This is a genomic window from Methylobacterium amylolyticum, assembly GCF_030700245.1.
Taxonomy (GTDB): Bacteria; Pseudomonadota; Alphaproteobacteria; order Rhizobiales; family Beijerinckiaceae; genus Methylobacterium.
This window is the reverse complement of record NZ_JAUYZI010000019.1, coordinates 1-54090: the sequence shown is the minus strand read 5'-3', so window position 1 is coordinate 54090 and position 54090 is coordinate 1. Positions and strand designations below refer to the sequence as shown.

General features: G+C 70.9%; 61 protein-coding genes, 1 tRNA gene and 2 pseudogenes (1 of these 64 only partly in view). 37 read left to right on the top strand and 27 right to left on the bottom strand.

Annotated elements, in window-relative coordinates; genetic code table 11:
- From carB to Q8W71_RS15005, 6 genes are all read left to right on the top strand, one after another.
- Positions 1 to 1021: the 3' end of a carbamoyl-phosphate synthase large subunit gene (carB, locus tag Q8W71_RS15030; RefSeq protein WP_305526190.1), read on the top strand. It extends 2453 nt beyond the left edge of the window; the window shows 1021 of its 3474 coding nt (coding positions 2454-3474); its start codon lies beyond the left edge, outside the window; its stop codon occupies positions 1019 to 1021.
- Between the two features lie 90 nt (positions 1022 to 1111).
- Positions 1112 to 1588: a transcription elongation factor GreA gene (gene greA / locus Q8W71_RS15025; protein WP_305526239.1), complete on the top strand. Its 477-nt coding sequence runs from the start codon at positions 1112 to 1114 to the stop codon at positions 1586 to 1588.
- A gap of 5 nt (positions 1589 to 1593) precedes the next feature.
- Positions 1594 to 2106 (top strand): hypothetical protein, encoded by a 513-nt coding sequence (locus tag Q8W71_RS15020; RefSeq protein ID WP_305526189.1) that lies wholly within the window; start codon positions 1594 to 1596, stop codon positions 2104 to 2106.
- Positions 2107 to 2148: 42 nt separating this feature from the next.
- Positions 2149 to 3177, top strand: a complete 1029-nt coding sequence (locus Q8W71_RS15015) for a mitochondrial fission ELM1 family protein (protein ID WP_305526188.1) — start codon at positions 2149 to 2151, stop codon at positions 3175 to 3177.
- A 14-nt stretch (positions 3178 to 3191) separates the two neighbouring features.
- Entirely contained in the window at positions 3192 to 4169 is a 978-nt protein-coding gene (gene trxB / locus Q8W71_RS15010; RefSeq protein WP_305526187.1) for a thioredoxin-disulfide reductase, read from the top strand.
- Positions 4170 to 4356: 187 nt separating this feature from the next.
- Positions 4357 to 5247, top strand: coding sequence for a LysR family transcriptional regulator (locus Q8W71_RS15005; RefSeq protein ID WP_305526186.1), 891 nt, complete (start codon positions 4357 to 4359; stop codon positions 5245 to 5247).
- 55 nt (positions 5248 to 5302) lie between these two features.
- On the opposite strand, the gene Q8W71_RS15000 is transcribed toward Q8W71_RS15005, so the two are convergent.
- Together Q8W71_RS15000 and Q8W71_RS14995 are read right to left on the bottom strand one after the other, a co-directional pair.
- The gene (locus tag Q8W71_RS15000; RefSeq protein WP_305526185.1) at positions 5303 to 5641 is read right to left on the bottom strand and encodes a hypothetical protein; all 339 of its coding nucleotides are present in this window, start codon (positions 5639 to 5641) and stop codon (positions 5303 to 5305) included.
- A 139-nt stretch (positions 5642 to 5780) separates the two neighbouring features.
- The gene (locus Q8W71_RS14995; RefSeq protein WP_370875420.1) at positions 5781 to 6806 is read right to left on the bottom strand and encodes a polyprenyl synthetase family protein; all 1026 of its coding nucleotides are present in this window, start codon (positions 6804 to 6806) and stop codon (positions 5781 to 5783) included.
- A gap of 174 nt (positions 6807 to 6980) precedes the next feature.
- Between Q8W71_RS14995 and Q8W71_RS14990 the strand changes: the two genes are divergently transcribed.
- Both Q8W71_RS14990 and Q8W71_RS14985 read left to right on the top strand, forming a co-directional pair.
- Entirely contained in the window at positions 6981 to 7205 is a 225-nt protein-coding gene (locus tag Q8W71_RS14990) for a putative signal transducing protein (protein WP_305526182.1), read from the top strand.
- Positions 7202 to 7945, top strand: coding sequence for a tRNA1(Val) (adenine(37)-N6)-methyltransferase (locus Q8W71_RS14985; protein ID WP_305526181.1), 744 nt, complete (start codon positions 7202 to 7204; stop codon positions 7943 to 7945). The genes Q8W71_RS14990 and Q8W71_RS14985 overlap by 4 nt, the downstream gene beginning before the upstream one ends.
- Before the next feature lie 4 nt (positions 7946 to 7949).
- On the opposite strand, the gene Q8W71_RS14980 is transcribed toward Q8W71_RS14985, so the two are convergent.
- Entirely contained in the window at positions 7950 to 8249 is a 300-nt protein-coding gene (locus tag Q8W71_RS14980) for a hypothetical protein (RefSeq protein WP_305526180.1), read from the bottom strand.
- Positions 8250 to 8293: 44 nt separating this feature from the next.
- On the bottom strand, positions 8294 to 8968 hold the full coding sequence (locus Q8W71_RS14975) for a trna delta -isopentenylpyrophosphate transferase (protein WP_305526179.1): 675 nt from the start codon (positions 8966 to 8968) through the stop codon (positions 8294 to 8296).
- A 478-nt stretch (positions 8969 to 9446) separates the two neighbouring features.
- Between Q8W71_RS14975 and Q8W71_RS14970 the strand changes: the two genes are divergently transcribed.
- The 4 genes from Q8W71_RS14970 to Q8W71_RS14955 all read left to right on the top strand — a co-directional run bounded on the left by Q8W71_RS14970 (position 9447) and on the right by Q8W71_RS14955 (position 12245).
- Entirely contained in the window at positions 9447 to 10601 is a 1155-nt protein-coding gene (locus tag Q8W71_RS14970) for a hypothetical protein (protein ID WP_305526178.1), read from the top strand.
- A 95-nt stretch (positions 10602 to 10696) separates the two neighbouring features.
- Positions 10697 to 11488 (top strand): heme ABC transporter permease, encoded by a 792-nt coding sequence (locus Q8W71_RS14965; protein WP_305526238.1) that lies wholly within the window; start codon positions 10697 to 10699, stop codon positions 11486 to 11488.
- Positions 11489 to 11499: 11 nt separating this feature from the next.
- Positions 11500 to 11643 (top strand): heme exporter protein CcmD, encoded by a 144-nt coding sequence (gene ccmD, locus Q8W71_RS14960; RefSeq protein WP_305526177.1) that lies wholly within the window; start codon positions 11500 to 11502, stop codon positions 11641 to 11643.
- A complete protein-coding gene (locus tag Q8W71_RS14955; protein ID WP_305526176.1) occupies positions 11640 to 12245 on the top strand; it encodes a DsbE family thiol:disulfide interchange protein in 606 nt (201 codons plus the stop codon). The genes ccmD and Q8W71_RS14955 overlap by 4 nt, the downstream gene beginning before the upstream one ends.
- Positions 12246 to 12255: 10 nt before the next feature.
- Here the strand turns inward: Q8W71_RS14955 and Q8W71_RS14950 are convergent, their stop codons facing one another.
- Positions 12256 to 12855, bottom strand: a complete 600-nt coding sequence (locus Q8W71_RS14950) for a septation protein A (protein WP_305526175.1) — start codon at positions 12853 to 12855, stop codon at positions 12256 to 12258.
- A 72-nt stretch (positions 12856 to 12927) separates the two neighbouring features.
- On the opposite strand from Q8W71_RS14950, the gene Q8W71_RS14945 reads away from it, so the two are divergent.
- Together Q8W71_RS14945 and Q8W71_RS14940 are read left to right on the top strand one after the other, a co-directional pair.
- The gene (locus Q8W71_RS14945; protein WP_305526174.1) at positions 12928 to 13176 is read left to right on the top strand and encodes a type II toxin-antitoxin system VapB family antitoxin; all 249 of its coding nucleotides are present in this window, start codon (positions 12928 to 12930) and stop codon (positions 13174 to 13176) included.
- Entirely contained in the window at positions 13173 to 13568 is a 396-nt protein-coding gene (locus Q8W71_RS14940; RefSeq protein ID WP_305526173.1) for a type II toxin-antitoxin system VapC family toxin, read from the top strand. Before Q8W71_RS14945 ends, Q8W71_RS14940 begins: the two co-directional genes overlap by 4 nt.
- Here the strand turns inward: Q8W71_RS14940 and ftsY are convergent.
- A complete protein-coding gene (gene ftsY / locus Q8W71_RS14935; protein WP_305526172.1) occupies positions 13565 to 14914 on the bottom strand; it encodes a signal recognition particle-docking protein FtsY in 1350 nt (449 codons plus the stop codon). The genes Q8W71_RS14940 and ftsY overlap by 4 nt on opposite strands.
- A 56-nt stretch (positions 14915 to 14970) precedes the next feature.
- On the opposite strand from ftsY, the gene Q8W71_RS14930 reads away from it, so the two are divergent.
- Positions 14971 to 15645, top strand: coding sequence for an RluA family pseudouridine synthase (locus Q8W71_RS14930; protein ID WP_305526171.1), 675 nt, complete (start codon positions 14971 to 14973; stop codon positions 15643 to 15645).
- Between the two features lie 3 nt (positions 15646 to 15648).
- On the opposite strand, the gene mtaB is transcribed toward Q8W71_RS14930, so the two are convergent.
- A complete protein-coding gene (mtaB, locus tag Q8W71_RS14925; protein WP_305526170.1) occupies positions 15649 to 16875 on the bottom strand; it encodes a tRNA (N(6)-L-threonylcarbamoyladenosine(37)-C(2))-methylthiotransferase MtaB in 1227 nt (408 codons plus the stop codon).
- A gap of 8 nt (positions 16876 to 16883) precedes the next feature.
- Positions 16884 to 17774 carry a diaminopimelate epimerase gene (gene dapF / locus Q8W71_RS14920; RefSeq protein ID WP_305526169.1) on the bottom strand — a complete coding sequence of 297 codons (891 nt, stop codon included), beginning with the start codon at positions 17772 to 17774 and terminating at the stop codon, positions 16884 to 16886.
- A gap of 281 nt (positions 17775 to 18055) precedes the next feature.
- Here dapF and Q8W71_RS14915 point away from each other — a divergent pair, with 281 nt between their 5' ends.
- Entirely contained in the window at positions 18056 to 18838 is a 783-nt protein-coding gene (locus Q8W71_RS14915) for a GyrI-like domain-containing protein (protein WP_305526168.1), read from the top strand.
- Between the two features lie 159 nt (positions 18839 to 18997).
- Here Q8W71_RS14915 and Q8W71_RS14910 read toward each other — a convergent pair whose 3' ends face one another.
- Positions 18998 to 20635 (bottom strand): ABC transporter ATP-binding protein, encoded by a 1638-nt coding sequence (locus tag Q8W71_RS14910; protein WP_305526167.1) that lies wholly within the window; start codon positions 20633 to 20635, stop codon positions 18998 to 19000.
- 416 nt (positions 20636 to 21051) lie between these two features.
- Here Q8W71_RS14910 and Q8W71_RS14905 point away from each other — a divergent pair, with 416 nt between their 5' ends.
- From Q8W71_RS14905 to tam, 4 genes are all read left to right on the top strand, one after another.
- The gene (locus tag Q8W71_RS14905) at positions 21052 to 21822 is read left to right on the top strand and encodes an endonuclease III domain-containing protein (RefSeq protein ID WP_305526166.1); all 771 of its coding nucleotides are present in this window, start codon (positions 21052 to 21054) and stop codon (positions 21820 to 21822) included.
- Positions 21823 to 21903: 81 nt separating this feature from the next.
- Positions 21904 to 22968, top strand: coding sequence for a tryptophan--tRNA ligase (trpS, locus tag Q8W71_RS14900; RefSeq protein WP_305526165.1), 1065 nt, complete (start codon positions 21904 to 21906; stop codon positions 22966 to 22968).
- Positions 22965 to 23666, top strand: coding sequence for a haloacid dehalogenase type II (locus tag Q8W71_RS14895; protein WP_305526164.1), 702 nt, complete (start codon positions 22965 to 22967; stop codon positions 23664 to 23666). The genes trpS and Q8W71_RS14895 overlap by 4 nt, the downstream gene beginning before the upstream one ends.
- 15 nt (positions 23667 to 23681) lie before the next feature.
- Complete coding sequence (gene tam / locus Q8W71_RS14890; protein ID WP_305526163.1) at positions 23682 to 24464, top strand: trans-aconitate 2-methyltransferase; 783 nt, start codon at positions 23682 to 23684, stop codon at positions 24462 to 24464.
- 27 nt (positions 24465 to 24491) lie between these two features.
- Here the strand turns inward: tam and Q8W71_RS14885 are convergent, their stop codons facing one another.
- From Q8W71_RS14885 to aroQ, 12 genes are all read right to left on the bottom strand, one after another.
- On the bottom strand, positions 24492 to 25160 hold the full coding sequence (locus tag Q8W71_RS14885) for a pyridoxamine 5'-phosphate oxidase family protein (RefSeq protein WP_305526162.1): 669 nt from the start codon (positions 25158 to 25160) through the stop codon (positions 24492 to 24494).
- Positions 25161 to 25324: 164 nt separating this feature from the next.
- Positions 25325 to 26344: a ketol-acid reductoisomerase gene (gene ilvC / locus Q8W71_RS14880; RefSeq protein ID WP_305526161.1), complete on the bottom strand. Its 1020-nt coding sequence runs from the start codon at positions 26342 to 26344 to the stop codon at positions 25325 to 25327.
- Between the two features lie 15 nt (positions 26345 to 26359).
- A complete protein-coding gene (locus tag Q8W71_RS14875) occupies positions 26360 to 27043 on the bottom strand; it encodes a TetR/AcrR family transcriptional regulator C-terminal domain-containing protein (protein WP_305526160.1) in 684 nt (227 codons plus the stop codon).
- 85 nt (positions 27044 to 27128) lie between these two features.
- The gene (locus tag Q8W71_RS14870; protein ID WP_305526159.1) at positions 27129 to 27773 is read right to left on the bottom strand and encodes a glutathione S-transferase family protein; all 645 of its coding nucleotides are present in this window, start codon (positions 27771 to 27773) and stop codon (positions 27129 to 27131) included.
- A complete protein-coding gene (locus tag Q8W71_RS14865) occupies positions 27770 to 28153 on the bottom strand; it encodes a type II toxin-antitoxin system PemK/MazF family toxin (RefSeq protein WP_305526158.1) in 384 nt (127 codons plus the stop codon). Before Q8W71_RS14865 ends, Q8W71_RS14870 begins: the two co-directional genes overlap by 4 nt.
- Complete coding sequence (locus Q8W71_RS14860) at positions 28137 to 28373, bottom strand: AbrB/MazE/SpoVT family DNA-binding domain-containing protein (RefSeq protein WP_305526156.1); 237 nt, start codon at positions 28371 to 28373, stop codon at positions 28137 to 28139. Before Q8W71_RS14860 ends, Q8W71_RS14865 begins: the two co-directional genes overlap by 17 nt.
- A 45-nt stretch (positions 28374 to 28418) precedes the next feature.
- Complete coding sequence (gene ilvN, locus Q8W71_RS14855; protein WP_305526155.1) at positions 28419 to 28961, bottom strand: acetolactate synthase small subunit; 543 nt, start codon at positions 28959 to 28961, stop codon at positions 28419 to 28421.
- Positions 28962 to 29037: 76 nt separating this feature from the next.
- Positions 29038 to 30813 carry an acetolactate synthase 3 large subunit gene (locus Q8W71_RS14850; RefSeq protein WP_305526154.1) on the bottom strand — a complete coding sequence of 592 codons (1776 nt, stop codon included), beginning with the start codon at positions 30811 to 30813 and terminating at the stop codon, positions 29038 to 29040.
- A gap of 285 nt (positions 30814 to 31098) precedes the next feature.
- Positions 31099 to 32541, bottom strand: a complete 1443-nt coding sequence (locus Q8W71_RS14845) for an amidase (protein ID WP_305526153.1) — start codon at positions 32539 to 32541, stop codon at positions 31099 to 31101.
- 4 nt (positions 32542 to 32545) lie between these two features.
- Positions 32546 to 33634 carry a dihydroorotase gene (pyrC, locus tag Q8W71_RS14840; protein ID WP_305526152.1) on the bottom strand — a complete coding sequence of 363 codons (1089 nt, stop codon included), beginning with the start codon at positions 33632 to 33634 and terminating at the stop codon, positions 32546 to 32548.
- A 3-nt stretch (positions 33635 to 33637) separates the two neighbouring features.
- The gene (locus tag Q8W71_RS14835; RefSeq protein WP_305526151.1) at positions 33638 to 34336 is read right to left on the bottom strand and encodes an orotate phosphoribosyltransferase; all 699 of its coding nucleotides are present in this window, start codon (positions 34334 to 34336) and stop codon (positions 33638 to 33640) included.
- Between the two features lie 64 nt (positions 34337 to 34400).
- Positions 34401 to 34865, bottom strand: a complete 465-nt coding sequence (gene aroQ / locus Q8W71_RS14830) for a type II 3-dehydroquinate dehydratase (protein WP_305526150.1) — start codon at positions 34863 to 34865, stop codon at positions 34401 to 34403.
- 129 nt (positions 34866 to 34994) lie between these two features.
- On the opposite strand from aroQ, the gene Q8W71_RS14825 reads away from it, so the two are divergent.
- The 6 genes from Q8W71_RS14825 to Q8W71_RS14800 all read left to right on the top strand — a co-directional run bounded on the left by Q8W71_RS14825 (position 34995) and on the right by Q8W71_RS14800 (position 38722).
- Positions 34995 to 35840 carry a beta-keto acid cleavage family enzyme gene (locus tag Q8W71_RS14825; RefSeq protein ID WP_305526149.1) on the top strand — a complete coding sequence of 282 codons (846 nt, stop codon included), beginning with the start codon at positions 34995 to 34997 and terminating at the stop codon, positions 35838 to 35840.
- A 42-nt stretch (positions 35841 to 35882) separates the two neighbouring features.
- Positions 35883 to 35956, top strand: a tRNA-Gly gene (locus Q8W71_RS14820).
- A gap of 249 nt (positions 35957 to 36205) precedes the next feature.
- A complete protein-coding gene (locus tag Q8W71_RS14815) occupies positions 36206 to 36931 on the top strand; it encodes a Crp/Fnr family transcriptional regulator (RefSeq protein WP_305526148.1) in 726 nt (241 codons plus the stop codon).
- A 46-nt stretch (positions 36932 to 36977) separates the two neighbouring features.
- Entirely contained in the window at positions 36978 to 37685 is a 708-nt protein-coding gene (locus Q8W71_RS14810) for an HWE histidine kinase domain-containing protein (protein WP_305526147.1), read from the top strand.
- Positions 37686 to 37835: 150 nt separating this feature from the next.
- Positions 37836 to 38321 carry a YidB family protein gene (locus Q8W71_RS14805; protein ID WP_305526146.1) on the top strand — a complete coding sequence of 162 codons (486 nt, stop codon included), beginning with the start codon at positions 37836 to 37838 and terminating at the stop codon, positions 38319 to 38321.
- A 182-nt stretch (positions 38322 to 38503) separates the two neighbouring features.
- Positions 38504 to 38722 (top strand): hypothetical protein, encoded by a 219-nt coding sequence (locus Q8W71_RS14800; RefSeq protein WP_305526145.1) that lies wholly within the window; start codon positions 38504 to 38506, stop codon positions 38720 to 38722.
- 163 nt (positions 38723 to 38885) lie between these two features.
- Here Q8W71_RS14800 and Q8W71_RS14795 read toward each other — a convergent pair whose 3' ends face one another.
- Positions 38886 to 39722: an outer membrane protein gene (locus tag Q8W71_RS14795; RefSeq protein WP_305526144.1), complete on the bottom strand. Its 837-nt coding sequence runs from the start codon at positions 39720 to 39722 to the stop codon at positions 38886 to 38888.
- A gap of 436 nt (positions 39723 to 40158) precedes the next feature.
- Between Q8W71_RS14795 and Q8W71_RS14790 the strand changes: the two genes are divergently transcribed.
- Positions 40159 to 40332, top strand: coding sequence for a hypothetical protein (locus tag Q8W71_RS14790; protein ID WP_305526143.1), 174 nt, complete (start codon positions 40159 to 40161; stop codon positions 40330 to 40332).
- Positions 40329 to 40934: a disulfide bond formation protein B gene (locus tag Q8W71_RS14785; protein WP_305526142.1), complete on the top strand. Its 606-nt coding sequence runs from the start codon at positions 40329 to 40331 to the stop codon at positions 40932 to 40934. The genes Q8W71_RS14790 and Q8W71_RS14785 overlap by 4 nt, the downstream gene beginning before the upstream one ends.
- 107 nt (positions 40935 to 41041) lie before the next feature.
- Here the strand turns inward: Q8W71_RS14785 and Q8W71_RS14780 are convergent, their stop codons facing one another.
- The 3 genes from Q8W71_RS14780 to Q8W71_RS14770 form a co-directional block, all read right to left on the bottom strand.
- Entirely contained in the window at positions 41042 to 41344 is a 303-nt protein-coding gene (locus Q8W71_RS14780) for a hypothetical protein (protein WP_305526141.1), read from the bottom strand.
- Positions 41345 to 41501: 157 nt separating this feature from the next.
- A complete protein-coding gene (locus tag Q8W71_RS14775; RefSeq protein WP_305526237.1) occupies positions 41502 to 42002 on the bottom strand; it encodes a Ros/MucR family transcriptional regulator in 501 nt (166 codons plus the stop codon).
- 615 nt (positions 42003 to 42617) lie between these two features.
- The gene (locus Q8W71_RS14770) at positions 42618 to 42902 is read right to left on the bottom strand and encodes a hypothetical protein (RefSeq protein WP_305526140.1); all 285 of its coding nucleotides are present in this window, start codon (positions 42900 to 42902) and stop codon (positions 42618 to 42620) included.
- A 395-nt stretch (positions 42903 to 43297) separates the two neighbouring features.
- Between Q8W71_RS14770 and Q8W71_RS14765 the strand changes: the two genes are divergently transcribed.
- The 4 genes from Q8W71_RS14765 to Q8W71_RS14750 all read left to right on the top strand — a co-directional run bounded on the left by Q8W71_RS14765 (position 43298) and on the right by Q8W71_RS14750 (position 48983).
- Positions 43298 to 43690 (top strand): hypothetical protein, encoded by a 393-nt coding sequence (locus tag Q8W71_RS14765; RefSeq protein ID WP_305526139.1) that lies wholly within the window; start codon positions 43298 to 43300, stop codon positions 43688 to 43690.
- Between the two features lie 298 nt (positions 43691 to 43988).
- Positions 43989 to 45662 carry a GDSL-type esterase/lipase family protein gene (locus Q8W71_RS14760; RefSeq protein WP_305526138.1) on the top strand — a complete coding sequence of 558 codons (1674 nt, stop codon included), beginning with the start codon at positions 43989 to 43991 and terminating at the stop codon, positions 45660 to 45662.
- A gap of 619 nt (positions 45663 to 46281) precedes the next feature.
- Positions 46282 to 47355, top strand: a complete 1074-nt coding sequence (locus tag Q8W71_RS14755; RefSeq protein ID WP_305526137.1) for an FkbM family methyltransferase — start codon at positions 46282 to 46284, stop codon at positions 47353 to 47355.
- An 866-nt stretch (positions 47356 to 48221) separates the two neighbouring features.
- Positions 48222 to 48983 carry a hypothetical protein gene (locus tag Q8W71_RS14750; RefSeq protein ID WP_305526136.1) on the top strand — a complete coding sequence of 254 codons (762 nt, stop codon included), beginning with the start codon at positions 48222 to 48224 and terminating at the stop codon, positions 48981 to 48983.
- Between the two features lie 590 nt (positions 48984 to 49573).
- Here the strand turns inward: Q8W71_RS14750 and Q8W71_RS14740 are convergent.
- Positions 49574 to 50815 (bottom strand): capsule biosynthesis protein, encoded by a 1242-nt coding sequence (locus tag Q8W71_RS14740; protein ID WP_305526236.1) that lies wholly within the window; start codon positions 50813 to 50815, stop codon positions 49574 to 49576.
- Between the two features lie 353 nt (positions 50816 to 51168).
- Between Q8W71_RS14740 and Q8W71_RS14735 the strand changes: the two genes are divergently transcribed.
- Positions 51169 to 51963 carry an ABC transporter permease gene (locus Q8W71_RS14735; protein ID WP_305526135.1) on the top strand — a complete coding sequence of 265 codons (795 nt, stop codon included), beginning with the start codon at positions 51169 to 51171 and terminating at the stop codon, positions 51961 to 51963.
- A gap of 143 nt (positions 51964 to 52106) precedes the next feature.
- Here the strand turns inward: Q8W71_RS14735 and Q8W71_RS14730 are convergent.
- Positions 52107 to 52304 (bottom strand): annotated as a pseudogene (locus Q8W71_RS14730) (transposase); the annotation flags it as partial.
- 141 nt (positions 52305 to 52445) lie between these two features.
- On the opposite strand from Q8W71_RS14730, the gene Q8W71_RS14725 reads away from it, so the two are divergent.
- From Q8W71_RS14725 to Q8W71_RS14715, 4 genes and pseudogenes are all read left to right on the top strand, one after another.
- A complete protein-coding gene (locus Q8W71_RS14725) occupies positions 52446 to 52667 on the top strand; it encodes a hypothetical protein (RefSeq protein WP_305526134.1) in 222 nt (73 codons plus the stop codon).
- Between the two features lie 94 nt (positions 52668 to 52761).
- Positions 52762 to 52947 (top strand): annotated as a pseudogene (locus Q8W71_RS32910) (transposase); the annotation flags it as partial.
- Positions 52948 to 53133: 186 nt separating this feature from the next.
- A complete protein-coding gene (gene tnpB / locus Q8W71_RS14720) occupies positions 53134 to 53613 on the top strand; it encodes an IS66 family insertion sequence element accessory protein TnpB (RefSeq protein ID WP_370875419.1) in 480 nt (159 codons plus the stop codon).
- Positions 53559 to 54090, top strand: a 532-nt coding sequence (locus Q8W71_RS14715) for an IS66 family transposase zinc-finger binding domain-containing protein (RefSeq protein ID WP_305526133.1), incomplete at its 3' end; no start/stop codon positions are given. The genes tnpB and Q8W71_RS14715, both read left to right, overlap by 55 nt.

Here is a 54090-nt window from a genome sequence, read left to right as displayed (position 1 = left end):
CCCCAACGACAAGACCGGGCAGATCAACACGGTGCTCGGCAAGAACCCGCTGCTGTTCGACCGCTACCTCTCGGACGCGGTCGAGGTCGACGTGGACGCGGTCTGCGATGGGCAGGACGTGTTCATCGCCGGCATCATGGAGCACATCGAGGAGGCCGGCATCCATTCCGGCGACTCGGCCTGCTCGCTGCCGCCGCGCTCGCTCAGCCCCGAGATCATCGCCGAGCTGGAGCGCCAGACCACCGCGATGGCGCTGGCCCTGAAGGTCGGCGGCCTGATGAACGTCCAGTACGCGATCAAGGACGGGGTCATCTACGTGCTGGAGGTGAACCCTCGCGCGTCCCGCACGGTGCCGTTCGTGGCCAAGGTGATCGGCGAGCCGATCGCCAAGATCGCCGCGCGGGTGATGGCGGGCGAGGGTCTCGCGGGCTTCGGGTTGAAACCCAAGACGCTGCCGCACATCGCGGTCAAGGAGGCGGTGTTCCCCTTCGCCCGATTCCCCGGGGTCGACGTGCTGCTCGGGCCCGAGATGCGCTCCACCGGCGAGGTGATCGGCCTCGACACCGGCTTCGGCGTGGCCTTCGCCAAGAGCCAGCTCGGTTCCGGCACGCAGGTGCCGCGCTCGGGCGCCGTGTTCGTCTCGGTGCGCGACGCCGACAAGGCGCGGATCCTGCCGGCGGTGCGCGATCTGGCCGGCCTCGGCTTCACCATCATCGCCACCGGAGGCACCCAGCGCTTCCTCGTCGAGAACGGCGTCGAGGCGCAGCGGATCAACAAGGTTCTGGAGGGCCGGCCGCACGTGGTCGACGCCATCAAGAACGGCGACATCCAGCTCGTCTTCAACACCACCGAGGGGGCGGGCGCGCTGTCGGACTCGCGCTCGCTGCGCCGCGCGGCCCTCTTGCATAAGGTGCCGTATTACACCACTCTAGCCGGCGCGATGGCCGCGGCCGAGGGGATCAGGTCCTATCTAGAGGGCGATCTCAAGGTTCGCGCCCTGCAGGAATACTTTGCGGCCTGACCGCGGGGAACCCGCAGACGTGTTTATCAGGCCCGGAGGGAGCGGCACGCTCCCGCCCGGGCCTCTTCATTGTGGCGCGAGACGATGAGCATAGACAAGGTTCCGATCACGACCCGCGGCTACGCAGCCCTCGAGGAGGAGCTGAAGCACCGCCAGCAGGTCGAGCGCCAGCGCATCATCCAGGCGATCGCCGAGGCGCGGGCGCTCGGCGACCTGTCGGAGAACGCCGAGTACCACGCCGCCAAGGAGGCCCAGTCCCACAACGAGGGCCGGGTGCTGGAGCTGGAGAGCATGATCGCCCGCGCCGAGATCATCGACGTGTCGAAGCTCTCGGGCAGCAAGATCAAGTTCGGCGCCACCGTGAAGCTCGTCGACGAGGACACGGAGGAGGAGAAGACCTACCAGATCGTCGGCGAGCCGGAGTCGGACGTCCGCTCGGGCCGCGTCTCGATCGGCTCGCCGATCGCCCGCGCGCTGATCGGCAAGGGGGTCGGCGACACGGTCGAGGTGACGACGCCCGGCGGCGGCAAGTCCTACGAGGTGGTCGACGTCCGGTACGGCGGCTGACCGCCATGCGCCCGCGGATCCGGGGCCGGCTCGCCGGCCTCGCCCTGCTGCTGGCCGCCGCGAGCGGTCCCGATGCGGCCGCGGAGGGCGCGTTCCCGCCGACCGCGCAGTTCTCGAGCGTGCGCGTCGACGTGCAGCCGCTGCTCGCCAAGGGCGGCGGGCTCCAGGCCGAGGCACTCGCGGCCGACCTGACGGAGGCTCTGCGCAAGAGCTTCGCCGGGCGCATCGGCGGGCGCGGGCCGGGCCTCGTGGTGGTGATCAGCAGCCTGTCGCTGCGCCCCTACGTGGGCAGCGGGGGCGGCCGCTTCGGCCTCGGCTCCACGCAGAACGACTACATGGAGGGCGAGGCGCTGCTCGTCGGCCGGGGCGGGCAGGTGCTCGGCCGCCACCGGCAGCTCACCGCGACGCCGTCGAGCTACGGCGGGGCGTGGTACGATCCCCAATTCGAGGAGCGGCGGCTCGCGGCGATCAGCGACATCTACGCCCAGTGGCTCGCCCGCGACCTGCCGCGGGAATAGGCGCGGCCGGGCCCGCGGTGTAAGGCGGTGTCCGTGACGAGCATGCCCAGCATCGACGACCCGGCGGCGCCGACCGCCGCGCGCCCGCCCCTGCCCGATCTGGCCCGTGCCCGGGCCTGGATCGTCACCGACGGCAAGGCCGGCGACGAGAACCAGTGCGTCGGCATCGCCGAGACGCTGGGCCTCGACTACGCGGTCCGGCACGTGCCTGCGGCCGGCCCGTTCGGCTGGATCGCCCCCTGGGGACCGATCGACCCGCGCGAGGGCCCGCGCCGGAAGACGGGCGCCCTGGCCGGCCCCTTCCCGGACCTGTTGATCGCCTCCGGGCGCCGGGCGGTGCCCTACCTGCGGGCGGTCCGCCGCGCCACCGGCGGGCGGACCTTCACCGCCTTCCTGAAGGACCCGCGCACCGGGGCCGACAGCGCCGACTTCATCTGGGTCCCCGACTACGACGATCTGCGCGGGCCGAACGTCTTCACCACGCTGACCGCCCCGCACCTCGTCACCGCCGCCCGGATCGCCGCCGCCCGGGCTCGACCCGATCCCCGGCTCGCCAGCATCGGCGGGACCCGGATCGCCGTGCTGGTCGGAGGCGACAGCCGCCATCTGAGCTACCGCAAGACCGACATGCTCCGCCTCGTCGACGACCTGCGCGTCCTGGTCGAGCGGGAATGCCGCCTGATGGTCACGGTCTCGCGCCGCACGCCCAACCCGCTGCGCGACGCGGTGAAGGCGCTGGCCCTGGAGACCGGCGGCTTCCTCTGGGACGGGACCGGCGAGAACCCCTACGTCGGCATGCTCGCGCTGGCCGACGCGATCGTCGTCACGTCGGACTCGGCCAACATGGTGAGCGAGGCGGTGGCGACCGGCGCCCCGGTCCTGCTGTTCGACCTGCCGCGCACCTATATCCGGCATCGGCGGATGTTCGCGGGGCTCGCCATCGCCGGGGCGTTGCGGCCGTTCACCGGACGGTTGGAGCCTCTGAGCTACAAGCCGATCGACGCGACGCCGGTGATCGCGGAGGCGCTGGCGAAGGCCTACGCCGCGCGCCGCGCCGCCGAGGCCGCCTGAAGGAATCCTCCACCATGGCCCACACGCACACGAAGCTCATCATCCTCGGCTCGGGACCGGCCGGCTACACCGCGGCGATCTACGCGGCCCGCGCCATGGTCGAGCCGCTGCTGATCTCCGGCTTCCAGCCGGGCGGCCAGCTCATGATCACCACCGACGTGGAGAACTATCCGGGCTTCGCGCAGGCCATCCAGGGCCCGTGGCTGATGGAGCAGATGCGGCTCCAGGCCGAGCATGTCGGCACGCGGGTCGCCTCGGAGTACGTCACGAAGGTCGACCTCCGGCAGCGGCCGTTCCGGCTGGAGGCGGATTCGGGCGAGACCTATTCCTGCGACGCGCTGATCATCGCCACCGGCGCCCAGGCCAAGTGGCTCGGCCTGCCCTCGGAGGCGAAGTTCCAGGGCGGCGGCGTCTCGGCCTGCGCCACCTGCGACGGGTTCTTCTTCCGGGGCAAGGACGTGGTCGTGGTCGGCGGCGGCAACACCGCGGTGGAGGAAGCGCTCTACCTCGCCAACATCGCCCGGTCCGTGACGGTGGTGCACCGGCGCGACGCCTTCCGCGCCGAGCGGATCCTCCAGGAGCGGCTGTTCAAGCACCCGAACGTCACCGTGCGCTGGCACCGGGAGGTCGAGGAGATCTGCGGCGTGGACAAGCCGGCGCCCGCCGTGACCCACGTGCGCCTGCGCGACCCGCGCACCGGCGCGGTCGACGAGGTGAGGGCGGACGGCGTGTTCGTGGCGATCGGCCACCAGCCGGCGACCGCGATCTTCGAGGGGCAGTTGCCACTGCGGCAGGGCGGCTACCTGACGGTCCGGCCGGGCACCGCGGAGACCGAGATCCCGGGCGTCTTCGCCGCGGGCGACGTCACCGACGATGTCTACCGGCAGGCGATCACCGCGGCCGGCATGGGCTGCATGGCCGCGCTGGAGGCCGAGAAGTACCTCGCCAACCTCGACGTGGGCGAGAGCCCGGTCCAGGCCGCGGCGGAGTGAGGGCGCCGTCTACGCACACGCCATCAACAGCTTCGTCACGGCCGCGCTTGCGTTGAGTCCCGCGTCGGACGCATAGGTCTTCCCGCAGCGCAGGAATGCATGTATCGCATGCCGGTGCGGCGCCGCCGGCTCGTCGGCGTCCCGCGCCGGTCGCCCCGGTCGCGTTGCGTGGGTGGGGATGCTCGCCGTGGACTGGGACAAGATCCGGATCTTCCTGAACGTCGCCGAGGCCGGCAGCTTCACCAAGGCCGGCGACGACATCGGGCTCAGCCAGTCCGCGGTCAGCCGCCAGATCAGCGCGCTGGAGCGGGAGCTGAAGGCACCGCTGTTCCACCGCCACGCCCGCGGCCTGATCCTGACCGAGCAGGGCGACCTGCTGTTCCGGGCCGCACGGGACATGAAGCTGCGCCTGGAGAACACCCGCGCGCGGCTGGTCGAGACCGCCGAGCGGCCGACCGGCGACCTGAAGGTGACGACCACTGTCGGCCTCGGCACCGCGTGGCTCGCCCAGCGCGTCGGCGAGTTCCTCGACCTCTACCCGGACGTGCGCATCGAGTTGATCCTCACCAACGAGGAACTCGACCTGGCGATGCGCGAGGCCGACGTGGCGATCCGCATGCGCCGCCCGGCCCAGCCGGACCTGATCCAGCGGCGGCTGTTCACGGTGCACTACCACGCCTTCGCCAGCCAGGATTACGTCAAGCGCTTCGGCGAGCCCAAGACGGTCGACGAGCTGGACGAGCACCGCATCGTCTCGTTCGGCGGCAACGAGCCGTCCTATCTGCTCGCCGCGCACTGGCTGGCGGATGCCGGGCGCGAGGGGCGCGAGCGGCGCGGCATCCACCTGACGGTCAACAACATCGGCGCCCTGCAACGGGCCATGGAGGCCGGGGCCGGGATCGGCATCCTGCCGGATTACGCGGTCGACGGCGACCAGAGCCTCGTCCAGGTCCTGCGCGACACCGACATGCCGAGCCTGGAGAGCTACCTCGTCTACGCCGAGGAGATGCGCTCGGTGGCCCGCGTCCAGGCGTTCCGCGACTTCCTCGTGCAGAAGGCGCAGCGCTGGACGTATTGAGGCCACGCCGTCATCGCGGATCGGGCGATCCGATCGGCGTCGGCGGGCTCGCGCGTCAGCGCGCGAAGGCGGCGCGGGTCGGGGCCGGCATGCCGCCGAGCAGCCACGTGCGGGCGCGGGCCGCCAGGGCCGGCCGGGCGCGCGCGACGTCGTCGGCGTCGAGCAGCGACGAGGTCGCGAGTGCGCCGAGGTAGGCCTCCTCCGCGGGGCGGCAGGTACGCAGGGCCGCGTCGGCGGCCAGCGTGCGGTCGGTCAGCGCGGCCTCGACCCTGAAGTTCCGATCGAGGCACGAGCGCCACGCGCCCTGATGCGACTCGGCCTCGCCCGCGGCGGCGGGTCCGGCGATCACCGCCACGAGGAGCGCGCCGGCGGCGAGACGGGACAGGGGCTTCATGCGCGCACCGATCGATCTCCGCCCCGCCGCGGCGCCGGCCGCGGGGACGGGTCAAGGTTACGCGAGCGTCGCCGCGGACCGTGAAGATTTCGCTAACGGCGGATCCGGGCGGTGTCCGGTTCCGGGCCGGCGGCGTCGCTCAGTGCGCCCGCGCCACGCAGAATTCGACGGCGCCGAGCAGCGCCGCCTTCACCGGGCCGTCCGGGAACGCGTCGAGCGCCGCGCGGGCCTCGGCCCCGTAGCCCTCGGCGCGGGCCATCGTCTCTTCCAGGGCGCCGTGGCGGCGCAGGATCGCCAGCGCCGTCTCCAGGTCGCCGTCCTCGATCTCGCCGCGCTGGAGCGTGCGCTGCCAGAAGGCCCGCTCCTCCGCCGTGCCGCGGCGGTGGGCCAGCACGATCGGCAGGGTGATCTTGCCCTCGCGGAAATCGTCGCCGACGTTCTTGCCGAGCTCGGCCGAGGTGCCGCCGTAATCGAGCACGTCGTCGATGAGCTGGAAGGCGATGCCGAGCCCCATGCCGTAGGCGCGGGCGGCGGCCTGCTCGGCCTCCCCGCGCCCGGCGAGCACCGGCCCGACCTCGCAGGCGGCGGCGAACAGCTCGGCGGTCTTGCCGCGGATCACCGCGAGGTAGGCGGCCTCGTCGGTCTCCAGGTTCTTGGCGTTGGTGAGCTGCATCACCTCGCCCTCGGCGATCACCGTGGCGGCGGCCGACAGGATGTCGAGGGCGCGCAGGCTGCCGACCTCGACCATCATCCGGAACGCCTGCCCCAGCAAAAAGTCGCCGACGAGGACGCTCGCCTCGTTGCCCCACTTGATCCGGGCGGCGACGCGGCCCCGGCGCATGTCGCTCTCGTCGACCACGTCGTCGTGGAGGAGGGTGGCGGTGTGCATGAACTCGACGCTGGCGGCGAGCTTCACATCGCCGTCGCGGCCCTCCGCGTCGGCGTAGCCGCAGAGCTGCGCGCAGGCGAGCGTCAGGATCGGGCGCAGCCGCTTGCCGCCCGAGGCGATCAGGTGGTTGGCCACCTCCGGGATCATCGCCACCTCGGACCCGGTGCGCGACAGGATCGTGGTGTTGACCCGCGCCATCCCGTCGGCCACGAGCGCGACGAGGTCATTCAGCCCCGCCTCCGCCTCGGGCTTCGGGTTCTCGATCGTGACGGGGATACCCAAGATCCGTGACTCCCAGGCCGGTCCGCGGGGACTGGCGTCCCGCGCGGCATGGATCGGCGCCGTCCCTTCGCACGCGACCTGCGGCGCCGCAACATCGCGGGCATATGGAGCTGCCGGGCGCGCCGCTCGCCGCGGCGAATGCGCCGCCCCGGCGCTCGGGAGCCTGGAATGGTCGAGCTGATCCGCGCCAACGACCCCGTGCTGATCGGCTTCGCCCGCTCGCTGCTGGAGGCCGCCGGGATTCCGGTCCTCGTCGCCGACGCGCATATGAGCTTCATGGAGGGCTCGATCGGCGCCTTCGCGCCGCGCCTGCTGGTGCCGGACGACCACGCCGCCCAGGCCCGCCGCCTGCTCCGCGACGCCGGGCTCGCGCACGAATTGCGGGCGCCGTGACGGGTGCGCCCGACGGCTTCCTCGGGGGAGCCTTGCGCCTGCACCAGCCGCCGCGCGGCGCGCACCGGGCCGGGACCGACGCGGTGCTGCTGGCCCGCCTGCTCGATCCGGCGCCGGGGGAGCGGCTGTGCGACGCGGGCGCGGGCCCCGGCGCGGTCGGGCTCGCCCGGGCGCGGCTGACGCCGGGCCTCGCGCTCACCCTGGTCGAGCGCGATCCCGGCCTCGCGGCGCTCGCGCGCGCGAACGCCGCCCTGAACGGGATCGACGCGGCGGTGATCGAGGCCGACCTGCTGGGCCCCGCGGCCGAGCGCCGCGCGGCCGGACTCGTCCCCGACGCCTTCGACGTCGTCCTGACCAACCCGCCCTACTTCGCGGCCGGTCGCCAGCGGCCCTCGCCCCATGCGGGCAAGGCCATGGCGCACACCTTCGCGGGCGACGGGCTCGACGGCTGGATCCGGGCCTGCACGGCGATGCTGCGGCCGGGGGGCCGGCTCGGGCTGATCCACCGGGCCGACGCCCTGCCCGCCTGCCTCGCGGCTCTGGGCGGCCGCTTCGGCGGGATCGCGGTGCGGCCCGTGCACCCCCGGGAGGGTGAGCCGGCGATCCGCGTGCTGATCGCCGCGGTGCGCGGCAGCCGCGCCGCCCTCGTTCTGCGCCCCCCGCTGGTGCTGCACGGGGCCGACGGGCGGATGACCCCCGAGGCCGAGGCGCTCCATCGCGGCGCGCCCTGGCCCCCGTGACGGGTCAGGCGGCCATCCGCATCGGCGCGTCCGCACCGATGCCGAGGAAGCGCTCCACCGCCGCGAAGTCGGGAAACGCCGCGAAGCCCGGGCGCAGCGGCGCGGGCAGGCCCTCGAAGTTGAGGCCGGGGAAGGCGTCCGGGTGGGGATAGAGCTGCCACGCACCCTCGGCCTCGGCCGGCGGGAACAGGATCGCGACCTTGCGGCCTTCGAGCCGCACGAGCCGCGTCGGGCTGTAGGTCAGGGTCTCGATGCTCCAGCCGTGGCGGGGGCTGGCGGCGCGGCGGCGGCTCGCACGGTGCATGGCTCTCTCCTGCGGGTGGGGATGGAACGGGTGTCGCGTCGGGATCAGGCGGCCTTGCGGCGGCCGGGACGGCCGGGCCAGCCCAGTGCCACGAGCCGGGCCTTGGCGTAGTCGCGGACCTCGTCGCGGGTGCCCGGCGGCATCGCGGCCAGGATCTGCTGGGTGGCGCCGTCGAGCATCAGGTCGGTCACCGCGTTGATGGTCTCGGCGGCGTCGATGCGCCGCTTCAGGTCGGCCTCGGCCTCGGTCACCTCGTCGAAGGGCGGCGCCTCCTCGAAGTCGGCGTCGACGGCGCGCACCGGCATCTGGCCGCTGCGGAACTCGTCGGCCTCCTCCTCCGAGTAGACCAGCCCGTGCAGCTCGATCAGCTTGAGGATCACCCGGTCCTTCCCGCGCTTCTCCGCCATCGCGTAGACGTAGGCCGCCTGCTTGCCCGAGACGCGGTAGTTGACGTTGACCAGCGCCTCGCCGAGCGACCACTCCACCCGCTCGGTGCCGGGCTTCGCCCCCGGCAGGCGGCCGGTGACGAGGATCACCGCCTCGTCCCGCTCGGCCCGGATGATCTGCGGCGGCTCGAACACGATGCCGGCCTGCGCGGCGATCCGCTCCAGGGTCTTGTGGTAGATCACCGCCGTGCCCTGCACGCGCCAGACGTTGCCCCCGAAGGGCTCGCCGTAGCGCACCAGGATGTCGGCGATCTGCTTGTCGGCGGTTCGCATCGCTGGGGTCCGTCGTGGCCGAGGATGCGCCGTCCACAGGCTCGATGGCCGACGCGCTTCGTTCTTTGTTTGTTCTCGTCTATATGCGGGATCGTGCCGGAATCCGCAAGGCCCTCGGCCGGATGCCGTGCGCCTTCCGTCGCTCCGAATCGGACCAGTCATGCCCGCGCGCGCGACGCCGCAGGCCGGATCCCGCCGCGGAGAGATCCGTCATCGCCGTCATGGCCCTCGGCATTTGGCCGCGTCGAACGGCCTACCGCGGTCGAGCTTCGGGCGATGAGCGCCGCGCCGGCGTGCACGGCTGTCGAGATCTGGCGACGCCCCACGGTGCCCGCCCTGATCCGGCCGACGCGGTCGGATCACAATTTCGACCCGTTCCAGATCGATGCCGACCTGCACGCGCTCCCGTCGGGCCGCCGCTCGCGGCACGTGGCGGGCGGCGCGGGAGAACGGGCGCGGGAGCGGTACGAGGGTGACCATGGGCATCGCCCCGCGGATGGGGGCGCCGGGCGGCGCGGCCGCGGCTCCGCACGGTGCGGCCGCGTGGCCGGGTCTCGGCGAGCGCCTGCACGCGTTCCGCAGCCTGGGCGGCAACTGCGAGTTCGGGTTCGTCCAGCGGTACGGCGGAGTCGAACCCTCCGGCCTGCTGCGCTTCTCGTACACGCCGATCGACGACCTCATTCACGCGCTCGACACCGACTTCGCGGCGTTCGGCGCGGCCGGCGACCTGCGGGTCGAGGAGACCGAGAGCGGCGCCTATTATTGCCGCAGCCGGCGCTACAACATCTGGTCGAACACGGCGCAGATGGCCGGCTCGATCGACCCGGCGGCGCTTCTGGAACGGGAGTACGGACGGGTCGCCCACCTCAAGCGGCGGATGCTGGAGGAGCTGGCCGGCGGCACGAAGATCCTGGTGCGGAAGGCGGGCCAGGGCGAGACGGAGGCGGACTTCGCCCGGCTGGCGGATGCGGTCGCGCGGCACGGCGCCTCGACCCTCCTGCGGGTGGAGGCGGCGGGGTCCGGCTGGCGGCCGGAGCCGGTGCGACGCCTGGGCGAGCGGCTGCTGGCCGGGCGGGTGCGCCGCTTCGCGCCGACCGAGACCGCCTGGGACATCGACCTCGAACCGTGGCTCGCGCTGTGCGACAGCGCCTACGCCGCCCGCCACGGCATCCCGGACGGAGTTCTGGATGCCGGTCCGTTCACCCCCGCGCTGGCGCTGCGCGGTGGCCTGCGCCGGCACAGGGGCCGGCATCCGGAGCCTCGCTACGGCGCCTACACCCGCACCGTCGATCCCTCCCGGTTCGATCCCGACGCGGTCTACGCGTTCTCGGCCTGGGTCTGGATCCCGGCCGAGGCCAACCCCGCGCGGATCGCCGCGGTGATGGGCTGGGGGCAACTGGGCTGGCGCGACGCCGACCTCGGCCTGCGCGAGCGCTGGCAGCGGGTCTGGGCGGCCGGTCGCATCCGGCGCGGTGCAGAGCGGGTCGCGATCGGGCTCGCGATGGTCGGCGGACGCGCCGACCGGTTCTGGTCCTGGGGCGCCGAGTTGCACGCCGGTCCGGTGCCGCGGCCGGCGGCGCCGCCCGCGTTCCGGCCCGGCTTCCGGGCATGGCTGCCGTTCGGGCGCGGATAGGGCGCGGATCCCCTGCCCCGCGCCCGACGCCCGCATTGTTGATGCACCGCACCTTGGGATAGACCGCCGCGACGATGTCCGACACGCCCGCGCCGATGACGCCCTCCCTCTGGACCCGCCTGTCGAACCCGACGCACTTCATGCGCTGGTCGGGACGGCTGACGCCGTGGCTCGCCGGCCTGTCCGTCGCGACCCTCGCGGCGGGTCTGTACATGACCTTCTTCACCGTGCCGCCGGACTACCAGCAGGGCGAGACAGTGCGGATCATGTACATCCACGTGCCCGCCGCGTGGCTCGGGGTGTTCTTCTACGGGGCGATGAGCCTGTCCGCGATCGGCACGCTGGTCTGGCGCCACCCGCTCGCCGACGTGGCGCAGCGGGCCGCCGCGCCGATCGGCGCCGCCTTCACCCTGGTCTGCCTCGTCACCGGCTCGCTCTGGGGCAAGCCGATGTGGGGCACCTACTGGGTGTGGGACGCGCGCCTGACCTCGATGCTGGTGCTGCTGCTGATCTATTGCGGCCTGATCGCCCTGTGGCGGACGATCGAGGATCCGAACCGGGCGGCGCGCGCGGTGGCGATCCTGACCCTGGTCGGCGCGGTGAACCTGCCGATCATCAAGTTCTCTGTGAACTGGTGGTCGACCCTCCACCAGCCGGCCTCGATCCTGCGGATGGGCGGCTCGACCATCGATCCGTCGATGCTCTACCCGCTGCTGGTGATGATCGGCGCCGCCACGCTCTCGGGCGTCACCCTCCACCTCTACACGATGCGAACCGAAGTCATGCGCCGCCGGGTGCGGACCCTGACGATCCGCGAGGCGGAGCGGCTCGACCGCGGGCAGGCGCGGATCGTGCCCGCGCCGATGCCCGTGGCGCAGCCCCTGTAAGGTCACAAGCCATGGATCTCGGGCCTCACGGCGGCTTCATCCTGGCGGCCTACGCCTTCACGATCCTGGCGATGGGCGGCTTGGTCGGCAACGCTCTGCGCGACCGGCGGGCGCAGCGACGGGCGCTCCGGCGCTTCGGCGAGGACCGGCGGTGAGCGCCCCGGACCGCGACCCGCCCGCCCCGGTGCGGCGCTCGCTGCTGCTGATCCTGCCGGCGCTGGTCTTCGCCGTGCTGGCGGTCGCTCTGTTCCTGCGCCTGCGTTCGGGAGCCGACCCGGCCGCCCTGCCTTCGGCGATGATCGGCAAGCCGGTCCCGACCTTCACCCTGCCCGCGGTGCCGGGCCTGACCCGCGACGGCACGCCGGTACCGGGGCTCGCCAGCACCGACTTCAAGGGCGGCGTGACCGTGCTCAACGTCTTCGCCTCGTGGTGCGCCCCCTGCCAGGTCGAGCATCCGATGCTGATGCGGCTCGCCCGAGAGCCCGGCATCCGCCTCGTCGGGATCGACTACAAGGAGCCCAACCCCGAAGCCGGCCAGCGCTTTCTGGCCAAGCACGGGGTGCCGTTCGCGGCGGTGGGCGCCGACGCGACCGGCCGCGCCGCGATCGATTTCGGCGTCTACGGCGTGCCCGAGACCTTCATCGTCGGGCCGGACGGGATCATCCGCGACAAGCTCGTCGGCATCCTCACGCCGGAGAACTACGCGAGCGTCCTCGCCCGGATCCGCGCCGCCGGGAAGGTCGCCGAGGCGCGCTGACCCGGCCGCCCTACTCCTTGCGCTCGTAGCGGGTCAGCAGCGGCGTCTGCGCCAGGGCGAAGACGAGGGTGATCGGCATGATGCCGAACACCTTGAAGCTCACCCAGAAATCCTCGGTCTGCGTGCGCCACACCACCTCGTTGAGGGCGGCGAGGAACAGGAAGAACAGGCCCCAGCGGAAGGTCAGCTTGCGCCAGCCCTCCTCGGTGAGACTGAACACCGAATCGAGCACCACCGACAGGAGCGGCCGCCCGAAGGCGAGGCCGCCGAGCAGGACGAGGCCAAACAGGCTGTTCACGATGGTCGGCTTGACCATGATGAAGGTCTTGTCCTGGAGCAGGAGCGTCAGGCCGCCGAACACCACCACCACCACGCCGGACACCAGCGGCATGATCGGCAGCCGCCGCACCAGCGCGTAGTGGACCGCCAGCGCCGCGATGGTCGCGACGATGAACAGCCCGGTGGCCGCGAACAGCTTCTGGTCGGGCGCCACGCCGAAGCGCTCGGCATAGGCGTTGCCGAGGAAGAACAGGCCGAGCGGCCCGAGTTCGAGGGCGAGCTTGGCGAGCGGCGGCAGGTGCCGGCGCGGGGGGACGGATTCGATCTGCATGCGCTCGGCTGGCCCGGCGGGGACCCTCACGGTAGGCTGAGGGCGGCGCTGTGTATCGAGGGCCCGCGGCTCATGTCCATCACCATCGAGAATCCCGAGGCCGAGGCGCTGCTCGCCGACCTCGCCGCCCAGACCCGCCGCAGCCCGCCGGACCTGCTGCTCGCACTCTTGCAGCGGGAGCGGGAGCGGCTTGAACGCGAGGTTGCAGACGGTATCGAGTCCGGACGCATCCTGCACGAGCGCACCCATGCGTCGCCGATGGTCGATCCGCGACCGATCGACGAGATTCTCGCCTATGACGAGGACGGGTTGCCGGTGTGAGCACCGTCGTCATCGATACATCGGTCTATATCGCGATTCTCGCGCAGGAGCCCGATGCGCCGACACTCAGCGTCGCCATCCGCACCTTCCGGACGCGCCTGATGGCCGCCGCCAGCTACCTCGAATGCGCGATCGTGAGTGCTCGCTGGCAAGCCGGCCGGGCGGAACTCGACGCGTGGCTCGGACGCGAGTCGATCGAGATCGCGCCCGTCGACCACGCGCTCGCCCGGATCGCCGCCGACGCGTTCGCCCGCTACGGCAAGGGCCGTCACCCGGCCGGCCTCAACTTCGGCGACTGCTTCGCCTACGCGCTGGCGCGCACGCTGAACGCGCCGCTGCTGTTCAAGGGCCACGATTTCGCGCGCACCGACATCGCTTCGGCGCGGCCCTAATCCCGCTCCAGCCCGGCGATCGCCCGGGCGAAATCCCGGGCGGCGAAGGGCTCCAGGTCCTCCACGCCCTCGCCGACGCCGATGAAGTGCACCGGCAGGCCGAACTTCGCCGCGAGCGCCACCAGGATGCCGCCGCGGGCCGTGCCGTCGAGCTTGGTCATCACGAGGCCTGAGATCGGCGCGGCCTGCGAGAACAGCTCGACCTGGCTCAGCGCGTTCTGGCCGACCGTGGCGTCGAGCACCAGCAGGGTGGCGTGCGGCGCCTCTGGGTCCTGCTTGCGCAGCACGCGCACGATCTTCTCCAGTTCGGCCATCAGCCCGACCTTGTTCTGGAGGCGACCGGCGGTGTCGATCAGCAGCACGTCCGTGCCCGCGCCTTCCGCCTGCTTCAGGGCGTCGAAGGCGAGGCCGGCCGCGTCCGCCCCTTGCGCGCCGCTCACCACCGGCGTGCCGGTGCGGGCGCCCCACACCTTGAGCTGGTCGATCGCCGCGGCGCGGAACGTGTCGCCCGCCGCGAGCATCACCGTGCGCCCCTCGGCGCGGAGTTTCGAGGCGAGCTTGCCGAGCGTCGTCGTCTTGCCGGCACCGTTCACGCCCACGGTGAGGATCACGAACGGCTTCCTCGCCTCATCGATGGCGAGGGGCTGCGCCACCGGCTCCAGGGCCCGCTCGACCTCGGCCGCGAGGATGGCGCGGACCTCGTCCGGGGAGATGCCCTTCTCGTAGCGGCCCTTGCCGACCGCCTCCGAGACCCGCATCGCGGTATCGAGGCCGAAATCGGCCTGGATCAGAGCGTCCTCCAGATCCTCCAGGGTGGTGGCGTCGAGCTTGCGCTTGGTGAACAGGCCAGTCACCCGGTCGGACAGCGCCGTGGAGGTGCGGCGCATGCCCGAGGTCAGCCGGCTCCACCAGCCCTTCGCCTCGGGCTCGCGGGCTGGACCGGCGCCGGCATCGTGGGCGAGGGCTGCGGCGGAATCGGTCGGTTGGATGTCGGGGGCGAGCGCCGGCTCGCGCACCTGCGCGCCGGTGTGCTGCGGCTCGGCTCCCCGCTCGGGGGCGTCGCCCGCGGTGCCGGCCGGGGGCCGCTCCGGCTCGCCCTCGACCGGCAGCATGTCGGCGCCCTCGACCGCGTCCGGGGTCGGAGCCTCGTCCAGGGGGACGGCGGTGATGTCGTCCGCCCCGGTGGCGAAGTCGGGCTGTCCCTCCGACGGCGAGGCCGGATCGACGGCGGACGGCGCGTCCTCCGGCGTCGCGTCGGCCTCCTCTTCGGGAGCGTCCTGCGGTGCGCCCTGCCCCTTGCGCCCGAATAGCCGCCCGAACCAGCCGGGCTTGTCCTCGCTCGCCATGTCCCCTCGCCTTCCCGCATCTTGCCCGGCCGCGCCCGACCCACTAGCCGACGCAGATGCCCAACGCCTTCGACATAGGCGCGCGCCTCCTCTACCGCGATGCCCTGCTGCTCGTCATCGACAAGCCGGCGGGCCTGCCCGTGCATCCGGGGCCGCGCGGGGGCGAGACCCTGACCGACCACCTCGACGCCCTGCGCTTCGGCCTGCCCCGCCGCCCCGAGGCCGCGCACCGGCTCGACCGCGACACCTCCGGCTGCCTCGCCCTGGGGCGCCACGCCAAGGCGCTGGCCCGGCTCGGCGAGCTCTTCTCGGGCCGTTCGGTGGAGAAGACCTACTGGGCGGTGGTCGAGCGCGGGCCGAGCGCCGAGGCCGGGACGATCGACCTCGCGCTCGCGCGCCGTTCGAACGATCCGCGCTCCTGGTGGATGAAGGCCGACCCCGCCGGCGACCCGGCGCTGACGCACTGGCGGGTTCTCGGCCGCGCCGAGGGCCTGACCTGGCTGGAATTGAAGCCGGTGACCGGCCGCACCCACCAGTTGCGTGTGCACTGCGCCGCCTCGGGCTGGCCGATCCGCGGCGACGCGGTCTACGGCGGCGCCCCCCGCGGCAGCGCCCTGCACCTGCACGCCCGGGGGCTGACAATCCCGCTCTACCCGAAGCGCGATCCCGTGCGCGTCGAGGCACCGCCGCCGCCGCACATGGCCGAGGCGCTGTCCGCCTGCGGCGCCTGAGGCTCAGGCCGCGATCAGCCGCGCCCCGTCGTGGCCGGCGATCCGCACGTCGAGGAGCGTGCCCGCCGCGATCTCGGACCCGAGCCGGACGGCCGTGAAATCCGCCGCCCGGCCGGTCCCGCCGCGCTCGGCCAGGACTGTCAGCGTCGTCCCGACCTGACCGTCGAGATGGCGGGCGAGTGCCGCCGCCCCGGCCGCGCGCAGCCGGGCGGCGCGGTCGCGGATCGCGTCGGGCGCTACCGGCGGCATCCGGGCGGCCGGGGTGCCGGGGCGGGGGGAGTAGGGGAAGACGTGCAGGTGCGTCAGCCCGCAATCGGCGACGAGGTCGAGGCTCCGGGCGAACTGCGCCTCGGTCTCGGTGGGGAACCCGGCGATCAGGTCGGCGCCGAACACCGTGCCGGGCCGCAGCGCCCGCACGGTCTCGCAGAAGCGGATCGCGTCGGCCCGGGCGTGGCGGCGCTTCATCCGCTTGAGGATCAGGTCGTCGCCGGCCTGAAGCGAGAGGTGCAGGTGCGGCATCAGCCGCTCCTCCTCGGCCAGCGCGGCGAGCAGGGCGTCGTCCGCCTCGACCGAATCGATCGAGGACAGACGCAGCCGGGCCAGCTCCGGCACCGCGCGCAGGATGGCCCGAACCAGCGTGCCGAGCGTCTCGGACATCCCGAAGAGATCGCGGCCGTAGGCGGTGAGGTCGACACCGGTCAGCACCACCTCGCGGCCGCCCTCTGCAACGATCCGCGCCACCTGCGCCACCACCGCGTCCGGGGCCAGCGAGCGCGAGGTGCCGCGGCCGAAGGGGATGACGCAGAAGGTGCAGCGGTGGTCGCAGCCGTTCTGCACGGCGACAAAGGCGCGGGTGTGCCCGGTCAGGCCGGCGATCTCGGCCGGGTCGGCCGCGCGCACCTGCATCACCGCGCCGGGCCCGGTCGCGGCGCCGGTCCAGGCGGCCTTCCGCAGCTTCTCGCCATTGCCGATCAGCCGCGCCACCTCGGGCATCAGTCGGTAGGCGTCGGTCTCGACCTCGGCGCCGCAGCCGGTGACCACGATCTCGGCGCCGGGCCGCTCCCGGGCGATCCGCCGGATCGCCTTGCGCGCCTGCCGCCCGGCCTCCGCCGTGACCGCGCAGGTGTTGACGACCACCCGCGCGCGCCCGTCGGCCGCGGCGTGGGCGCGCATCGCCTCCGACTCGACCGTGTTGAGCCGGCAGCCGAAGTTCAGCGTCTCGACCGTCATCTCGACCATCATGGGGCGGGGGGCGAAAAGAGCTCCGGCGCGAAGCTGCCCTCGGCCACCAGGGCCACCGGGCCGGTCATCAGCACGTGGTCGTCCGCCCGCCATTCCACGAAGAGCTGACCGCCGGGCAGGGACACCTCGGCCTGCCTCCCGATCATCCGCAGGCGCGCGGCGGCGACGGTCGCGGCGCAGGCGGCGGTGCCGCAGGCCAGCGTCAGCCCAGCCCCGCGCTCCCAGACGCGCAGCTTGATCGCCTCGCGCCCGGTGACCTGGGCCACCGAGATGTTGGCGCGCTCGGGAAACAGCGGGTGGTTCTCGAGCATCGGTCCCACCCGGGCGAGGTCGTAGCCGTCGGGGTCGTCGTCGACGAAGAACACGGCGTGCGGATTGCCCATGTTCACCGCGCCGGGCGAGTGCAGCACCGGGGCGTCGATCGGACCGACCTGAAGCTCGATCCGCCGCGTGTCGGGGAACGGCTCGGACAGCGGGATCTCGTCCCAGGCGAGCCGGGGCCGGCCCATGTCGACGGTGAAGGAGCGCTCGGCCACGCGCCGCACGCCGACCCGGCCGGCGCTGGTCTCCAGGAGCAGCCGGCCGCCCTCGGCGGGCCGCGCCATGGCGGGGTCGTCGAGCATCGCGTAGGCGACGCAGCGGGTGCCGTTGCCGCAGGCCCCGGATTCCGAGCCGTCGGTGTTGTAGATCCGCAGGAACGCGTCGGTGCCCGGGCTCACGGGATCGTGCAGCACCATCAACTGGTCGAAGGCCGAGCCGGGATCGGCGGCGATCGCCCGCGCCTCCTCGGGGGCGACGCGCAGGGCGGTGCCGCGCAGGTCGAGCACGACGATCGCGTTGCCGGCGCCGTGCATCTTCAGGAAGCGTCTGTGGGCGAGTGCGCTCATGCGTCCGGGAGGGGCTGCTGGCGGCGGGCGAGGCGGGCTCGTCCGATCGTCGTGGGATCGGGGGGATCGCTGGATCGTGTCGGTCTCGGGCCGGCGCGCCGGACGGGCGCCGCGGGCGGCCCTTATGGCAAAACCGGCCCCGGTATGCGAGGCGGCGGCAGCGTGGCAGATCCGCCGCACCCGCAGGCCTGTCGGGCGGCGGTCTCGCGGACGGCGCGGTTCGTCCCTACCTTGGCGGCCGGACCGCGCGCCGAATCGCGGTCCCCGACCGGAGCGCACCCTTGATCCGCCCTCGCCGTCCCCGCGCCGCGCTCGCGGCAGCCCTCGCGGTCTCGACCGTCCTCTCGGCTCTCGCCGCGCCGGCCGGCGCGCAGAACGCCGCCCCGCCGCCCTCGACCGCTCCCTCCCCCGCGCAGACGAGCCCGCTGCCGACCACCACCGCCCCGAACCCGCCGGCGGATCCCAACCGGAGCGCGGCCCCGGCCCCCGAGCAGGCGGTGCGCCCGCCGCCCGCCGGTCAGTCCGCGGTCGGCGCCAACGCCGGGGCGGCAGGTGGAGCGGCCGTCCGCCCGACCCTGGTGGAGAAGCCGGCCGAAGCCGGCGACGTGGACGAGGTGGTGCTCCCGGCCAAGCCCGCGGCGATCCTCCCCGGCAAGACCAAGTGGGACGAGGCGGTGCCGAGCCTGAAGCAGGCCTTCGCCCGGATCGAGGCCGACCTCGCCAAGGCCGGGATCGCGCCGGCCGGCCGGCCGCTCGCGGTGTTCACCCACACCGACGACGACGGCTTCACCTACGAGGCAATGATCCCTGTGGCGGCGGCCCCCTCCCCCGCCCCGGCCGAGGGCGACGGCCTGCGCTTCGGCACGACCCCGTCCGGCAAAGCCCTGCGCTTCGCGCACAAGGGCTCCTACGAGGGCATCGACGGCACCTACGAGACCCTGACTACCTACCTCGACGCCAAGGACATCGTCGTGCAGGACCGCTTCGTCGAGGAGTACGCGAGCGACCTCAAGGACGCGTCCGACGACGGGCTCGACGTGAACATCTACGCGCTGCTGCGGTAGGGGGCCGCGCGGTTTCGCTCCGCGAGACGTCACGACCCGATGCCGGGACCTGCGGATCCCACCAATCCCCCTGAGGTGCAGGGTGGGAAAGGCCGATCCCGGCAAGCAGTGCCGCGTATCGTGATCCCGCACGGATCGATCAGGGTCGAACGGGGGCCGTCACGAAGCCTCCAGGCGCACCGTCCGGTCGCCCGGCCGTATCATCGCGGTGCGGTGGGTGACGGCGATGATCGTCAGGCGGTCGGCGAGATCGCGCAGGCCGTCCATGATCTGCCGCTCGGTGTCCGCGTCGAGCGCGGAGCTCGCCTCGTCGAGGACGAGGATCGCCGGTTCCCCGTAGAGGGCCCGGGCGATGGCGATGCGCTGGCGCTCGCCGCCCGAGAGCTTCAGCCCGCGCTCGCCCACCACCGTGTCGAAGCCCTCCGGCATGGCCTCGACCCGCGCCAGGATGGAGGCTTGCGCGGCGGCGCGGCGCAGGCGCTCCGGGTCGAACGGGCGGCCCAGCACGATGTTGACGGACACCGAATCGTTGAGCAGCACGAGATCCTGCGGGACGACGCCGACATGGGCGAACCAGTCCGCGCTCGCGACGCGCCCGAGATCGATGCCGTCGGCGCGGATCCGGCCCTCGGTGGGCTCCAGCTCCTTCAGCAGCAGGCGCAGCACGGTGGACTTGCCCGACCCCGTCTCCCCCGTGAGGAAGGTGGGCGTCCCGCGCCGGGCGACGAAGGACAGGGCGGAGACGCCCCGCCCGTTCGGGTAGCGGAAGGCGACCGCGTCGAAGGCCACGTCCCCCAGCGACGTGCGATAGGGGACGGGATCGGCGGGCTCGACCGCCTCGGGGGCCGCCCACATCGTCGCCAGGGGCCGGAAGCGGGCCGCCGCCTCGACCGTCTCCTTGATCCCCATGCCGATGAGGTGGAACGGCTCGTTCAACTGGATCAGCAGCGTGTTGAACAGGACGATGCTGCCGATCGAGATGTCCCCGGCCTCGTAGCGCGGCACGAGGATCAGGAAGGTGAGGATCAGTTGCAGCGCCGCCGCGACGCCGAGGATCCCGCAGAAGGCGCTGCTCGCCAGGGCGAAGCGCTGCCAGTTGGCCAGCGCCTCCCGCGCGCTGCCGGCGAAGCGCCCCGCGATCCAGGCTTCGCCGCGCGTCTGCCGGAGGGTGTCGATCACGGCGACCGCGTTCCCGACGAGGCGGGCATTCGCCTGGCTCCGGTCCAGCGCCGCGTCGAGGGCGGGCTTCACGCGGCCGATGCGGACGTAGTCGAGAATCACCACGACGGCGCCGTAGGCGAAGACGATCGCGGCGATGTCCCAGCTCACGAGATGGCCGAGGAGTGCCACGCTGAACGCGATCTGGACGCATCCGGGCAGGATGCCGCCGAGCCCGAGCTGCGTGACGATGTTGAGGGTCTGCGTTCCCTGCTGGCGTGCCGTCCCGATCTCGGCGGCGTTGTGCGCCAGGAAGAAGGCGGGCGTCTTGCGCAGGAGCCGCGCGAAGAACGCCGTGTTGGCGATGAAGGACAGCCGCTCGGCGCACAGGACGATCAGGAAGCGGGCGCCCTGCCCGAACGCCTTCGCGACCCCGAACAGCAGGGCGTAGAGGACCAGGGTCCCGAGCACGCCCGCCCGCCCGGCCCCGTGCGCGAGTTCGTCGACCGCCCGCGAGAACAGGTAGGGAGACGCGATCGCCGCCAGCGCCCCGACCAAAGTCGCCGCGCTCACCAGGAGGATCGTCCCGCGGGCATCGCGCCAGAAGGCCTTCAGTAGAGACTTGAGAATGAGAATCATTCAAGCCTGCTCAGGCGTTGTAACCGACAATCCGGGGCGCCCTTCTGCGATCGATCGACTTCGATTCTCAAGCCTGGATCGCCGGTGATCTGATCGTCTCATATGACTTCCGGCGGAAGGGTTCGGGATCGACGCTCTCCGTCCTTGCGAGCGGAGCGAAGCAATCCAGGGGCGCCACCGTTTCAAACCGCGCGCTGCCCTGGGTCGCTTCGCCTACGGCTCGCGATGACGGCGCGGGCCAGGATCACCGAACGGTTCATCCGGAAACGATACCAGCCGGAGATGCGATCTCCGATGGTCCGCAAAGGGTCGGCTCGTCCGCCGTCGGTCCGGCCGCGAGGCCGGGGCGGCTTGGACAGATCGCCGCCCCCCGTGCCGGACCGGAACAGCGGGCCACCCCCGCGGATTCGCCCACCATGCCCGCGCAGATCCCGCACACCGAACCCGCACCGCGCCCCCGCCGCGCCCGGGCGGAGCCGGCGCCGGACCCGTCGCTCGCGGAGAAGGCGCTGGTCGTCCACGCCCGCCTCTGTCCGGTCTACGGCTGCCCGATCCCCTACTTCCACAGCCTCGACCCGGTCTCGGAACTCGTCTCCTCGCTGCTCTCGCACCGGACGCGGAACGCCGAGTCCGGCCGGGCCTTCAAGGCGCTGCGCGCGCGCTACCCGGCCTGGGAGGACGTGATCGACGCCGACACCGCCGAGGTCGAGGCGACGATCCGCGGGGTGACGTGGCCGGAGCTGAAGGCCCCGCGGATCCGGGCGATCCTCGCCGCCCTGCGGGAGCGCCGCGGCACCCTCGACCTCGGCTTCCTGGCCGGGATGGGCGTCGACGCGGCCCGGGCTTGGCTGGAGGAGATCCCCGGCATCGGGCCGAAGACCAGCGCGGCCGTCCTGTCGTTCTCGACCCTGCGGATGCCGGCCCTGCCGGTGGACAGCCACCATCACCGGGTGGCCCAGCGCCTCGGGCTGATCGGCCCGCGGGTCGATGTCGGGCCGTCGCATGGCGTCCTGCGGGCGCAGCTTCCCGCCGACTGGAGCGCGCAGGACCTCTACGACAACCACGAGATCCTGATGCTGCACGGGCAGAAGGTCTGCCACCACCGCAGCCCCGCCTGCGGGCGCTGCGTGCTCGCCGACCTCTGCCCGAGCGCGGCGCTGCCCCGGGGCCGGCCGGCGCGTCCTTGACCCCCCCGCGCCGCGGGTGCGAGTAACCCGCGGCCGGCCGGCGCGGAGCCCCGGACTCTCGCACTCTGGGGAACGGCGTCGATGGCCGCGTTCAAGGAATTGGTGTTCTCGGGCGTGCAGCCCACCGGCAACCTGCACCTCGGGAACTATCTCGGCGCGATCAAGCGCTTCGTGGAGATGCAGGACCGCGAGGCGCAGTGCCTCTACTGCGTGGTCGATCTGCACGCGATCACCGTCTGGCAGGACCCGGCGGCCCTGCGCTCCCAGATCCGCGAGGTGACGGCCGCCTTCCTCGCCGCGGGCATCGACCCCGCGCGCTCGATCGTGTTCAACCAGAGCCAGGTGCCGCAGCACGCCGAACTCGCCTGGATCTTCAACTGCGTCGCGCGGCTCGGCTGGCTCAACCGCATGACCCAGTTCAAGGAGAAGGCCGGCAAGGACCGGGAGAACGCCTCGATCGGCCTCTACGCCTACCCCGTGCTGATGGCCGCCGACATCCTGGCCTACCGCGCCACCCACGTGCCGGTGGGCGAGGACCAGAAGCAGCACCTGGAGCTGACCCGGGACATCGCCCAGAAGTTCAACACCGACTTCGCCGGCTCGATCACCGCGCACGGCCACGGCGAGGTGTTCTTCCCCGTCACCGAGCCGCTGATCGGCGGCCCGGCCGCGCGGGTCATGTCGCTGCGCGACGGGACGAAGAAGATGTCGAAGTCGGACGCCTCCGACAACGCGCGCATCAACCTCACCGACGACGCCGACGCCATCGCCCAGAAGGTGCGCCGCGCCAAGACCGACCCCGAGCCCCTCCCCTCCGAGGTCGCCGGGCTGAAGGACCGGCCGGAGGCGGACAACCTCGTCGGCATCTATGCGGCGCTCGCCGGCACCACCCGCGAGGGCGTGCTGCGCGATTTCGGCGGGGCGCAGTTCTCGACCTTCAAGCCGGCGCTCAGCGACCTCGCGGTGTCGAGCCTCGCGCCGATCGCCGCCGAGATGCGCCGGCTGACCGCCGACCCCGGCCACATCGACGCGGTGCTCGCCGACGGCGCGGCGCGCGCGGAACAGATCGCCGCCGGCACCCTCGACGCGGTGAAGGACATCGTCGGCTTCGTCCGGCGCGGGCCGGCCCTGAGGACCGTGGGATGACGATCCGGGCGCTGGTCTTCGACGTCTTCGGCACCCTCGTCGACTGGCGCTCGGGCGTCGCGCGGGAGGCGGCGCGGCTCGTCGGGCCGCTGGCGCCGAACCTCGACGCGGGCGCCTTCGCCGACGCGTGGCGCGATCGGTACCAGCCGTCGATGGAGCGCGTGCGCTCCGGCGAGCGCCCCTTCGTCGATCTCGACACCCTCCAGGCCGAATCGCTGCCCGGCGTGCTGGCAGGGCTCGGGATCGAGGGCGTGGCCGCGGACGTGCGGGCCGAGTTGGTGCAGGCGTGGCACCGCCTCGACGCGTGGCCCGAGGTGCCCGACGCGCTCGTCCGGCTGCGCACGCGGTTCTTCCTGGCGCCGGTCTCGAACGGGCACGTGCGGCTGATGGTCGATCTCGCCCGCCGCAACGGGCTGCCGTTCGACGCGATCCTCGGCGCCGGTTACTCGCGCGACTACAAGCCGAAGCCCGCGCTCTACCGGGACGCGGCCGCCGCCTTCGGCCTCGCGCCGGAGGAGGTGCTGATGGTCGCCGCCCACTCGAACGACCTCGCGGCGGCGGCGCGCCACGGCCTGTCCACCGCCCACATCGCCCGGCCGCACGAGCACGGCCCGGCCGGCGGCGAGACCGGCCCGAGCGTGCTGGTCACCCACGCGGCCTCGGATCTCGCGGATCTGGCCGACCGGCTCGGCTGCTGAGGGGGAGAGGGCGCGATGGCCGACTGGAACCCCGCCCTCTACACCCGCTTCGAGGACGAGCGCACCCGGCCCGCAGCCGAGCTGCTCGCGCGCGTGCCGCTCGAACGCCCGCGTCTTGCGATCGACCTCGGCTGCGGGCCGGGCAACTCCACCGCCCTGATCGCCGCGCGCTTCCCCGAGGCGGAGGTCGTCGGCCTCGATACCTCGCCGGCCATGCTGGACGCTGCCCGCGCCCGCCTGCCGGGGCTCGCCTTCGCGCAGGCCGACGCCGCGACGTGGGCGCCCGAGCGCGCGCCCGACCTGATCTACGCCAACGCCGTGCTGCAATGGCTGCCGGACCACGCGACCCTGCTGCCGCGGCTGTTCGGCCTGCTGAACCCCGGCGGCGTGCTGGCGGTGCAGATGCCCGACAACCTCGCCGAGCCCTCGCACCGGCTCATGCGCGCGGTCGCCGCGGCGGGGCCGTGGGCCGCGGCGATCGGAGACCCGGCGGTCGCCGGCCGGCTCGGGCGGATGCTCGATCCGGCGGCGTATTACGACGTGCTCGCGCCGCGCGCCGACGCGGTCGACGTGTGGCGGACCGCCTACCACCACCGGATGGACGATGCGGCGGCGATCGTCGCCTGGGTCAGCGCCACGGGGCTGCGGCCGTTCCTCGACCCACTCGATCCGGACCAGAGGGCCGGCTTCCTGGAGGCCTACACGGCCGAGATCGACCGGGCCTACCCGCCCCGCGCCGACGGGCGGCGTCTCCTCGCCTTCCCGCGGGTGTTCATCGTGGCGCGGAAGGTCGGCTGAGCCGACGCCTCCTCGCCGGAACCAGCGTCAGGCCTCTCCGCGCGCCACCAGCGCCTCGTACTCGGCCACCTCCAGCCGGCCTTCCTTGGCGACCCGGGCCTTGTCGGCGTCGCTGATCACGTCGCCCGCGAGGTCGAGGCGCTTCCAGGCGGCCAGCGGCGTCTCGCGCCCGGGCACCGGCACGTACTTGTTCTGCTCGATCTTCCGGTGCTTGTGGATGTAGCGCGGGCAGTTCACCCAGATCTTCGTCACGGCGACGCGGACGAGGTACTTGGCCTCGGTGTAGTCGGCCATCAGGGGGTCGTCGCGCAGCAGCGTGGCCGTGCCCTGCACGCGCACCCGGTGCGGGGTCTCGAAGTCGATGAACAGCAGGCCGACCTTGGCCTGACCCGCGATGTTGCCCATCGAGTAGAACATGCCGTTGCCGTCGTAGCCCGGGAACACGAGCGTGGCCGCGTCGAGCACCTTCACGAAGCCGGCCGGCCCGCCCTTGTAGGAGACGGTCGGCATCCCGTCGGGATCGACGGTGGAGAGGAAGAACATGTCCCGGGAGCCGATGAAGGCGGCCTCCTCCGGCTGGATCGCCTCGTGCACCCAGTCCTCGTCGAGGCGCACGGCGAGCTTCGTGGTGCCGAACTCCTGCTGGAGCGCACGGTGGTCCTCGAAGTAGAGCGAGGTTCTGGCCGCGTCGGTCATGGTGTCCCTCCCCGGCCCTCTGGAGCGGGGCCGTTGTCGGGCCTTATCGCCGGGAGCGGAGGACAGGCGCAACCCGGAACGGGATGAGGCCGGCCCCGCTTCCACGAGTCCGGCCCCTTGCGCGTCGGCTGCGGCCGAGCAAAGCACGGCCGCGCAGTGCCAAATCAATTGCGGGTCTTGTCGACCAGGGCCTTCTCCGAGATCCACGGCATCATGCCGCGCAGCTTGGTGCCGACCTCCTCGATCGGGTGGGCGGCGAGCTTGGCGCGGGTCGCCTTGAACGAGGTCTGGTTGACCCGGTTCTCCAGCATCCAGTTGCGGGTGAAGACGCCGCCCTGGATGTCGGCCAGCACGCGCTTCATCTCGGCCTTGGTCTCCGGCGTGATGATGCGCGGGCCGGTGACGTACTCGCCGTACTCGGCGGTGTTGGAGATCGAGTAGTTCATGTTGGCGATGCCGCCCTCGTAGATGAGGTCGACGATCAGCTTCACCTCGTGGAGGCACTCGAAATAGGCCATCTCGGGGGCGTAGCCCGCCTCGACCAGGGTCTCGTAGCCGGCCTTGATCAGCTCCACGAGGCCGCCGCAGAGCACCACCTGCTCGCCGAACAGGTCGGTCTCGCACTCCTCCTTGAAGGTGGTCTCGATGATGCCGGCGCGGCCGCCGCCGTTGGCCGACGCGTAGGAGAGGCCGAGGTCGTGGGCGTTGCCAGACGCGTCCTGGGCGATGGCGATGAGCGTCGGCACGCCGCCGCCGCGCAGGTACTCGGAGCGCACGGTGTGGCCGGGACCCTTCGGAGCGACCATCAGCACGTCGAGGTCGGGGCGCGGCTCGATCAGGTTGAAGTGCACGTTGAGGCCGTGCGCGAACAGCAGCGCGGCGCCCTGCTTCATGTTGGGGGCGAGCGACTCGCGGTAGATGTCGCCCTGCAGCTCGTCCGGGGTGAGCATCATCACCACGTCGGCCGACTTGGCGGCCTCGGCGACGGACAGGACCTTGAAGCCCTCGGCCTCGGCCTTCTTGGCGGTCGCCGAGCCCTCGCGCAGCGCGATCACCACGTCCTTCACGCCCGAATCGCGCAGGTTGAGCGCGTGGGCGTGCCCCTGGCTGCCGTAGCCGACGATGACGACCTTCTTGCCCTTGATCAGGTTCAGGTCGGCGTCGCGATCGTAGTAAACCCGCATGATTGGCTTCCTCTTCTAGCTTGCGCGGTTGGCGTTACCCCGGCCGTAGAGGGCCAGGAACTGGTCGACGGCCCGGGCCGCGTCGCGCCGGATCTCCGCCGGATCGGCGACGGTGGCGTCGCCGAGCAGCAGCCGGATCTGGACGTCGCGGCCGACGAGGCCGAAGAAGGTGCGGAACGCGGTCTCGCCATCCTCGAAAGCGAGGAGGCCCGCCGCGCGGCCCGCTTCGAGGACGGGCTTCACCCGCTCCCCGATGGCGAAGCGCCCGTTGGCCAGGACGATGCCGCCGAGATTGCTCTTGTGCGACCCGGCATGGCCGATGGCGATCCGGTTGAGCGCCACCGACGTGCTGCTGGCGATGACCGTCAGCCACGTCGCGGCGAAGTCGAGCAGGCTCTCCCGCAGCGTCGCGCCGTCGAGGCCCTCGACCGCGTAGCGGCCGGCGTGGACGCGGGAGGCCTGCCACTGCACCGTCGCGGTGAGCAGGCCGTCGCGGTCGCCGAACCACTTGTAGAGCGTCTCCTTCGAGCAGCTCGCCCGCCGGGCCACGGCGTCCATGGTGAGCTGGTCGGCCCCCTCGACCATGAGCGCGAGGACGGCATCGAGCACCGCCCGCTGGCGGGCGGAGGGTGCCTCGCGGAGCGCACCAGTCTCGCCGGCGGGCGCCGTCTCGTGCTGCGTCGCGGAGCTCGTCTGCATCGTCCGGCTTGTCAGTACCGTACCGTACGGTACGTGCGTTAGTGTGATTCGGCCTTCGGGGCAAGCGGTCCCGACGGCCGTCTTTTCAGCGCGGGAGGGGCAGGCCCTCGCGGACGAAGATCGCCTGGACCGCCGGCCGCTCGGCGACGCGCCGGGCATGCGCCGTCCAGGCCGGGAAGCGCGCGGCCACGTCCATCCCCATGTCCGGGCGCGAGGCCCAGACGTAGAAGACCATCAGGTAGGCGTCGACGACGCCGTAGCGTTCGCCCACCGCCCAGCCGCCGTTGGACAGCCGCACCTCGGTCATGGTGCACAGGTCGCCGTAGGTGTCGGCGCCCTTGGCTCGCAGTCCCGGGAGGGCGTCCTCGTCGGCCGTGTAGCGCCCCGGCCGGCGGATATGGGCGTAGGCGACGTGGTGGTTGCAGGCGAGCCAGCCGAGCCACTCGTCGGCCAAAGCCTGCTCGCGCAGGTCGGCCGGCCACAGGCCCTTCTCCGGCACCTGCCGGGCGACGTGGCGGAGGATGGCGGCGCACTCGGTGAGCGTCCAGCCGTCCTCGACCAGCGCCGGCACGCGGCCGCGCTCGTTGACCGCGAGGAATTCCGGCGCGCGCTGGTCGCCCGCGGCGAGGTCGAGCTTGTGGCCCTCGTATGCGAGGCCGGATTCCTCCAGCACGATGTGCGCGGCGAGGGAGCAGGCGCCGGGGGCGTAGTAGAGGGTGCGGACGGTCACGTTTCACCTTTTGAGCCGGCGGCGTCGAAGGAACCACCGATCAGCAGCATGACCCGGTTCCTGATCTCTGTCATGACGACCGGCGGGACGGAACCGACCCGGCGAAAACCGCGCGACGCACGATCGACCGATCTGATCTGATCCGCCAGCACTGCGCCGGTCACTGCCACTCCTTCGGGCAGCACAACCTTCGAGGGCCAAGGCCGAACGTTGCTCGTGATCGGGCAGATGATCGCTGTCGCATGCCGGCTGTGAAAGTCGGCGTCCGTCAGCACGACGGCTGGCCGCACACCCGACTGCTCGCGCCCCAATGTCGGCCGCAGGTCCAACCAGACGATGTCGCCTGCATCGAGCGGATTGATCTCACGTGTAGTCGTCACGGATGATCTCCGCGCCGACGTCGGGACCCCAATCGATCACCTCCGGGCGATATGCGGGCCCCAGACGGTCCATCTCGGCGATCATCTCGGCATAGGTCAGAAAGGCGGGTGAGCGCGAGACCGTCACCGTCTGGCCGTCTCGCAATCCGGCTTCCTCGGCCTTCTTCACCGGAATCCGTATGACGAACTCATCGCCGGTACGGATAAGCTTTGCTTCCATGAAGGCGTCTCCACGGATGGGGGCGATATTGCAGATCACGCCACTCTAAAGCGCCTCCGCCCCCCGCGCCATCGCGGCGATGCCGGTGCGGCAGATCTCGACGAGACCGATCACGCTCATCAGGCGCACGAAGCGGTCGACCTCCTCGGTCGAGCCGGTCAGCTCGAACACGAAGGAGTTGAGCGTCGCGTCCAGCGTCTTGGCGCCGAAGGCGGCGGCGAGCCGCAGGGCCTCGCTCCGGTGCTCGCCCTCGCCGCGGACCTTCACGAGGCAGATCTCGCGCTCGATCGCGCCGCCGTGGAGCGTCAGGTCGACGACCCGGTGCACCGGCACCAGCCGGTCGAGCTGCGCCTTGATCTGGTCGATCACCGCGTTCGTGCCGGCGGTGACGATGGTGATACGCGATAGGTGGCGCGCCTCCTCCGTCTCGGAGACGGTCAGGCTCTCGATGTTGTAGCCGCGGCCCGAGAACATCCCCGAGATGCGCGCCAGCACGCCGGGCTCGTTGTCGACGATCACCGCCAGGGTGTGCCGGTTGACCGGCTCGACCCGGACCGGCTCGGGGTAGTGGGTGTTCATCGCGTTCATCGAGCCCAGAGTCCTCGTCGTCCAATCCCAGCTACCGGCTGCCGACGCCTGTCCGCGGCGCCGGCCCGCCAGAAAACTACACCAGCACCTTGCCTTCCTCGGAGATCGCGTCGCCGAGTTCGACGCCGGTCTCACCGAGGTAGTCGGACAGGAGCATCTCGTTGTGCGCCTTGCCCGAGGGGATCATCGGGAAGCAGTTCTCGGTCTTGTCGACCACGCAGTCGAAGATCACCGGGCCGTCGTAGGCGATCATCTCGGCGATGGCCGCGTCGAGGTCGCCCGGCTTCTCGCAGCGCATGCCCTTGGCGCCGTAGGCGTCGGCGAGCTTCACGAAGTCCGGCAGGCTCTCCGAATAGCTCTGCGAGTAGCGCGAGCCGTGCAGCAGCTCCTGCCACTGCCGGACCATGCCCATGTACTCGTTGTTGAGGATGAACACCTTGACCGGGAGGCGGTACTGCACCGCGGTGGACAGCTCCTGGATGTTCATCAGGATGGACGCCTCGCCGGCGATGTCGATCACCAGCCCGTCCGGGTTGGCGAGCTGCGTGCCGATCGCGGCGGGCAGGCCGTAGCCCATGGTGCCGAGGCCGCCGGACGTCATCCAGCGGTTCGGCTCCTCGTACTTGAAGTACTGCGCCGCCCACATCTGGTGCTGGCCGACCTCGGTGGTGATGAACGTCTTACGGTTCTTGCACGCCTCGTAGAGTCGCTGGACCGCGTATTGCGGCTTGATGATCGTCCCCGACGGCCAGTAGGCGAGGCAGTCGCGGGCCCGCCACGCGGCGATCTTCTGGAACCACGGGTCGAGGTTCGACTTCTCCGGCCGCTCTGGCAGGGCCTGCCACGCCGCCAGCATGTCGGCGAGCACCGAGCCGCAATCGCCGACGATGCCGATATCGGCCTTGACCACCTTGTTGATCGAGGAGGCGTCCACGTCGATGTGGATCTTCTTCGAGAACGGCGAGAACGCGTCGAGCCGGCCGGTGATGCGGTCGTCGAAGCGCGCGCCGACGCAGACCATCACGTCGCACTCGTGCATCGCGAGGTTGGCCTCGTAGGTCCCGTGCATGCCGAGCATGCCGAGGAACCGCTCGTCCGAGCCCGGGAACGCCCCCAGCCCCATCAGGGTGGAGGTGACCGGGAAGCCGGTCTCGGCGACCAGCTCGCGCAGGAGACGGGACGCTTCCGGCCCGGAGTTGATGACGCCGCCGCCGGTGTAGAAGATCGGGCGCCGGGCGGTGGCCATCAGCTCGACCGCGGCGCGGATCCGGTCGGCGTCGCCCTTCACCGCCGGGCGGTAGGTCTTGTGCTCCGACGAGGACGGGCGCGCGTACAGGCCGGTGGCGAACTGGATGTCCTTGGGCAGGTCGACCACGACCGGGCCCGGCCGGCCGTTCGAGGCGACGTAGAACGCCTCGTGCAGGATGCGCGGCAGCTCGTCGATCGACTTCACGAGGTAGTTGTGCTTCGTGCAGTGCCGGGTGATGCCGACCGTGTCGCATTCCTGGAACGCGTCGGTGCCGATCAGGTGGGTGGGCACCTGCCCGGTGATGCAGACGAGCGGGATCGAATCGAGCATCGCGTCGGTCAGGCCGGTGACGATGTTCGTGGCGCCCGGGCCCGAGGTGACGAGGACGCAGCCGACCTTGCCGGAGGAGCGCGCGTAGCCCTCCGCCGCGTGGACGGCGCCCTGCTCGTGGCGCACGAGGATGTGCTTCACGTGGTTCTGGTGGAACAGCACGTCGTAGATCGGCAGCACCGCGCCGCCCGGATACCCGAACAGCGTGTCCACGCCCTGATCCTGGAATGCCCGGATGACCATCTCGGCCCCGGTCATGACCTCGCCGCCCATGCCCGTCTCCCTCGCCTCTCCTCGAACGCACGTGTCCCGCGGGCAACAAAAAAGGGCCCCGGAGGGACCCTGCATGCGCCACCGCCCGGATCGCGGCCCCTTAAGGCCGCCCCGTCGGTGACGCCACCGCTACAATAAGACCCGCGCGCATCGGATGCTCGTACCGCCATTCGCGGCGACCCTGCCGGATCCGGTCGATCCTGACGATCGAGTCGCGCGAAGTGTCCGGCTCATATCGAACGCGGTCGGGACCGTCAACGATCGCGATGCGGGTCAGTCCCGCCCTCACGTCAGGGGCGGTGCCCGCCGCCGCACCCAGCCGCTCGCCGCGTCGTAGGCGGCGCCGAGTTGCAGGCAAGCGAGTTCGCCGTGGTTCCGGCCGACGATCTGGATGCCGGTCGGCAGACCTACCGCGTTGAAGCCCGCCGGCACGTTGAGCGCCGGCAGGCCGGCCATCGTCGCCGGGAGCACGATCTGCATCCAGCGGTGATAGGTGTCCATCGCCCGCCCGCCGACCGTCTCCGGCCAGCGGATCCCCTTGTCGAAGGGGAAGACCTGCGCGCTCGGCATCACCAGGAAGTCGTAGGTCTCCATCAGTCGGCGCAGGGCCTCGTACCAGCGGGTGCGGCCCTCCTGCGCGGCGGTGATTTGGTCGGCGGTGAGCGCGAGGCCGCGCTCGGCCTCCCACACCGCCTCGGGCTTCATCCGCGCCCGGTGGGCCGGCACATCGTAGAGGGGGCGCAGGGCCGCGGCGACGGTCAGCGCGCGCAGCACCAGCCAGTCCCGCCACATCCCTTCCACGTCGAGGTCGGGCGCGATCTCGTCGACCGTGCAGCCGATGTCGGTCAACGTCGCCAGCGCCGATCGGCCGAGGTCGAGCACCCCGGGCTCGAACGGGATCGCCCCGCCGAGATCCCCGAGCCACGCGATCCGGGTGCCGCGGACGTCGCGCTCCAGAGGGCCCGCGAAGCCGGCCGGGTCCTGCCGGATGGAATTCGGCGCGCGCGGGTCGTAGCCGGCGATGACGGAGAGCATCAGGCCGATATCGGCGGGGCTGCGGCCGACGGCGCCGAGCACGCCGAGGCCGGGGCTGAACACGTCCGGGGCCTGCGCCGGGATGCGGCCCCAGGCCGGGCGCAGGCCGAAGAGGTTGTTGAAGGCCGGCGGGTTGCGCAGCGAGCCCGCGTGGTCGCTGCCATCGGCGACCGGCTGCATCCGCAGCGCTACCGAGACCGCGGACCCGCCGCTCGACCCGCCCGCGCTCCTGCCCGGATCGTAGGCGTTGGCGGTGACGCCGTGGACCGGGTTGAAGGTATGGGAACCCAGGCCGAATTCCGGGACCATCGATTTGCCGGTGAACACCGCGCCGGCGGCGCGCAGGCGCGCGACCATGATCGAGTCGGTCTCGGCGATCCGGTCCGAGAAGATCGGCGTCCCTTGCGTGAACGGCAGGCCGCGGACCGGGTCGAGATCCTTCACCGCCAGCGGGAAGCCGTGCAGCGGCCCGACCGTGTCGCCGCGGGCGAGCGCCGCGTCCCGCTCCGCCGCCTCGCGGAGCAGGTCGCCGTCGTCGCGCAGCCCGACGATCGCGTTGTAGGTGGGGTTGTGACGGTGGATGCGCCCCAGGTAGGCCCGCATCACCTCGACGCAGGACACGCCCCGGCCGCGGATCGCGGCGGCGAGCTGCACCGCGCTGAGTTCGGTGATCCCGTCCGCCGCGTCCGCCATCGCATCAGCCTCCGATGCCCCAGGGTAGGGTCTCGTCGCCGCGGAACACGACGACGGCGGTCTCGTCCACCGCCACGCTCTCGGCGACGCGGTTTTCGCGCCGTTCCAGGGTCACGGTGTCGGCGTTCGGCTCCAGCCCGTGGAAGCGGGGGCCGTTGAGCGAGGCGAACGCCTCGAAGTTCTCCAGCGCGCCCTCCTCGTGGAAGACCTGCACGTAGGTCTGGAGGGCGGTCGGTCCGCAGAACACCCCGGCGCAGCCGCACGACGCCTCCTTGGCGCCCCGGACGTGGGGGGCGGTGTCGGTGCCGAGGAAGAAGCAGTCCTCGCCCGAGGTCGCGGCCTTGCGCAGCGCCAGCCGGTGCCGCTCGCGCTTGGCCACCGGCAGGCAGTAGAGGTGCGGGCGCAGGCCCCCCTGGAAGATGTGGGTGCGGTTGATGACGAGGTGATGGGGCGTGATCGTCGCCGCAACGCGGGGGGCATGGGCGCGGACCACGTCGAGGATCTCGGCGGTGGTCGCGTGCTCGACCGTCACTTTGAGGCCCTGGTGGCGCGCGAGCAGCGGCAGGAGTTTCTGCTCCATGAACACCGCCTCGCGGTCGAAGATGTCGACCTCCGGGTCGGTGACCTCGCCGTGGATCAGGAGCGGCATGCCGATCCGCTCCATCCGCTCCAGCACCGGCGCGATCTTCGCCAGATCCGTCACGCCCGCGTGCGAGTTGGTGGTGGCGCCGGCCGGGTAGAGCTTGGCCGCGATCCAGACCCGCTCCGCGAACCCGCGCTCGATCTCGTCGGGGCTCGTGGCGTCGGTGAGGTAGCAGGTCATCAGCGGCGTGAAGGGCACGCCGTCGGGCAGCGCCGCCAGGATCCGCGCGCGGTAGGCAGAGGCCGCGTCCACATTCGTCACCGGCGGCACGAGGTTCGGCATGATGATGCCGCGGGCGAACTGCGCCGCGGTGTAGGGCAGCACCGCCCGCAGCATCGCGCCGTCGCGCAGGTGGATGTGCCAGTCGTCCGGCCGGCGGATGACGAGGCGGTCCGGTTTGGCAGCAGCCTTGTCAGCCGCCGCCTCGGGGAAGAGTTCGACCACGCCCATCGCTCAAGCCTGCCCGAAGGCGGAGATGCCGCCGTGCGCCGCCGACCAGCTTGCCGGATCGTTGAGGAAGCTCTCGACCTCGCGCAGGGTGTTGGGATCGAACGTCCCGGCCTCCTTGGCGACCGCGAGCACGTCCCACCACGTGGTGAGAAAGTGCAGCTTGATGCCGATCTCCTGCATCAGCGCCGCGCTGTCGGGGAAGATGTCGTAGTAGAACAGCACGAAGCAGTGGTCGACGTCGGCGCCCGCATCCCGCAGCGCCTGGCAGAAATTGACCTTGCTGCGCCCGTCGGTGGCGAGATCCTCGACCAGCAGGGTCTTGGCGCCCGCTACTACCTCGCCCTCGATCTGGGCGTTGCGGCCGAAGCCCTTCGGCTTCTTGCGCACGTACTGCATCGGCAGGGACAGCCGGTCGGCGATCCAGGCGGCGAACGGGATGCCCGCGGTCTCGCCGCCGGCGATGTGGGTCAGCGACTCGTAGCCGATCTCGCGCACGATGGTCGAGGCGGCGAAGTCGATCAGCGTCGAGCGCAGCCGCGGGAACGAGATGATCTTGCGGCAATCGATGTAGACCGGGCTCGCCCAGCCGGAGGTGAACTTGAACGGCTCGCCGTCGTAGAAGTGGACGGCCTTGATCTCCAGGAACATCTTGGCCGCCTCGCGGGCGATCAGCGTCCGGTCGATCGGCAGGAAGGTGGTCATGCGGCGGCGCGCTCCCGCGGGCAGTGGGATCCTCGTGCTCTCCTCCGCCCTGGGGGCTTGAGCGTCAACCCTCGCCGCCCGCCTGTCCCGCCCGGGCGCGGAGCCGGGCGAGATGGCGGATCGCCAGCGCGTAGCCGTGGGTGCCGAAGCCCGCCAGCACCGCGGTCGCGGCGAGCGAGACGTAGGAGTGGTGGCGGAAGGCCTCGCGGCGGTGGACGTTCGAGATGTGGCACTCGATCACCGGCACCTCGCAGGCGTTGAGCGCGTCGAGGATCGCCACCGAGGTGTGGGTGTAGGCGCCCGCGTTGATCACGATGCCGGCCGTGCCGACCCGGAAGGCGTGGATCGCCTCGATCAGCACGTGCTCGGCGTTGCTCTGACGGCACTCGGCGCGCAACCCGAGGCCCGCGGCGGTCTCCCGGCACAAAGCCTCGACATCGGCCAGGGTCTCGCGCCCGTAGATCTCCGGCTGGCGCTTGCCCAGCAGGTTGAGGTTCGGCCCGTTCAGGACCAGCACGGTGTCGTCCATCGCATCGCTCCGCGGAACGGATCGAGAGGTGCGTCAAGCCCGGCCCGGACTCAAGCCCGCCGAACCGGTTCAGATTCGGCGGCCCGGGCGCTATCACCGGGTCGGGGCGGAGCGATGCGGGAGGTGACGATGGCGGAAGGCGGTTCAGCGGCGCCCGTGGTGATCGCGGTGGCGATCACCGGGTCGGTGCCGCGCAAGGCGGACAACCCGGCCCTGCCGGTGACGGTGGCCGAGCAGGTCGAATCGAGCCAGGAGGCGTTCGAAGCCGGCGCCACGCTGTGCCACATCCACGTGCGCAACGACGACGAGTCGCCCTCCTCCGACCCGGACAGGTTCGCCGCCGTGCAGGAGGGGTTGCGCAAGCACTGCCCTGGCATGATCGTCCAGTTCTCCACCGGCGGGCGCGGGCGCGATCCGTCCGCCCGCGGCCTGTCCCTCCAGCACCGGCCGGACATGGCCTCGCTGTCCACCGGCTCGGTCAACTTCCCGACGATCGTCTACGAGAACCCGGCCGCGCTGGTGACCGACCTCGCCACGCAGATGCAGCGCCACGGCGTGCGCCCCGAGATCGAGATCTTCGACCTGTCGCACCTGCACGGTGCCCGGCGGCTGATCGAGGCCGGGCTGATGGACGAGCGCCCGCACGTGCAGTTCGTGATGGGCGTACAGAACGCGATGCCGGCGGATGAACACCTGCTCGACCTGCTGCTCGCCGAGTGCCGGCGGGTGCTGCCGCGGGCGACGTGGACGGCGGCCGGGATCGGCCGCAACCAAGCGGTGGTCATGGACTGGGCGCTCGCGCGCGGGGCCGATGCGGTGCGAACCGGGCTGGAGGACAACATCCGGATCAGCCGGGATCGCCTCGCGGCGAGCAACGCCGAACTCGTGCGGTTGGCCGCCGAGTCGGTGGCCCGGCACGGTCGCCGGACGGCCAGCCCGGCGGAGGCCCGCGCCGCCCTCGGACTCGCGGCCTGACGCCTTCTCAGCGCGCGGCCGCCGTGCTAACGCTCCGGCCGCGCGGGTGTAGCTCAATGGTAGAGCAGCAGCCTTCCAAGCTGAATACGAGGGTTCGATTCCCTTCACCCGCTCCATCCCACATTCCTGAGACGCGGCCGGGGTTTGCGCGGGGCGATGCCCCGCCGCGGGATGCGTGCATCTCCGGCCATACGCGGTCGATACGCGGAGGGCTCGGCCGACGCCCGGGGGCGTGCCGATGCGCCGTCCGCCGCCGCATCCCGTGTGCGAGGCGACCGGCCCGGGGCGAGGGTAACCCAGGTTAGAGGCGGCTCCGCGACCCGACGGTAGCCTCGCCCCCCGGTGAACGATCGGGGGAACGCGGCGTGGACAACCCGCTGGCACGCAAGCTGGAACACTTCGTCCGTCTCTCCGACGCCGACCACCTGTGGCTCGCCGCCGCCCTCGGACCGACGCGGACCGTCGCGGCCCGGACCGACATCGTCGAGGAGGGGGATGATCCCACGGCCGTATTCGTCATCCTCGACGGCTGGGCCGGCCGCTACCGGCAGCTCGCGGACGGTCGCCGGCAGATCGTCGCGCTGCTCCTGCCCGGCGATTGCTGCGACCCGCACGTCTTCCTGCTCGACAGGCGCGATCACGCCATCACCGCCCTCACCACCGTCACGCTCGCCCGCATCCCGGGGCCGGCCTTCCTCGACCTCGAAGCGCGCAGCCCGCCGTTGCAGGAGGCGTTCCGCCGCGAAACGCTGATCACCGCCGCCGTCCAGCGCGAGGGCTCGGTCAGCCTCGGGCGCCGCTCGGCGATCGAGCGGATGGCCCACCTGTTCTGCGAGCTGCACGTCCGCCTCGCGACGGTCGGCCTCGCTGCGGGGAACACGTACCCGATGCCGCTGACCCAGGTCGATCTCGCCGACGTGCTCGGTCAGACGGCTGTGCACACCAACCGCGTCCTGCACGACCTGCGCGCCGAGAACCTGATCACCCTGGAGCGGCGGCGGCTGACCATCCACGACCCCGCCCGCCTGCGCGAGCTGGCGCTGTTCGATCCCGCCTACCTGCATCTCACCGAGCACGCGGTCGATCGGTGACCGGTCCCGGGGCGGCGCGCGCCGCCCGGGGCAGAGGACCATTTCCATGACCGAATCCGCCGATCCAACAGACCGCATCGCCCACCTGGAGGCGGACAACGCCCGGCTGCGCCGCCTGCTCGACGCGTCGGGCCAGACGGACGGGCTGCGCCACGGACTGCGCGACACGATCGCGATGCTGCGGGCGGTGCTGCGCCGGTCGGCGACGAGCGCCGTGGACCTCGACGGCTACGTCGCCCACCTGGAGGGACGGCTCGACGCGATCGGTCGGGCGCGCAGCACGCTCGGCACCTTCGGCGAGGCCGACCTGCACAGCCTCGTGTCGGACGAGTTGCTGTTCCATCTCGTGCGCGAGGGCGACCGGGCGGCGATCTCCGGTCCGACCGTGCGGCTGCGGCCGAGGCCGGCGCAGACCCTGGCGCTGGCGCTGCACGAATTGGCCAGCAACGCGATCGAGCACGGCACGCTCGGCGAGCCGGGCGGCCGCGTCGCGGTGGCTTGGTCGGTCGCCGTGGAGGGCGCGGGACCGGTGGTCACCCTGGTCTGGAAGGAAGTGGGCGGAACGGGCCTGCGCGAGCCGGAGCGCCGCGGCTTCGGGCGCGAGGTGCTGGAGCGGACCCTGTGCGACGACCTTGGGGCGCGCACCGCGCTGGCCTTCGAGCCCGACGGGCTGCGCTGCACCCTCCGCTTCCCGCTCGACGCCCAGCGCGGGCGGCTCGTCGATGCCATCGCCCCCGAGGCCGGGACGCCCTGATTCCGACCCGATTCTCGCCGCCGCGACACCCACGCGAAGCCGGCGGCGGGCTTTGAGGGCACCGATCGGGCGGGGCGATCGTTCGTAACGGGGGCCGATCCGTAATGTCCCCCTCAGGCCCAGCGACACGCGCAACCGAAGGATGGAACGATGAGCAAGGGATACCCCTCGATGACGGCCCTGCTCGGGCTGCTGGCTGTCGCCGGCTACCAGAACCGCGACAAGATCGCCGATTGGCTCGGCGGCTCCGGCAAGGACAGGCACCCGTCGCCCGTACCGCAGGTGCCGAGCAGCGCCGGCGGAACCGGATCGGGGATGCCGGCCAACCTGGAGCGCCTGCTGGGCGGCGCCGGTGCGGCGGGCATCGGCGGGCTGATCGCCAGCGGCCTCGGCGAGATCGTCGAGCATTTCACCAAGGGCGGCCACGGCGAGACCGCGAAGTCGTGGATCGACCACGGCCCCAACCGCGACATGCCGGCGGCCGATCTCGAACGGGCGATCGGCCCCGAGACCCTGGCAGCCCTCGAAGAGCGGACGGGCCTCAGCCGGAGCGAGCTACTGACGCGGCTGTCGCGCGAGCTTCCCGGCGCGGTGGACCGCTACTCCCCCGACGGGCGCGTCCCGGCCCTCGGCTGACCGCGCCCGCCCCGTCCGACGCGTGGCGGCCCGCTCGATCCGGCGGGTCGCCCTCCTCCGCACGTGAGCGCGCAAATCTCCTGCCGGCGGACGCAACCGGGGGGACCGACCGGGCATTGCCGAGCCTAGAGCGCGTGAAACGTTGGTCGCGGGTGGCGCTCTCCCGTGCGGGATCGAGGGTTATGGCACGACCCGTGAATTGCCACGTGATCGACAGGCCGGACGGCCGCTTCGACGTGGTCGCGATCATCCGTCCGAGACGGATCTTCCGGCGCCAGGGCCTGATGACCCGGGCAGAGGCCGAGGCCTGCATCGACGACGTGCGCACCCTCATGTCGGTCTTCGGGGCACCGGTGGTGCAGGACTCCCCGCCGACGGGGCGTACACCGGAACTCGGGTAGAAGAACCTGCGCGTCGGCACCCGGACCGGCCGTCCGACCATTCGCCGGCGGCCGATGCGCCGGTCAAAGAAAACGCCCCGGGACGGATCCCGGGGCGCTTCTCGGCCAAGCCGCCAGTCTGATCGGGCTGGGGATGCTCAGGCCGACCGATCAGGCACCGACCTCAGTAGGATCCGAACTTGTAGTTCAGGCCTGCGCGGACGACGGCGAACTCGTCGTCGCGGCGGCCCACCGGGCTGAAGGCGACCGGCAGGAGGTTGGCGGCGTTGACGACCAGGGCGCCCTGGTTGCGGGTGCCGCGGTCGAGGTTGACGTACAGGCCCTCGACCTTGAGCGTGACCGCACTGGAGCGGAAGAAGTTCAGGAACGAGTCGGTGGGGAGCGCGTACTCGATGCCGCCGCCGACGGCGTAGCCGGTGCGGAAGCTGTCGTTGCCGGCGTAGCCGCCGAACGAGCGGTCGGCGCTGCCCGAGCCGTAGGCGAAGCCGCCGGTGCCGTACACGAGGGTGCGGTCGAAGGCGTAGCCGAGGCGGCCGCGCACGGTGCCGAAGAAGTCGAGGCTGGAGAGGCCGCGCGGGTCGGTGACGTAGTAGCCCGGGGCGAGGCCGCCGGCGATGAAGGCGCTGTTCCGGTTGCGGCCGAAGTCGAGGTACTGGGCGTCGGCCTCGATGCCCACGACCACGCCCGAGCCCGGGGTGAACTGGAAGTTGTATCCGACCTGGCCACCGCCGGAGAAGCCGTCCTGGCTGCGGTTGCGGAAGACGGCGATGGTGCCGGGGGCGGCGAAGGGGGCGGGGACGCCGAAGGCCGAGCCGGTGTTGCGGCTGCTGGCGTCGAAGGCGTAGCCGGCGTTGATACCGAAGTAGGCGCCCGTCCAGGTGAACACCGGCACCGGCGCGAACACCGGCGGCGGCGCCGCGCGGCGCGGAAGGTCCGCCGCAGAGGCGGCGACGGTCGTGAGCGCCGTGGCGGCGCTGGCCAGAAGAAGTTTCTTGATCATCAGATCCTCGTATCCCGGGGGTGGGATGGGTGCCGCGCGACAGGACGCCAGACCGAAGCGTGGCGATAGTGCAGGTCTGCAACAGCACCGGCGAGGTCCAGACACCGTATGCGGCAAGGTGCGCTTGAGCACATCCCGCGCGCTCCAGCTCCTGATCTCGGTCAGCGGACGTATCTGAACCGTTTCTCGCCACAAAAAAGCCCCGCTGCGGCGGGGCGGCGGCGCGTTGATCTTGCTGTCGAGGTTCCCTGGACCGGCAGGAGGATCCAGGGCCCGAATAAAAACTATCGCAGGTTGTTCGGCAAGCCGCGCGCGGGCGCGTCCCGCGCCGCGTCGATCCCGGCTGGCGCCCCCGCGTCGGCACGCGGTACGGTGAGGCGGCGCGGTCGGGGCGACGCGCGGCGGCCTCGACGCGCCTCGACGAGGATGGGCGGCCTTGATGGTCTTGTGCTTCGCGGCGATGACGGCCGCTCTCGGGGCGCTGTACGGCGGCCGCGGCAGGCTCGCGGTCGCCGCCCTCGCCCTCTGCTTCGCGCTCTCGACCGGCCTGTTCCTGTTCGAGATTGACAGCCCGGTCGACGGGTTCCGCATGCCGTGGCTCCGGGGATGATTCGGGCCGCACGCACCGCGCCCGGCGCGGACCTCGCCCGTCTCGGCGATCTCGGGCTTCTGGCCATGCTGACCGGCCTCGCCGCCGTGCTGACGGTGGCGATGGTCCTGCAATACGTCGACGGCGAGTTGCCCTGCCCGCTCTGCCTGCTGCAGCGCGTCGCCCTGTTCGGCGTGTGCTTCGGGCTGATCCGTCACTTCCGACCCGACGACCGGGGCCGGGGCGTCGGCGTCGCCCTGCTCGGCGCCCTGTCGCTGCTGGTGATCGCAGGACGCCAGACCCTGCTCGACATCTGTCCCCGCCCCGGCCACGAGTATGTCGGCGACGCCGTGCTCGGGCTGCACATGCCGGTCTGGTCGGTGCTGATCGCCCTGGCGGTGATCGCTGCGCTGGCGGCACAGGTCGCCGTCGTCGGAGGAACGGCGGAAGGCCGGGTCCCGTCGCCGCGACTGGTGCGCGTCGCCGGCTACGTCGGCCTGTACGTGCTGACCCTCTGCGCCCTCAACCTCGTCTCCGCGATCCTGCAATGCGGCCTCGGCGCCTGCCACACCGACGGATATCGGATGCTGGGCAGTGCGGCAGCAGCGTTCGCTCGGCTCTGATCCCGTGAGCCGCGGTCCGGGCGACGCCCGCCTTGGCGGATCGGGCGCACCTCTCGATTCTCGCGGCGCGCACTCCGCCGAACCCGTCTCCCCGCCGCCGGGGAGCGTCAGCCCAGGGCCTCGCCCGGCGTCGGCTCTGCGGCCGAGGCGCCGGGCTCGGGGACGGCTCCGCTGGCCGGAGGAACCTCGCTCCGCTCGACCAGCGCGCCGATGAGGCCGAGCAGGGCCTGCTGCTGAGGCCCTTCCGGCTCGGCGGCGAGGAAGTGTCCGAGATCGACCCGGGAGACCTGGCCGCCGGAGGGCGCATTCGGCGCGTGCAGCACGTAGACTTCGGCGGGCCGGTCGCCCCGGCAGAGGAACCAGCGGTCGCCGTTGGCGCTGGCGTAGAGCAGCCGTTGCGCGTCGCTCATGTGTGGTGTCTCCCGCGTTTCACCATCAACGCGGGGCGGCCGGGAAGTGCCGCGGTCGGACGCCCGGCCGGCCATCACAGCACCTTCCGAAACCTTCACGCTCGCGCATCGACGGGTGCAATCCTCCGAAGCGGCAGCGCGACGGCCGGGGCAGACGTCAGGCAGCCCTGCGGCGCCCCTTGGACTCACCACCGGTGTCCCGTTTGTCGTCGTCACCCCAGGTCTCGCGCTCGGCCATGGCGCCGGGCTGGCCGAGGCCGATCGCCTTGGCGAGATTCGAGCGCGCCTGGCTGTAGGCTGGGGCCACCATCGGGTAGTCGGCCGGCAGGCCGTAGCGGGCGCGGTAGCCGTCCGGCGTCAGCCCTTGGCTGGTGAGGTGGCGCTTGAGCGTCTTGTAGGCCCGGCCATCGAGAAAGCTGACGATGCCGTCCGGCTGCACCGACCTGCGGATCTGGGCCGGCGTGGGCTTCTCGACCTCGGCCTCTGCGGGGGCCGCACCCACCCCGCCCATGCCCAGGCCGCTGATCGCCGCGTGCACGCGCGTGATCAGCGCCGGCAATTCAGACACCGGCACCGGGTTGTTCGACACGTACGCCGCAACGATGTCGCCCGTGAACTCGATGATGTCGGGGCCGTGCCTTCGATAATCGTCAGTCATGTCCATGAGTCCCGATCCGCCTCTCAGGCGCTCAGCTCAGCCTGCGCCCGTTCAGCGCGAACCAAAATCACATAAGATGGCATGATCAGTGTTTAGAGGGCGGCGGTTGGCCACGCGCCGCTCGACAAAATCTGGCAACGCATGCGGGACGACTCGGGCCGCCACCACCGGACAGGATCTTCATCGATCAGACCGGTGATGTAAGGCGTCGACCGCGGATCGTGCGCGGACCCGTACCATCGATGCCGCTCACGGCCGCGCTCGCCCTGCTGGCGCACGATCCCTCTTCCCACGCGGCGCGATCCTGGCACTCACGGGGCGATTCTTGCTCCGTAAGACGGGAACGAGACGCCTCATCCACACGGTCGAAGCGGAGCGGCAGCGGTGGTTCCTGCCAGCAATGAGTGCCGCGCGCGGCGGCGCAACCTCGCCGGCCCCCCACTCAGGATGCTGCCGACCCCGAAGCACGCCGGCCGCACCAATTCCGGTCAGACCAAGCGGCTTTCCCTGCCGGTCGTCGCGAACGGTCCGGGCAAATCGCGGGAACGATCTCCCGAAGCGGCCGCTCGTCGAGGATGGGCGGCGGCCCGCATGTCCGCGGATTCCGGTTGACGCTCAGTAACCGTAGCTGCGCCGCCCGTCGTAGCCGGCTGGCGGCCCGTAACCCGCGCCGCGCGGCTGGACGCGGGCGCCGTAGTCGATCTCGCGCTGCGCCTGCCGCTTGGCGAGGGCGCGGCCGGCGAGACAGCCCGCGACAGCCCCGACGACGCCGCGCTCGGCCAGGTAATGTCCGGCGATGCCGCCGATGATCGCGCCCTTGATGCAGCCCTTCGCCTCCGCCGCGCCGACGCTCAGCGCTGTGATGAGCGCGAAAACCGACGCCGTAGCCACCGTCCGCATGATGGTCCTCCCGTTTGCCGCCGGATCAACGGGCCTTCGCCGCTCCCGTTCCGCTTCATCGAAACACCGCCGGCAGCGTGCGAGCCCCTCACATCTCGGTGGGCGATTCCGGATCGCCGGCCGATGGAATCCGCGTCCGCCCGCGGCATTTGCGCTAACCGCGGCATCACGTTCGGGGACCCGCTCGACACCCTGCGGTCCCGTATCGAGGGCGATCGGCCCAGGTGCGCGCTCCAGAAGCCGCAGCCGTGATCGCGTCATCGCTGCAAGGCCCGCGCGGATGAAGCCGCGACCGAACTCCTCCGCGCGGTTGACTCGGGACGATGCGGCTCGCGATCGGGCCCCGGGCCTGCTAAAGGAGCGGTCTCGCCCCCGTGGGTCCCGGACAGCACGCCATGCGCACGCTCCTGCTCGCCTGCTCGCTGCTTCTGTTGCCGCTACCCGCCTCGGCCCTGTGCCGCTGTGCCTGCGTCCGGGGCGTCATGACGCCGATCTGCCAGCCGACCGACCTCGTCCAGCCGATCTGCCAGGGCCTGTGTTCGGATGAGATCCGCGCGGAGGGGGTGACGCGCCCGCTCGCCGGGGGACAACCGCAGTACGACACGGTCCAGCCCTTCGATCCGGCGCCGCGCGAGATGAAGGGACGGGATCCGGATTACAACCTCAATCCGCGCGGCTTCCAGCTCGGCACGGCCGGCGTCCAGTCCGGCAACGATGCGTTCTCGAGTTCGAGCGGCGGCGGACTGGGCAATTCCCTGTCCGGTGGTTCGGGCAGCTCCGGGCGCTGACGGCGGCCCGGCCGGCCGACGGCTGGCGATGGTCGCGTTCGCAGGCTGCGCGCTCGACGCTCCAATGCAAACAGAGCCTCGGCCCGTGCCGGAGGCGGGCCGATCGGGTGCCCAGGGGCAGCGGACGAAGTCGGCTTCCGTACAGCGCGACCGGCGCGGGTTTGCACCGGTAGCCATCACATGCACGTGATTGAACTTGTAGAGTCAAAGCTACCGTCGGATGCAGAGCGCTCATCCGTTGGCGCATTGCGAGCGTCAGTCGCGGGGTGCGGGGCCTGAGGGGGATCCGGACCGCCGCGTGCAGATCCATCCGTTCGCGCAGGATCCAATGACGTATCCCCTCTGTCCGACGATCTTCGTCGGGGACGACATCACCGAGCGCTGGGCCGCTCTGCGACCCGATCTCTTCCGGGTGCCCACCGGCCTCGCCCGCGGAATTTCCGGGCAGACCATGCACGACATGGCCCTGCGGATCCGCTCCGAGATCGCGGCCTCCGACGCCAAGGGCCTGCACTTGCTGTGCGGTTTCAACGAGTTCGCCCGCGGAGAGGCGTCGATCGCGGCGATCGTCAACCAGATCGCCGCGATCCTCACGGCGGCGCGTGACCTCTACGTGGTGGCCTTCGTCGGCGCGATCCCGCCGGCCGGGCGGAGGTGGCAGCCCGGAGCCGAGCACATCGCCGTCACGGTCAACGCGTGGCTGCGCGATCACGCCCGGGACACGGGGGGCCGCTACATCGATTATTACGGCACCCTGCTGGGCGAGGGCGGCCATCTCCGCGCCGAGTATGCCGCGCCGGACGGCGGCCTCAGCCCGGCCGGCTACGCGGCCATCGAGCCGGTGATGCGGAACGCCCTCACTGCGCCGGGCCTGGAGCCGATCCACGCGCCGGCGGAGACGGACGAGGAAGCGAGCCGGCGCAAGTTCCTGCGCCACTTCGGCCATCTCGATTCGAACACGCGGCTGCCGCGCCCGTTCATCCAGTTCGCCGGTAAGCCGGGATCGAGTCATTACGGCGTGCCGTTCGACGCGCACGGCTTCCTCAACGCGACGGCCGTCACCCACGAGAAGCCGGCGGGTGAGACGCGGGTGTTCGTCGTGGGGGACAGCACGATCATCGACGGCGGCGATCTCATCAGCACTCTGCCGGGGCGCATGGAGCGCGTCCTGCGCGCGGAGGGTCTACCGGGCGCGAAGGTGTTCAACTTCGGCGTGATGTCCTCCTGCCTGACCCAGATGGCGCACCTGGTCTGGTCGCACCTGCTGGAGTACCGGCCCGACGCGATCGTGGTGGTGAGCGGCTGCACCGACCAGTTCCAGCCCTGGACCTACGATCCGAGACCGGGCCACCCGTACAACGCCTTCATCGTCGAGCGGCTCTACGACCACTTCTTCGACACGCACGCGCCGCGGGCACGGGAGAATGGCCTCAGCTACGACGGGCTGGTGACGCTCATCTACGAGGAACGCGCGCGGCTGCGGGCGGAGGCGGACTGGCAGACCGAGGCCTGGGAGGAGGCGGTCGTCCACCACTATCAGCGCGCGATGCACCGGCTGACGAAGCTGTCGAGCGACCACGGAGTAGCGATAGTGGCGGCGCTCCAGCCCGTGGTGATGCGCAAGCGGCACTTGGCGGAGCCCGAGCGAGAGGTCGCCTCCGGCGAGTTCCTGGCCTATCTCGACCGGCAGTACGTCCGGCTGGAGGCGTTCTACGCGGATCTTGCCGCGCGGCGCCCTTTCCGGCGCACCTTCACGGCGGTCGATCTCGGCTCGATCTTCCGCGACCGCGAGGCTGCGACCTTCACCGATATCGTGCACTACGACGATGCGGGGCGGGAGATCGTGGCGCGGCGCTTGGCGGCCGAGGTGTCGGCGGCGCTCGCCCGCGCGCGCCGCCGCGGCTTTCGCGGCCGGGCGCATCAGGCCCTGACGCGCATCGGGCTCGGCCGTCGTGGCGTGGCACAGGCTTGAGGCCGGCGCGCCCCGCGGCTGATCGAGGGGCGCGCCCATAAGTTGTGGCGAGACATCGGCCCAGGCGATTCTGAGGCCGGAACGAGGCCGTTGGGCTGCCGAGCCTCAGCCACGGGACGCCTGGCCGGGACGCGCGCGGCGCGAGCCGGGCCCGGCGACCTGTTCCCGCGCGAAATCAGGTGCGCGCGGGGTGTCGGGTCAGACCCGCGGGCGGAAATAACGAGGTTGTGCAGACCGTTAGGTCGCCCGCACGCATTCGGCACACGCTCGGTCAACAGGTCGCGAACAGGGGCCGTGCGCGGCTGAACAGGTTCACGGAATGCACTGATTTCAGTCTGTCAGTGGCCGACGCGCGCCCCGTCGCGATCCGCGGACGCGCCGCGACGATCTCCTTCGATGCCACGGTGGGTGCGTGCAGGGCGTCTGCGCGGCATGCACCGCGGACGGTGAGGCGGTTGACGGCCACGCGTGGCGTCTCTTTCAGCGCCCGCGCCTCACGCCGGAGGGTGCCACACCATCGCCGGGGTAGGCCGATGGTCGTGCCGCACGATCGCCGGTGCGAAGTCTGCTACTGAGCGCGCAAACGCGGTCCGCGGGCCGCCCCGCCGGGAATCGATCGATGCTGGACGCGCTGAAACAGATGGATGTGGCGGGCTTCCGCGTGGAAGGGATTCTGCACGTCGGGGCGAATGAGGGCCAGGAGCGGAACGACTACGCGGCGAACGGGGCGAGCCCGTGCCTGTACGTCGAGCCGGTCGACAGCGCCTTCGCCATCCTGAAGGCCAACCTCGCCGACCTGCCGTTCCACACGGCGATCCAGGCGGTCTGCGCCGAGCGGGCGGGGGACGCGGTGCTGTTCAACGTGGCCAGCAACGACGGGCAATCGTCGAGCCTGTTCGCGCTGGGTGCGCATGCCGAGCATCACCCGGACATCGTCTACACCGGCGTGCAGCGGATGGTCACGACGACGGTCGATCAGATCGTGGCCGAGCACAGCCCGGGGCGCGTGCCGAACCTGCTGGTGGTCGACGCGCAGGGGGCGGACCTGCGGGTGCTGCGCGGGGCGACGGGCAGCTTGCCCCACGTGGACGGTGTGTATGTCGAGGTGAGCCAAACGCCGCTCTACGAGGGTGGGTGCACGCTGGAGGAGATAACCGCGTTCCTGCGCGGGTTCGACCTGCACCCGCACTGGCTGCAGCTCAACGCGGTGGGTCACGGCGAAGCATTCTACTGCCGCCCCCAACCGCCCTACCCCGCGCTGCCTCTCTTCGACGGTGTCGTGAGCGTGGGCAAGCCCGCGGCGCAGAGCAGCTACTGCGAGTGGTCCCACTTCGACGTGGCCGACAGCCCGAGCGGGTGCCTCAACGGTGCCCCCACCGGCCGGCCGGGGTTCCACACGGACATCGAGGACGCGCCGTGGTGGCAGGTGGATCTGGAAGCGGTGCGAGCGCTGAACGAGGTGCGGGTGTTCAATCGGATGGACTCGGCGCGGGAGCGGTCGCGGACGCTGCGGGTGCTGCTCTCGGATGACGGGGTCGCTTGGCGCCTCGTGCACGTTCAGGCCGGCCACACCTTCGGGGGCGCCGACGGGCGCCCGCTGCGGGTGATGCTGGGGGGTGAGCGGGCGCGGTTCGTCCGGCTGCAACTCACGGAGCGGACGTACCTGCACCTCGATAAAGTGTTTGTACTGTGAATTAATGGTGCGCGTTCAAATTTTATGTTGGTGCAGGCGACCAGTAGTGAAGCTTGGCGATGTTTGGTCGATTCATTGATCCGGTCAATTATCAGGAAAATGCATGCCACCACTACCATTGAATGAAGGCGAATGGATGCCCGTTCCCAAAGACGGTGTGTTCGAACCCGCACGGCATCCAGCCGGTCGTGGAGACTTTCAGCCGGACACGGCAGATCGTCGGACGCCAATAGGCACTCGGTTGGGCGTGGGGGTGAACATCGAAGCCGCGTGACCGCCACGACGGGGACGGCGTGCTACCGGATCGATCGATGGGATTGACCCGAAGGTCCATTCTGCGCTGCTGCCGCGCTACAACCATGCCGGGAATGGCAGCCAGCGGCGCGTTTGATGATAGTAGTGGACCCCCTCATCCAAACCCGTTCCGATCCTTTCGCCACGAGGCGGGTGGGAACGGGTCGGCTGAAGTGCCAGGAGCTCAGCGATCGCGAGTTGGCGCTAGAACGCCGCTCGAGCGCCCTTGAGCAGCTTTCCGGTCGCCGCACGGCTGACTTCGGCCCAGGTTAGGCGAGGGCGGCTGCCTCGGGCATGGCCGACAGCCGGTCCGGCGAGCAGGAACACGCCGCTGACGACCGCTGCGAGAGTGAAAACGCCAAGATGCTCTCGCAACGGCCGGGCCGCCAAGCGCATGCTATGATCGTTGAGCGACGCTCGGAGCCGTCCCGTCCTGCCTGATGTTGTTCCGCCAGGAGGGCCTTGCTTGGCCTCGCCCTCGGCCCCCCGAACGGTACGCGTGGCGAGGCGCTTCCCTAGCTCAGATGGGCGGAGCCACGGCAGACACATCGGTATCCTGAGGAGGGTTGTCCGTGACCACTTTCGTCGTCGGCGATGATCACGCGCGTGCGGTCTTCGCACGGTGCGACAACGTTCAACTGAGATGGCTTGGGCCCTACACCATGCATCGGTTTGGCCACGGTGGGGCCTTTGAGACCCTCAAGATCGTCATGGTTAAGTCAGGCGATACGCTGATCTATATGCTCGGTGGACAAGACGTCCGGCAAGATCTGTTTCGCTTTAGGCTCAAGGAGCGGGACGATGTCTCCGTCGCGATAACCGATCTAGCTGAGCAGTACGTCGCCGCGGTTCACTGGCTCACGACGCTTCTCGACTTTCCACTCAAGGTCGCCATCGTCGGCGTGATGCCGCCGGCAGGCCCGTTCTGGGATGATCCGCGATCACCGGCCTATGGCTCCTTCGAAGACCGGCGCGCGGTGCGGGTGGCTCTGAATGCCGCGCTCGAGACCAAATGCGCGGAGCGCGGCGTGGTGTTCATCGCGGTCCCGAAACGCTACGAAACGCCCAACGGCGCGCTTGCGCCGTGTTTGAGCGATGGCCGGGGGCATATCGCGGCGGACGTCGCGCACCATCTCTGTTCGGAGGTCGAGCGCGCAGTGGGAACAGAGCTCGGTCACCCACCTTACCGCCTGCTCGAACGCCTCAAACTTCAGCTCGCCCGGGATCAGGCGATCCGTGCCGGTAACGCAGCCGCGCTGCGAGATCTGGGTGAGATCGCTACTGCGCCGCCACTGCGACCCGCGGCGGGTCATCGACCCAGTACGTCATCGTGACAGTTCCGCCGTCACTCTGCGCTCGGTTTCACCAGTCCCGCACGGTTTGAGAGGGCGTCACCCACCAAACCGCTCTCAACCAAACCGAAGAGCGTCCACCTCGCCCAGGCCCGCACGATAGCCTACCGCGAGCGCGCCGGGCGAAAGGTCAGCCCAGCGGGCTCTATCCACGACGCGCAGACCGCCCGCTTCGGCGGCGTCGCTGTGACAGGTACGCGCGGCTTCGATCCGGCTTGGCGTGTGGTCGGGTGCATGCGGCACGCGCTGATCTACACGGACGGCCGCCCGCTCGCGGCCGCCGTTTCCACCCCTGACCTGCACGACAGTCACGCAGGGCCCGGCACGTGGGCACCGATTTTTGGCCACCCCCGTCTATGATCGGTGGCCGCGGCCGGTCACTGACGGTAGCGGCTTGCATGCGTCGCTCTTAACGCGCGCCTCAGTCCAGGCCTCTTGCTCAGCTTCGATGCTGTAGGCCGCGTGCCACTCTTCTTCGCATGCGGGTTGGCGAAAGGCGTTGCTGTTGCTGTTGGGAAGCGAAGGGCCGATCGATCCTTTGGCCCCCCGCGGGTGCGTCGAGGCCGTTTGAGTCAGGCCATCAGTTTGCGGGCGAATATCGTCGCGGCGAACAGGACGGCGGACCCGGCAGTGATCAGACTGATCATCAGCAAGCGCCTGGGTTCGGTCGAGGATTCGGCCTTCACCGGCTCGACGATCGAGCTGAAGTACTCGACCTGGCGCGCGGCGAGGATCCGTGCCCGCTCGTGCGCGGCGCGGACCTGCTCTAGATACTTCTCGGCGACCTTCCGCTTGTGTTCAAGCGCCTCGGACCGAGTCAGCGCGTCGGAGAGCAGCCGCTTCTGCTCCGGATCCTGGCTGGCTGAGGTCTTCTCGATCCGGGCGATGTTGGCGTCGAGATCGCGGATCTGCTGCTTGATGTCGACGATGCGCCGCGCCTCCGGCCCGAGATCGCGCTGGCCGATGGCGAGTTGCACCGCGAGGTTGATCCGTGCGGCGCGCAGCTCGCCCACCAGCTTGATGGTCGCCTCATTCTCCTTCTTGGCATCGAGCACGCCGTCTTGATTGCGCAGGTCGCGCATCTCGCGCTCGACCTTGGTCACCCGCTCCTGGGCGATGGTAAGCTCACGGGCGCTCTCGGCGAGCGCGTCGTTGCGGGCGTTCGCGCTGAGGCTGTTCACCATCCGCTCGGCCTCCTTCATCACGGCTTGCGCGATGGCCAGCGCCTCGGCGGGATCGAAGGCCGAAACCGTGAGGGACATGACGCCCGATTGCGATTCGACGTCGGCATCGACCCTGCGCCTCCAGTAGCGCTGGAACTTCTCGATCGGCTTCTCAGGATCGAAGCGGGAGAAGTAGTCGATGCTGTCACGGCCGTACCACTCGCGGATCGGAAGCTTGGCGGTGATGGCCTCGAGCATCGGCTGGCTGCGGATGTACTCGTAGGTGATCAGGGTGTCCTGGGCGATCATCGGGTTCGGCGTGCCGGCATTGGTGCCGATCGCGTCGGGCGTAGCTTTATCGGCGGAACCGACGGCCGGGCGGATCGCGAACTGTGCTTCCGTGACGTATTGGTCGGAGGCGATCAGGCCGTAGTACACGGCCCCGAGCAGCGTCGGCAGGACGAAGCAGACGATGAATAGGATCGGCAGCCAGGGATCGCTCCTGACGTGGCTCTGGTAGGAGCGGATGCCGGTCTTGCGGTCGGCGAAGCGCGTCAGATCCGCGAGCTGGCGGAGTTGCTCCAGGATGACGCCCTGCCGGTGGGCCGGTGAGATCGCTCGGCCCCGGGGCTCCCGGACTTCCATGTTCATCAGCTCGATCTCCCGCTCCTCGACCGACCCTGTCCGACCGCGCGAGTCGGTTGCGGGGATCGAGGCGTGAGGGCAGGCAGACACCTGAATTCCGCCAATCGCGTGGCCGATCGGCGCCTTTTTATTCGCTGGCAAATCCGGGGCGGTCGAGATCAGGCGAGATCGATGGGAGTGCGGACGCCGCCGCACGACAGCACGTTGGCGCGTAAGCCTGCGACGGCTGCGGCCTGGCATGCCGGGTCACCGCGATGCGAAGCCGCAGCCGCGCCGGGTGATCATCACGCCAGCCCAATACGACGCAGTTTGGCCGCTTTCATTGCCAATGCATGCCAGCCAGAATCGAGGTCGAAGGCATGGCGATCACCGTTGAGGCAAGGGCGAAAGCCAATGCCGTCGAAACGTACTTACACGTTCTCTACGCGCTGATCCTGCGCGACATGCGAACGCGGTTCGGGAGCTCCCTGTGGGGTTACGGGGTCGTGGTCCTGTGGCCTTGCGTCCACGTCTTCGTGTTAATCGCGATCTATACCTTCCAAAAGATGCCTGTACCACTGGGTGACAACCGACCCTTGTTCTTCGCGACAGGGGCAGTTCCCGTATTGATGTTTCAGTACATATCCCGTGAAGTCATGAAATCGGTGGTCATGAATCGGCCGCTGACTTACTATCCTCAAGTTAAGCTTTTTGATTTAATATTTTCTCGAATACTCGTAGAAATCGTGACCGGATTCTTGAGTTTGCTTGTTGTGTGCGGTGTTCTCGTCTCCATCGGGGTGGACCCACGGCCGCACGATCCCTTCCTCGCAGTTTGTGGTTACTTGACTGCAATCCTACTTGGAATTGGTCTCGGCGCTATCAACGTCTCTATCATTAGCTTTTTCCCTGGATGGTTGATCGGTTATGCCTTGTTCAGTATCATTGTATACATTACCAGCGGCGTAATATTCATGCCGAGCTATATGCCAGAGAAGATATACTATTGGTTAAAATTTAATCCAGTGCTGCAACTATCTGAGTGGATGCGATCGGCCTATTACCCATCGGCTGTTCTGCAAATTGATTTTCTGTACGTCATAATGTGCGCGCTAACATGCTTGACCATTGGGCTTTTCGCCTTGAAGACAGTCGTTGGCAAAACTTCGGCGTGAATCATGCTGTGGTTGCAGCGCTGAACACTTCACATTTTCAATATTGGTATGGGTACTTGTAAATGCAACGACATTATAGCATTTCGGATTGCCTTATGGTTTGCTAGCGACATTTCCGGTCAGGTAGCGACGGCCAAGTTACCTCGTATCCGGGCCTTGAACTTGGCGAAAGCCTGCTCGATCGGGTCGAAGGCGGATGAGTAGGCTGGGAGGCAGAGGATCCGTGCGCCAGCCGCCTCGATCGCCTCGCGCACGCCAGCGACCTTGTCGGCGCGCAGGTTGTCCAGGGCCACAGTGTCGCCGGGCGTTAGCACCGGGACCAAGGTGTCAGTGTCGGAAGCGAGGCCATCGCGTGCCGTCAGTGGCGCCGTCGAACGCAACCGGCGCGACAGGCCCACGGCGGCTTGGCGGTTGACGGCGGGCGCGTTCAGTTGATGACCCCGGATGCGGGATGATGCGGTGGCGGCCGTGAGGGGGCTGCCATGGCGATCGAGGACCGGCTGCGGGAGCGGCTTCTGAAGGCCAAACGTTTGGTGGCGGGCGCGAGCACAGCCAGCAAGCGCGACGCGGCCGCGGCCGCCGTCGGGCAGCTGAAGGCTTGGCTCGCCGCGAGCCTCTCGCGATCCACCGATCGCGATGAAGTTCTCCCCGACCGATGCGGGCTTGGTGAAGCTGTTCGTGGCCCTATGCCGGCGCAACGGTAAGCGCTCGGTGACGGCCGCTTTGTGCGGGTAGTGCTTCGCTTTGGATACAGGAGCTGGCGTCGGATGGCGCTGTATCGGCCCTGGGTCTGGACCTATGACTTCTCCCTCGCACGTCGTGGTCGCCGGCACGCGCCGGAACTGGTCGCCCGAGCAGAAGCGGGCCATCCTGGCCGAGGCGGACGATCCCGCCACGACCGCCTCGGCGATAGCGCGTCGACACGGCCTGCATTCCAGCCTGCTGTTCCGCTGGCGGCGCGCCGTGCTGGCCGAGCAGCAGGCCCGGGCGACCTCCGCCCCGCCCGGCCTTCGTCCCGCTCGCCCTGCCGCCTCCCGCCGCTGCGGCCGCAGAGAGGCCGGCCGGGTCGGGCGTCGTCGAGATCGAGCTGGCCGGCGGCCATCGGTTACGGGCCGAAGCCGGTGCGGACCTGACGCTGCTGCAGGGCGTGATCGCGGCGCTGCTCCACCGATGATCCCGGTCCCGTCCGGCTCGCGCGTCTGGCTGGCCACCGGACACACCGACATGCGCAAGGGCTTCGACGGGCTGGCCGCGCTCGTGCAGGACCATCTCTTCCGCGATCCGTTCTCGGGACAGGCCTTCGTGTTCCGCGGGCGACAGGGACACCTGATCAAGGTGCTGTGGTGGGACGGCCAGGGTCTGTGCCTGTTCGCCAAGCGCCTGGAGAAGGGCCGCTTCGTCTGGCCGGCCACCGCCGGGGCCGCGGCGGCGTTGACGCCGGCCCAGCTCGCCATGCTGCTGGAGGGCATCGACTGGCGCACGCCGCTGCGCACCGACCGACCGAGGATCGCGGGCTGGGGTGGAAGACTACCGAGGCGGCAGCGTCCGGGCGCATGGATGTGGCGGCGCCTCGCGATGCGAGCTAAGCTGTTGGCGTGGCTCTCGATCCCGCCCTGCTGCCCGACGACGTCGACGCGCTCAAGCGCCTGATCGTCGGCATGGCGCGCGAGGCCGTCCACGCGAGCACCCTGATCGAGAAGCTGCGCAGCGAACTCGCCCGGCTGAAGCGGGCGCGGTTCGGTGCTTCCTCCGAGAAGCTCGGCGAGCGGGTCGAGCAGCTCGAACTGGCCATCGAGGCGCTGGAGACCGACGCGGCCGAACGCTTGGGGTCCGCGCCGGTCGTGGCCGAGGCGGTGGAGGCCGCGCGCCTCAGGCCGGCCCGGCGGGCTTTGCCCGGGCACCTGCCGCGCGAGAGCGTGGTTCATGCCGGTCCCTGCACCTGCCCGGCCTGCGGCGGGGGCTTACGCCGGATCGGCGAGGACGTGACCGAGAGCCTCGATTACGTGCCGGGCCGGTTCAAGGTCGTGCGCCACGTGCGCGAGGCCTTCGCCTGCCGGGCCTGCGAGCAGGTGGTCCAGACGCCGGCGCCCCACCACGCCATCGCCCGCGGACGCGCCGGCCCGGGTC

Coding starts and splice junctions, on each gene's coding strand:
- Q8W71_RS15020 (WP_305526189.1), top strand. CDS start 1,594: ATGCGCCCGCGGATCCGGGGCCGGCTCGCCGGCCTCGCCCTGCTGCTG.
- Q8W71_RS14845 (WP_305526153.1), bottom strand. CDS start 32,541: ATGGCGGACGCGGCGGACGGGATCACCGAACTCAGCGCGGTGCAGCTC.
- trxB (WP_305526187.1), top strand. CDS start 3,192: ATGGCCCACACGCACACGAAGCTCATCATCCTCGGCTCGGGACCGGCC.
- Q8W71_RS14735 (WP_305526135.1), top strand. CDS start 51,169: ATGGCGATCACCGTTGAGGCAAGGGCGAAAGCCAATGCCGTCGAAACG.
- Q8W71_RS15015 (WP_305526188.1), top strand. CDS start 2,149: ATGCCCAGCATCGACGACCCGGCGGCGCCGACCGCCGCGCGCCCGCCC.
- Q8W71_RS14800 (WP_305526145.1), top strand. CDS start 38,504: ATGGCACGACCCGTGAATTGCCACGTGATCGACAGGCCGGACGGCCGC.
- Q8W71_RS14770 (WP_305526140.1), bottom strand. CDS start 42,902: ATGCGGACGGTGGCTACGGCGTCGGTTTTCGCGCTCATCACAGCGCTG.
- tam (WP_305526163.1), top strand. CDS start 23,682: ATGGCCGACTGGAACCCCGCCCTCTACACCCGCTTCGAGGACGAGCGC.
- Q8W71_RS14765 (WP_305526139.1), top strand. CDS start 43,298: ATGCGCACGCTCCTGCTCGCCTGCTCGCTGCTTCTGTTGCCGCTACCC.
- tnpB (WP_370875419.1), top strand. CDS start 53,134: ATGATCCCGGTCCCGTCCGGCTCGCGCGTCTGGCTGGCCACCGGACAC.
- Q8W71_RS14775 (WP_305526237.1), bottom strand. CDS start 42,002: ATGACTGACGATTATCGAAGGCACGGCCCCGACATCATCGAGTTCACG.
- ftsY (WP_305526172.1), bottom strand. CDS start 14,914: ATGGCGAGCGAGGACAAGCCCGGCTGGTTCGGGCGGCTATTCGGGCGC.
- Q8W71_RS14875 (WP_305526160.1), bottom strand. CDS start 27,043: ATGCAGACGAGCTCCGCGACGCAGCACGAGACGGCGCCCGCCGGCGAG.
- Q8W71_RS14970 (WP_305526178.1), top strand. CDS start 9,447: ATGGGCATCGCCCCGCGGATGGGGGCGCCGGGCGGCGCGGCCGCGGCT.
- Q8W71_RS14785 (WP_305526142.1), top strand. CDS start 40,329: ATGATTCGGGCCGCACGCACCGCGCCCGGCGCGGACCTCGCCCGTCTC.
- Q8W71_RS14860 (WP_305526156.1), bottom strand. CDS start 28,373: ATGGAAGCAAAGCTTATCCGTACCGGCGATGAGTTCGTCATACGGATT.
- Q8W71_RS14965 (WP_305526238.1), top strand. CDS start 10,697: ATGACGCCCTCCCTCTGGACCCGCCTGTCGAACCCGACGCACTTCATG.
- Q8W71_RS14795 (WP_305526144.1), bottom strand. CDS start 39,722: ATGATCAAGAAACTTCTTCTGGCCAGCGCCGCCACGGCGCTCACGACC.
- Q8W71_RS14740 (WP_305526236.1), bottom strand. CDS start 50,815: ATGAACATGGAAGTCCGGGAGCCCCGGGGCCGAGCGATCTCACCGGCC.
- Q8W71_RS14850 (WP_305526154.1), bottom strand. CDS start 30,813: ATGGGCGGCGAGGTCATGACCGGGGCCGAGATGGTCATCCGGGCATTC.
- ccmD (WP_305526177.1), top strand. CDS start 11,500: ATGGATCTCGGGCCTCACGGCGGCTTCATCCTGGCGGCCTACGCCTTC.
- Q8W71_RS14810 (WP_305526147.1), top strand. CDS start 36,978: ATGACCGAATCCGCCGATCCAACAGACCGCATCGCCCACCTGGAGGCG.
- Q8W71_RS14835 (WP_305526151.1), bottom strand. CDS start 34,336: ATGACCACCTTCCTGCCGATCGACCGGACGCTGATCGCCCGCGAGGCG.
- dapF (WP_305526169.1), bottom strand. CDS start 17,774: ATGAGCGCACTCGCCCACAGACGCTTCCTGAAGATGCACGGCGCCGGC.
- Q8W71_RS14910 (WP_305526167.1), bottom strand. CDS start 20,635: ATGATTCTCATTCTCAAGTCTCTACTGAAGGCCTTCTGGCGCGATGCC.
- Q8W71_RS14885 (WP_305526162.1), bottom strand. CDS start 25,160: ATGACCGACGCGGCCAGAACCTCGCTCTACTTCGAGGACCACCGTGCG.
- Q8W71_RS14945 (WP_305526174.1), top strand. CDS start 12,928: ATGTCCATCACCATCGAGAATCCCGAGGCCGAGGCGCTGCTCGCCGAC.
- aroQ (WP_305526150.1), bottom strand. CDS start 34,865: ATGGACGACACCGTGCTGGTCCTGAACGGGCCGAACCTCAACCTGCTG.
- Q8W71_RS14805 (WP_305526146.1), top strand. CDS start 37,836: ATGAGCAAGGGATACCCCTCGATGACGGCCCTGCTCGGGCTGCTGGCT.
- Q8W71_RS14950 (WP_305526175.1), bottom strand. CDS start 12,855: ATGCAGATCGAATCCGTCCCCCCGCGCCGGCACCTGCCGCCGCTCGCC.
- pyrC (WP_305526152.1), bottom strand. CDS start 33,634: ATGGGCGTGGTCGAACTCTTCCCCGAGGCGGCGGCTGACAAGGCTGCT.
- Q8W71_RS14905 (WP_305526166.1), top strand. CDS start 21,052: ATGCCCGCGCAGATCCCGCACACCGAACCCGCACCGCGCCCCCGCCGC.
- Q8W71_RS14980 (WP_305526180.1), bottom strand. CDS start 8,249: ATGCACCGTGCGAGCCGCCGCCGCGCCGCCAGCCCCCGCCACGGCTGG.
- Q8W71_RS14725 (WP_305526134.1), top strand. CDS start 52,446: ATGGCGATCGAGGACCGGCTGCGGGAGCGGCTTCTGAAGGCCAAACGT.
- Q8W71_RS14825 (WP_305526149.1), top strand. CDS start 34,995: ATGGCGGAAGGCGGTTCAGCGGCGCCCGTGGTGATCGCGGTGGCGATC.
- Q8W71_RS14930 (WP_305526171.1), top strand. CDS start 14,971: ATGCCCAACGCCTTCGACATAGGCGCGCGCCTCCTCTACCGCGATGCC.
- ilvN (WP_305526155.1), bottom strand. CDS start 28,961: ATGAACGCGATGAACACCCACTACCCCGAGCCGGTCCGGGTCGAGCCG.
- Q8W71_RS14975 (WP_305526179.1), bottom strand. CDS start 8,968: ATGCGAACCGCCGACAAGCAGATCGCCGACATCCTGGTGCGCTACGGC.
- mtaB (WP_305526170.1), bottom strand. CDS start 16,875: ATGACGGTCGAGACGCTGAACTTCGGCTGCCGGCTCAACACGGTCGAG.
- Q8W71_RS15000 (WP_305526185.1), bottom strand. CDS start 5,641: ATGAAGCCCCTGTCCCGTCTCGCCGCCGGCGCGCTCCTCGTGGCGGTG.
- trpS (WP_305526165.1), top strand. CDS start 21,904: ATGGCCGCGTTCAAGGAATTGGTGTTCTCGGGCGTGCAGCCCACCGGC.
- Q8W71_RS14755 (WP_305526137.1), top strand. CDS start 46,282: ATGCTGGACGCGCTGAAACAGATGGATGTGGCGGGCTTCCGCGTGGAA.
- ilvC (WP_305526161.1), bottom strand. CDS start 26,344: ATGCGGGTTTACTACGATCGCGACGCCGACCTGAACCTGATCAAGGGC.
- Q8W71_RS14990 (WP_305526182.1), top strand. CDS start 6,981: ATGGTCGAGCTGATCCGCGCCAACGACCCCGTGCTGATCGGCTTCGCC.
- Q8W71_RS14895 (WP_305526164.1), top strand. CDS start 22,965: ATGACGATCCGGGCGCTGGTCTTCGACGTCTTCGGCACCCTCGTCGAC.
- Q8W71_RS14780 (WP_305526141.1), bottom strand. CDS start 41,344: ATGAGCGACGCGCAACGGCTGCTCTACGCCAGCGCCAACGGCGACCGC.